At 48.5% G+C, this 57,671-nt stretch carries 44 protein-coding genes (2 of these 44 running past the window's edge); 33 read left to right on the plus strand and 11 right to left on the minus strand.

What is annotated here, in order from left to right:
* Positions 1 to 1,445, plus strand: the 3' portion of a protein-coding gene (gene pnp / locus DS731_RS10215; RefSeq protein WP_119501226.1) for a polyribonucleotide nucleotidyltransferase. 676 nt of this gene lie to the left of the window's left edge; 1,445 of the gene's 2,121 nt are visible here — the last part of the coding sequence; its start codon lies off the left edge, out of view; its stop codon occupies positions 1,443 to 1,445.
* 107 nt (positions 1,446 to 1,552) lie between these two features.
* Positions 1,553 to 1,843 carry a DUF1244 domain-containing protein gene (locus DS731_RS10220; protein WP_119501227.1) on the plus strand — a complete coding sequence of 97 codons (291 nt, stop codon included), beginning with the start codon at positions 1,553 to 1,555 and terminating at the stop codon, positions 1,841 to 1,843.
* Positions 1,844 to 1,866: 23 nt separating this feature from the next.
* Here the strand turns inward: DS731_RS10220 and cdd are convergent, their stop codons facing one another.
* Positions 1,867 to 2,289: a cytidine deaminase gene (gene cdd / locus DS731_RS10225; RefSeq protein ID WP_119501228.1), complete on the minus strand. Its 423-nt coding sequence runs from the start codon at positions 2,287 to 2,289 to the stop codon at positions 1,867 to 1,869.
* Positions 2,290 to 2,419: 130 nt separating this feature from the next.
* Between cdd and nlpI the strand changes: the two genes are divergently transcribed.
* Positions 2,420 to 3,310 (plus strand): lipoprotein NlpI, encoded by an 891-nt coding sequence (gene nlpI / locus DS731_RS10230; protein WP_119501229.1) that lies wholly within the window; start codon positions 2,420 to 2,422, stop codon positions 3,308 to 3,310.
* A 12-nt stretch (positions 3,311 to 3,322) separates the two neighbouring features.
* Positions 3,323 to 4,807, plus strand: coding sequence for a sel1 repeat family protein (locus DS731_RS10235; protein WP_119501230.1), 1,485 nt, complete (start codon positions 3,323 to 3,325; stop codon positions 4,805 to 4,807).
* A gap of 8 nt (positions 4,808 to 4,815) precedes the next feature.
* On the opposite strand, the gene cysZ is transcribed toward DS731_RS10235, so the two are convergent.
* Entirely contained in the window at positions 4,816 to 5,559 is a 744-nt protein-coding gene (gene cysZ / locus DS731_RS10240; protein ID WP_119501231.1) for a sulfate transporter CysZ, read from the minus strand.
* Between the two features lie 260 nt (positions 5,560 to 5,819).
* Here cysZ and smc point away from each other — a divergent pair, with 260 nt between their 5' ends.
* Genes smc through ligA form a run of 3 tightly spaced genes read left to right on the plus strand, consistent with a single transcriptional unit; the run spans position 5,820 to position 12,584 of the window.
* The gene (gene smc, locus DS731_RS10245; protein ID WP_119501232.1) at positions 5,820 to 9,290 is read left to right on the plus strand and encodes a chromosome segregation protein SMC; all 3,471 of its coding nucleotides are present in this window, start codon (positions 5,820 to 5,822) and stop codon (positions 9,288 to 9,290) included.
* A 19-nt stretch (positions 9,291 to 9,309) separates the two neighbouring features.
* Complete coding sequence (gene zipA, locus DS731_RS10250) at positions 9,310 to 10,488, plus strand: cell division protein ZipA (protein ID WP_119501233.1); 1,179 nt, start codon at positions 9,310 to 9,312, stop codon at positions 10,486 to 10,488.
* Positions 10,489 to 10,538: 50 nt separating this feature from the next.
* Complete coding sequence (ligA, locus tag DS731_RS10255; protein WP_119501234.1) at positions 10,539 to 12,584, plus strand: NAD-dependent DNA ligase LigA; 2,046 nt, start codon at positions 10,539 to 10,541, stop codon at positions 12,582 to 12,584.
* 111 nt (positions 12,585 to 12,695) lie between these two features.
* Here the strand turns inward: ligA and DS731_RS10260 are convergent, their stop codons facing one another.
* A complete protein-coding gene (locus DS731_RS10260; RefSeq protein ID WP_119501235.1) occupies positions 12,696 to 13,229 on the minus strand; it encodes a DUF2062 domain-containing protein in 534 nt (177 codons plus the stop codon).
* 35 nt (positions 13,230 to 13,264) lie between these two features.
* Here DS731_RS10260 and DS731_RS10265 point away from each other — a divergent pair, with 35 nt between their 5' ends.
* The 7 genes from DS731_RS10265 to DS731_RS10295 all read left to right on the plus strand — a co-directional run bounded on the left by DS731_RS10265 (position 13,265) and on the right by DS731_RS10295 (position 21,115).
* Positions 13,265 to 15,640: a DNA internalization-related competence protein ComEC/Rec2 gene (locus DS731_RS10265; RefSeq protein WP_119501236.1), complete on the plus strand. Its 2,376-nt coding sequence runs from the start codon at positions 13,265 to 13,267 to the stop codon at positions 15,638 to 15,640.
* 110 nt (positions 15,641 to 15,750) lie between these two features.
* Positions 15,751 to 17,499 (plus strand): lipid A export permease/ATP-binding protein MsbA, encoded by a 1,749-nt coding sequence (msbA, locus tag DS731_RS10270; RefSeq protein WP_119501237.1) that lies wholly within the window; start codon positions 15,751 to 15,753, stop codon positions 17,497 to 17,499.
* A 2-nt stretch (positions 17,500 to 17,501) separates the two neighbouring features.
* The gene (gene lpxK, locus DS731_RS10275; RefSeq protein WP_119501238.1) at positions 17,502 to 18,518 is read left to right on the plus strand and encodes a tetraacyldisaccharide 4'-kinase; all 1,017 of its coding nucleotides are present in this window, start codon (positions 17,502 to 17,504) and stop codon (positions 18,516 to 18,518) included.
* Positions 18,508 to 18,702, plus strand: coding sequence for a Trm112 family protein (locus DS731_RS10280; protein WP_119501239.1), 195 nt, complete (start codon positions 18,508 to 18,510; stop codon positions 18,700 to 18,702). The genes lpxK and DS731_RS10280 overlap by 11 nt, the downstream gene beginning before the upstream one ends.
* Entirely contained in the window at positions 18,702 to 19,460 is a 759-nt protein-coding gene (kdsB, locus tag DS731_RS10285; RefSeq protein WP_119501240.1) for a 3-deoxy-manno-octulosonate cytidylyltransferase, read from the plus strand. Before DS731_RS10280 ends, kdsB begins: the two co-directional genes overlap by 1 nt.
* A 3-nt stretch (positions 19,461 to 19,463) precedes the next feature.
* Positions 19,464 to 20,123 (plus strand): SDR family oxidoreductase, encoded by a 660-nt coding sequence (locus DS731_RS10290; protein ID WP_119501241.1) that lies wholly within the window; start codon positions 19,464 to 19,466, stop codon positions 20,121 to 20,123.
* Positions 20,120 to 21,115 (plus strand): Kelch repeat-containing protein, encoded by a 996-nt coding sequence (locus DS731_RS10295; protein ID WP_232373555.1) that lies wholly within the window; start codon positions 20,120 to 20,122, stop codon positions 21,113 to 21,115. The genes DS731_RS10290 and DS731_RS10295 overlap by 4 nt, the downstream gene beginning before the upstream one ends.
* A 17-nt stretch (positions 21,116 to 21,132) precedes the next feature.
* Here the strand turns inward: DS731_RS10295 and rimO are convergent, their stop codons facing one another.
* Positions 21,133 to 22,578, minus strand: a complete 1,446-nt coding sequence (gene rimO / locus DS731_RS10300) for a 30S ribosomal protein S12 methylthiotransferase RimO (protein ID WP_119501243.1) — start codon at positions 22,576 to 22,578, stop codon at positions 21,133 to 21,135.
* Between the two features lie 174 nt (positions 22,579 to 22,752).
* On the opposite strand from rimO, the gene DS731_RS10305 reads away from it, so the two are divergent.
* Positions 22,753 to 23,298 carry a DUF2919 family protein gene (locus tag DS731_RS10305; RefSeq protein WP_119501244.1) on the plus strand — a complete coding sequence of 182 codons (546 nt, stop codon included), beginning with the start codon at positions 22,753 to 22,755 and terminating at the stop codon, positions 23,296 to 23,298.
* Here DS731_RS10305 and DS731_RS10310 read toward each other — a convergent pair.
* Positions 23,249 to 23,656, minus strand: a complete 408-nt coding sequence (locus DS731_RS10310; RefSeq protein WP_119501245.1) for a hypothetical protein — start codon at positions 23,654 to 23,656, stop codon at positions 23,249 to 23,251. The two genes, DS731_RS10305 and DS731_RS10310, sit on opposite strands and share 50 nt — an antisense overlap.
* A gap of 46 nt (positions 23,657 to 23,702) precedes the next feature.
* Positions 23,703 to 24,476: a tRNA cyclic N6-threonylcarbamoyladenosine(37) synthase TcdA gene (tcdA, locus tag DS731_RS10315; protein WP_119501246.1), complete on the minus strand. Its 774-nt coding sequence runs from the start codon at positions 24,474 to 24,476 to the stop codon at positions 23,703 to 23,705.
* 211 nt (positions 24,477 to 24,687) lie between these two features.
* Here tcdA and DS731_RS10320 point away from each other — a divergent pair, with 211 nt between their 5' ends.
* The 4 genes from DS731_RS10320 to DS731_RS10335 all read left to right on the plus strand — a co-directional run bounded on the left by DS731_RS10320 (position 24,688) and on the right by DS731_RS10335 (position 29,513).
* Positions 24,688 to 25,647 (plus strand): glutathione S-transferase family protein, encoded by a 960-nt coding sequence (locus DS731_RS10320; RefSeq protein ID WP_119501247.1) that lies wholly within the window; start codon positions 24,688 to 24,690, stop codon positions 25,645 to 25,647.
* Positions 25,647 to 26,480: a pirin family protein gene (locus DS731_RS10325; RefSeq protein ID WP_119501248.1), complete on the plus strand. Its 834-nt coding sequence runs from the start codon at positions 25,647 to 25,649 to the stop codon at positions 26,478 to 26,480. The genes DS731_RS10320 and DS731_RS10325 overlap by 1 nt, the downstream gene beginning before the upstream one ends.
* Positions 26,481 to 26,634: 154 nt before the next feature.
* Positions 26,635 to 28,056, plus strand: a complete 1,422-nt coding sequence (locus tag DS731_RS10330) for a mannose-1-phosphate guanylyltransferase/mannose-6-phosphate isomerase (protein ID WP_119501249.1) — start codon at positions 26,635 to 26,637, stop codon at positions 28,054 to 28,056.
* Positions 28,053 to 29,513, plus strand: coding sequence for a phosphomannomutase CpsG (locus tag DS731_RS10335; RefSeq protein ID WP_119501250.1), 1,461 nt, complete (start codon positions 28,053 to 28,055; stop codon positions 29,511 to 29,513). Before DS731_RS10330 ends, DS731_RS10335 begins: the two co-directional genes overlap by 4 nt.
* A gap of 63 nt (positions 29,514 to 29,576) precedes the next feature.
* On the opposite strand, the gene DS731_RS10340 is transcribed toward DS731_RS10335, so the two are convergent.
* Positions 29,577 to 29,996: a DUF3429 domain-containing protein gene (locus DS731_RS10340; protein ID WP_119501251.1), complete on the minus strand. Its 420-nt coding sequence runs from the start codon at positions 29,994 to 29,996 to the stop codon at positions 29,577 to 29,579.
* Between the two features lie 60 nt (positions 29,997 to 30,056).
* The gene (locus tag DS731_RS10345; protein WP_119501252.1) at positions 30,057 to 31,337 is read right to left on the minus strand and encodes a citrate synthase; all 1,281 of its coding nucleotides are present in this window, start codon (positions 31,335 to 31,337) and stop codon (positions 30,057 to 30,059) included.
* A 667-nt stretch (positions 31,338 to 32,004) separates the two neighbouring features.
* On the opposite strand from DS731_RS10345, the gene sdhC reads away from it, so the two are divergent.
* From sdhC to DS731_RS10415, 14 genes are all read left to right on the plus strand, one after another.
* Positions 32,005 to 32,379 (plus strand): succinate dehydrogenase, cytochrome b556 subunit, encoded by a 375-nt coding sequence (gene sdhC / locus DS731_RS10350; RefSeq protein WP_119501253.1) that lies wholly within the window; start codon positions 32,005 to 32,007, stop codon positions 32,377 to 32,379.
* A complete protein-coding gene (sdhD, locus tag DS731_RS10355) occupies positions 32,373 to 32,720 on the plus strand; it encodes a succinate dehydrogenase, hydrophobic membrane anchor protein (RefSeq protein WP_119501254.1) in 348 nt (115 codons plus the stop codon). Before sdhC ends, sdhD begins: the two co-directional genes overlap by 7 nt.
* 1 nt (position 32,721) lies before the next feature.
* Complete coding sequence (sdhA, locus tag DS731_RS10360; RefSeq protein WP_119501255.1) at positions 32,722 to 34,494, plus strand: succinate dehydrogenase flavoprotein subunit; 1,773 nt, start codon at positions 32,722 to 32,724, stop codon at positions 34,492 to 34,494.
* Between the two features lie 14 nt (positions 34,495 to 34,508).
* Positions 34,509 to 35,219: a succinate dehydrogenase iron-sulfur subunit gene (locus DS731_RS10365; RefSeq protein ID WP_119501256.1), complete on the plus strand. Its 711-nt coding sequence runs from the start codon at positions 34,509 to 34,511 to the stop codon at positions 35,217 to 35,219.
* A gap of 202 nt (positions 35,220 to 35,421) precedes the next feature.
* The gene (locus DS731_RS10370; RefSeq protein ID WP_119501257.1) at positions 35,422 to 38,244 is read left to right on the plus strand and encodes a 2-oxoglutarate dehydrogenase E1 component; all 2,823 of its coding nucleotides are present in this window, start codon (positions 35,422 to 35,424) and stop codon (positions 38,242 to 38,244) included.
* Between the two features lie 10 nt (positions 38,245 to 38,254).
* Positions 38,255 to 39,757 carry a 2-oxoglutarate dehydrogenase complex dihydrolipoyllysine-residue succinyltransferase gene (odhB, locus tag DS731_RS10375; protein ID WP_119501258.1) on the plus strand — a complete coding sequence of 501 codons (1,503 nt, stop codon included), beginning with the start codon at positions 38,255 to 38,257 and terminating at the stop codon, positions 39,755 to 39,757.
* 136 nt (positions 39,758 to 39,893) lie between these two features.
* Entirely contained in the window at positions 39,894 to 41,060 is a 1,167-nt protein-coding gene (gene sucC, locus DS731_RS10380) for an ADP-forming succinate--CoA ligase subunit beta (protein WP_119501259.1), read from the plus strand.
* Positions 41,060 to 41,932 carry a succinate--CoA ligase subunit alpha gene (gene sucD, locus DS731_RS10385; RefSeq protein ID WP_070124076.1) on the plus strand — a complete coding sequence of 291 codons (873 nt, stop codon included), beginning with the start codon at positions 41,060 to 41,062 and terminating at the stop codon, positions 41,930 to 41,932. Before sucC ends, sucD begins: the two co-directional genes overlap by 1 nt.
* Before the next feature lie 139 nt (positions 41,933 to 42,071).
* Positions 42,072 to 44,069, plus strand: a complete 1,998-nt coding sequence (locus tag DS731_RS10390; RefSeq protein ID WP_161599144.1) for a methyl-accepting chemotaxis protein — start codon at positions 42,072 to 42,074, stop codon at positions 44,067 to 44,069.
* 425 nt (positions 44,070 to 44,494) lie between these two features.
* A complete protein-coding gene (locus DS731_RS10395; RefSeq protein ID WP_119501261.1) occupies positions 44,495 to 47,299 on the plus strand; it encodes a TonB-dependent receptor in 2,805 nt (934 codons plus the stop codon).
* 303 nt (positions 47,300 to 47,602) lie between these two features.
* Positions 47,603 to 48,442, plus strand: coding sequence for a patatin-like phospholipase family protein (locus DS731_RS10400; RefSeq protein WP_119503384.1), 840 nt, complete (start codon positions 47,603 to 47,605; stop codon positions 48,440 to 48,442).
* A gap of 81 nt (positions 48,443 to 48,523) precedes the next feature.
* Complete coding sequence (locus DS731_RS10405; RefSeq protein ID WP_119501262.1) at positions 48,524 to 49,036, plus strand: RNA methyltransferase; 513 nt, start codon at positions 48,524 to 48,526, stop codon at positions 49,034 to 49,036.
* 663 nt (positions 49,037 to 49,699) lie between these two features.
* On the plus strand, positions 49,700 to 50,533 hold the full coding sequence (locus DS731_RS10410; protein WP_119501263.1) for a PEP-CTERM/exosortase system-associated acyltransferase: 834 nt from the start codon (positions 49,700 to 49,702) through the stop codon (positions 50,531 to 50,533).
* Between the two features lie 178 nt (positions 50,534 to 50,711).
* Positions 50,712 to 52,508: an alpha-amylase family protein gene (locus tag DS731_RS10415; protein WP_232373524.1), complete on the plus strand. Its 1,797-nt coding sequence runs from the start codon at positions 50,712 to 50,714 to the stop codon at positions 52,506 to 52,508.
* Positions 52,509 to 52,684: 176 nt separating this feature from the next.
* Here the strand turns inward: DS731_RS10415 and DS731_RS10420 are convergent, their stop codons facing one another.
* The 3 genes from DS731_RS10420 to DS731_RS10430 all read right to left on the minus strand — a co-directional run.
* On the minus strand, positions 52,685 to 54,214 hold the full coding sequence (locus tag DS731_RS10420; RefSeq protein WP_119501265.1) for a tryptophan halogenase family protein: 1,530 nt from the start codon (positions 54,212 to 54,214) through the stop codon (positions 52,685 to 52,687).
* Entirely contained in the window at positions 54,214 to 55,701 is a 1,488-nt protein-coding gene (locus DS731_RS10425; protein ID WP_119501266.1) for a tryptophan halogenase family protein, read from the minus strand. Before DS731_RS10425 ends, DS731_RS10420 begins: the two co-directional genes overlap by 1 nt.
* Positions 55,702 to 55,827: 126 nt before the next feature.
* A protein-coding gene (locus DS731_RS10430; protein ID WP_119501267.1) for a TonB-dependent receptor crosses the window boundary here: on the minus strand, positions 55,828 to 57,671 show its 3' portion. It continues 1,072 nt past the right edge of the window; 1,844 of the gene's 2,916 nt are visible here — the last part of the coding sequence; the start codon falls outside the window, past its right edge — the gene reads right to left on this strand; its stop codon occupies positions 55,828 to 55,830.

Raw genomic sequence — 57,671 nt, forward strand, 5'->3', positions numbered from 1 at the left:
ATACTCCGGCATGGGACTGGGCGCCTAAAGCTGAAAACACCGAACTGAAAGCGAAAGTAAAAGAACTGGCTGAAAGCGGCATGACTGCGGCTTACCAGATCTCTGACAAGCTTGAGCGTAAAGACGCAGTAACAAAAGTTACTGAAGAAGCGCTGGCAAAAATTCTGGAAGAAAATCCAGAGCAAGATGCTAAAGAAGCTTCTGATCTGCTGCACGACCTGGAAAGTGACGTAGTACGTTCACGCATCCTGGCTGGTGAGCCACGTATTGACGGTCGTGATCCTGCCATGGTTCGTGCTCTTGACGTTGCGACTGGCGTATTGCCACGTACTCACGGTTCTGCTGTTTTCACCCGTGGTGAGACTCAGGCTCTGGTTGTTGCCACTCTGGGTACAGAACGTGACGCACAGATGATTGATGAACTGCAGGGCAAGCGTGACAGCAAGTTCATGCTGCACTACAACTTCCCTCCATACTGTGTGGGTGAAACCGGTATGATCGGTTCGCCTAAGCGTCGTGAAATCGGCCACGGTCGTCTGGCGAAACGTGGTATTCAGGCGGTTATGCCTTCTGATGAAGAATTCCCGTATGTAGTGCGTGTGGTTTCTGAAATCACTGAATCTAACGGTTCATCTTCTATGGCGTCTGTATGTGGTACTTCTCTGGCGCTGATGGATGCCGGTGTACCAATTAAAGCGTCTGTTGCGGGTATTGCAATGGGACTGGTTAAGAGCGACGAAAACTTCGTGGTTCTGTCTGACATTCTGGGTGACGAAGATCATCTGGGTGACATGGACTTTAAAGTAGCCGGTACTACCGAAGGTATCACTGCACTGCAGATGGATATTAAGATCGAAGGTATCACCAAAGAAATTATGCAGATTGCACTTAAACAGGCAAAAGAAGCCCGTTTACACATTCTGAGCGTAATGGATAAGGCGATCACCGGTCACCGTGAAGAGCTGAGCGAATTTGCTCCACGCATCTACACCATGAAGATTGATCAGGACAAGATCCGTGACGTAATCGGTAAAGGTGGCGCGATGATTCGCTCTATCACTGAAGCGTCTGATACCAACATCGAAATCGAAGATGACGGTACTATCAAGATCTTCGCCACTGAGCGTGCTAAAGCAGATATCGCGATCGGCATGATTGAAGGCGTAACGGCTGAAATCGAAGTAGGCAAAACCTACAACGGTAAGATCACCCGTATCGTAGACTTCGGTGCATTCGTAGAAGTACTGCCTGGTAAGGAAGGTCTGGTTCACATTTCACAAATCGCTCACGAGCGTGTGAACAAAGTGACCGACTACCTGAAAGAAGGCGAAATGGTTGACGTGAAAGTCATGGAAATTGACCGTCAGAACCGTGTACGTCTGAGCATCAAAGAGCTGCTTGAAAAGCCGGCTCCTGCAGAAGCTAAAGAAGATAAAGGCGAATAAGCTTTTATTTTCACCTTGTTGAAAAGGGCGCTTCTGGCGCCCTTTTTGTTTTTTACCTGTCCGTTGCCGGCGCGCCGGTGCATACGGATAATGATCAGGAGTGGAATATGACCAGCGATGAACAGACCAGAATTGAAGCAGCAACCTTCCGCCGGTTACTGAAACATCTGGATGATAATAAACAGGTGCAGAATATCGACCTGATGATCCTTGCGGATTTCTGTCGTAACTGTCTGGCTAAATGGTACAGCAAGGCAGCGGCAGATGAAGGTGTTGACGTAGACTACGAAGCGGCCAGGGAAGCGGTTTACGGTATGCCTTACAGCGAGTGGAAGGAAAAACACCAGTTGCCGGCTACCGCTGAGCAACTCGCAGCCATGGAAGCGAAGAAAAAATAGAAAACGGCCGGCAGGCCGTTTTTTTATGCGTGTTCTTTATCAGCCTGTAAATTACTGAAACGAAAAGCATGGGGCAGTAAATCGCCAACAGTATAGGTTTCTGTTTTACCGTCGTCAGTCACCAGAATCACCGGTGTGTCATCACCTGCAAACTCAGCTATTTTTTGCCTGCATCCGCCGCAGGGGAAGCAGAAACTGTCATTGGGACTGGCTATTACAATGGCCTTAATTTGTCGGGCGCCTCCTGCAATCATTGCTCCGATGGCTGTGGCTTCTGCACACTGGCCAAGCGGATAAGCCGCGTTCTCAACATTGCAGCCGGCAAAGATACTGTCACCGGTGGTGAGCACGGCAGCACCCACATGAAAACCGGAGTAGGGGGCATGGGCGTGTTGCTTTGCTGCCTGGGCTGTTTCTTTCAGTTGTGTTATTCTTTTATTTTCCATTACATCTCTCTGGTGGCTCAGGCTTTACTTTTTTTACCAAATCGGCGATGGTGTCAGCCATCGGATGACTGTCAGGAAGACAGTTTGCCCGCGCCACGTCATTTTCATAGCGAGTGAATCCATTTTTAACATGCGTAAAGTCATTAGTCTCATCTTTTTTTCTTATCTGGCGGTCTCTGTGTCCGGCTGTGCCAGTTCACAACAAGCGCAACCCAAAGGAGAAATGGGGAATCTGTTACTCGCAGAACCAGCGCCGGTTAATCCACGCTCTCAAATGGCAATTGCGCGGTACAATCAGGTACTGGCGAATGCGACTATTCCCGACGGGGATCGTGCTGAGTTACTTTATCAGCGCGGTATGTTGTACGACAGTGTCGGCCTGGCAGGTCTGGCACAGTATGATTACACGCAGGCTTTGCAACTGAAGCCGGACATGGCGGAAGCGTATAATTCAATCGGTATTCATTTTGTGCAGCAGCTGGATTTTATTCAGGCATACGAAGCATTTGATTCGACCCTTGATATCGATCCGGAATATGACTTCGCATTTTTAAATCGTGGTATTGCACTGTACTACGGCGGTCGCGCTGATTTGGCCATCGACGATCTCACCACTTTTCAGACCAAAGACGAAACAGATCCTTTCAGAGTGTTGTGGACATTTTTTGCCAAACACGATATCGATCCGGTTGATGCTAAGGCCTGGCTGGTCGCCGTGCGGCCCGGGCTTAATCCCGGACACTGGGCGGTGAAACTGGTTGATTTGTTTTTAGGCACATCCAGTGAAACGGCATTACTCAATTCGCTTATCGAAGGCATTTCCAGCCAGAAAGAGCTGACAGATCGTCTTTGTGAGGCTTATTTCTATCTCGGTAAATACCATAGCGCGCTGGGAAACAAGGGGATCGCTTCAAATTATTTCAAGCTGGCTCTCAGTACCAATGTGTATGATTATGTGGAGCACCGTTATGCCAGAATTGAGCTGAACCGTTTGCGCCATCCCGCTGACGATACTGAATAACCCGAATCCTGTATGCGTGGATTTATCGTAGCACTGCTGGCTATATTGCTGGTAGGGTCTGACTCAGGTCGTGATACCCGTCAACTCCTTCACAATGCAGAGTCCGCATCGAACCCTGCTTCACTGTTATGGCTGGCAGCCTCAAACGGCAGCGGTGTAGCAGAAGACCGCCTTGTAGCCTGGGCCACTATGCAGGGGTCAGCGTTCTGGCTTAATAAGCTGGTTGCTCTGGATAACGCCGATGCGGCCTGGGCACTGTATCAACTGGTCGGCGATGATGCGAAAAGTGACCGGTTGATGAGCCTGGCAGCTATCGGCAATGTGCCCGAAGCTCAGCTGGCCTTCGCCATGACAACGGATGACCCGGTAAAACGGGAAACCTGGCTTAAACGGGCCGCCGGACAAGGTTATTTGCCGGGTCAGGCGGCACTTGCCGACTGGTACTTACTGCATGCCCAACCGGAAGAAGCCAGACCCTGGCTTCGTGTAACCGCTAATGATTATCCGCAAAGTGCTTTTCAGTATGGCAGATTGCTGTGGGCAGACGGTAAACGTAAGGCTGCCGGTAAATGGATTGCTCAGGCTGCTGACAGCGGTCATGAAATGGCGGGGAAGGTCAGACGTATTCTGTCAACCTATTCACCCTACAGCGCAGCCTCAGTGCCGGCTAAAGCCAGAACGGATGAAAGTTGCAGCCAGAAAATAGGTCTGTTTGCTACTTCGTTATCGACCATTGTAAAAGCCGATGAAATCGTAACAGAATTCCGCAAAGACAAACGCCTGCAGTCACTGGCAATTTGTCTGGATGCGCCGGTGTGGCTGACGGATGACAGTCTGAACTGTGGTGGCGACTGGAAAGGACAGGGACGCCTCGGTTGTGATGTAAGGCCCCTTGCCAACGCGGTGGAAAAGCGGGGATTAACCCATGCTGTGATTATTGCAGAGCAGGGTAAAGCCAACGTAAATAACGGTGTAATGTTTCTTGACCTGATTGACTCCTATGCGGTTTTTGTTCATGAGCTGGCGCACTTTGCCGGATTTGTTGATGAATATGCGCTGGGGAAAAATGCCGCCAAACGGTACTGCGGCAGTGAGGATGCACCAAATCTGATTTTCGACGGCAAAATTACCTATTCACCTCTCTCCACACTGGATAACTGGCAGGCATTGCAACCCGGTGTCGGGATCTGGCCGGCACAAAGTTGCGCCCGTTCCGATATCCGTGCCTATAAACCTTCCGGGCATATTACCTTTCTTGAACACCATGACAGCGGTGATATTCCACCAATCTACATGGCTTTGTGGCGTCAGCAACTTTCACGCCCTGAAGCCCAGCGTCCGGTATTCATGAATATGTTTCAGTCTTTTCAAAAGGCAGGGCAAACCCGCAAGGCCGGAAAATGGCTGGATAAATACAATGCCTTTCTGGGAGCAGGAAAGGGAGACCCGGAAGAAACGGTTCCTGAAGAAGACGATGAGGAACCGTTACCGTTTTAAAACTGTTTTCAGCGGCTTTGTAAATCGGGCTTCAGACGTTCAACCCACATGGCGGTGGCACCACAAATAGCTACCGGCATAACGATAAAGTTCACCAGCGGGATAAGGGAAAATAAGCTCACGCCCACGCCGAAAGAGAAACACAGTGTCTTATGTTTTCCCAGGTGCGCCCGCATCACCTTAAACGGTACTTTATGGTTGTCGTAGGGATAGTCACAATACTGAATGGCCATCATCCACGCATTGAACATAAACCATAACACCTGGCCGATGACAGGGATAAGCAGAAACAGGATTAAAAACACAACGGCTCTGGGGATGTACCAGATTAACTTGGCGAATTCTCTCCCCAGCATCCGTGGTACATCTTTAATTAAGTCCAGCAGACCATCATCGCCGATGGATTGACCAGTGAGGTGGCGCTCAACTTTTTCGGCCAGAATGCCGTTAAAAGGAGCCGCTATCCAGTTTGCCAGGGTACCGAAAACCAATGCAAATATCAGCAGCACTGACAGTACTGCAAGAGGCCACAGGAAAAAGCTGATCACGCCACGAAGCCAGTCCAGCCATTGCGGGATCAAACTCATCAGCCAGCTAATGCCTTCTCCTATTTCGCCGAACAGAAAGTAAAATGCCACGGAAAAAAGCAGCAAATTAACCGTCAGCGGGATGAATACAAACCGTTTCAGGCCCTTTGTTTTAATCAGTGAAAAGCCGGTCATAAAATAACTGAGTCCGCTTTTATTTTGCATTACGTCTCCTGAAGCTGCACTTGAAAATGGGTTCTGATCCGGATTCAAATTGCCGGGCCAGTATGCACATGCAGTATACCTGTATCCGCATGCGGTGAGAAAACCCAATTGTTACAGCGTGTGAGTTTTGATAGAGTCAGCGGATAACAATAATTTTCCTATGCGCTGATCACCGGTAACCCGTTATTTATGCTGCAATTTCAGGCATTCTTCAGCTTGGCTGATGGCAACTTGAATCTCCTTTTCTCTGAGAGGTTTTTGTGCGCCTGAAAAAAATTAAGCTGGCCGGGTTTAAGTCCTTTGTCGATCCTACCACCATTCCTTTTCCCGGCGATATGACAGCTATAGTCGGGCCGAACGGCTGCGGTAAATCTAATGTGATTGATGCGGTACGCTGGGTGCTGGGGGAAAGTTCAGCAAAAAATCTCCGTGGCGACGCCATGACGGATGTCATATTCAACGGCTCCTCAGCGCGAAAACCTGTCGGTCAGTGTTCAGTTGAACTGGTTTTCGATAACAGCAGCGGTCGCATTGGTGGTGAATTCGCTCAGTATAATGAACTGGCCGTGAAACGGCTGGTAACCCGCGATGCCCAGTCTCTGTATTTTCTTAACGGCACCCGTTGCCGACGCCGGGATGTGACCGATTTGTTTCTGGGAACCGGTCTCGGCCCCCGGAGTTATGCCATTATCGAACAGGGCATGATTTCCCGTTTGATTGAGTCAAAGCCGCAGGAGTTGCGGGTATTTATAGAAGAAGCTGCCGGCATATCAAAATACAAAGAGCGCCGCAGGGAGACTGAAAACCGCATCCGGCACACACAGGACAATCTTGAACGGCTGGAAGACGTGCGGGGTGAACTTGGCCGGCAACTGGAAAAGCTGCAACGTCAGGCGGCTGCCGCTCAACGCTATAAGGCCCTGAAGGCCAGTGAACGGAAACTGAAAGGTGAACTGTCTGCCATCCGCTGGCTCAAACACACGCAGCATATTGAAAAGATCGAAGGTGAACTGGCAAAAGAACAAAATGAGCTGGATGCACTGATTGCACAGCAGCGTGGTGATGAGGCCGGTATCGAGAAATACCGCACGCAGTCTGAAGACATTAAAACGGCACTGGATGACGTACAGCAGGCTGTGTTCACTATTTCCACACAAATTACCCGCATTGAACAGAACACCCTTCACAGCCAGCAGCGTGACAATCAGATTTCAGCTGAACTGGAAGAGCTTCATCAGCGCCGTGAACTGTTAGCGGCGTCGCTTCAGGAAGCTGAGCAGGCACTTGAGAAGGCAGATATGTCTCTTGAACAGTCTGAGCCTGAATTGCTGATGTTAGAAGAAACGATCATCCAGGCTGAAGAGCGGGCTGAATCTGCGGAATCTGCGTTAAGGGAATACAACCGCAAGCGTCGTGAACAGGAACAACACTATCATTCTCTTAAGCAAAAGGTGCAGGGGTTACACAGTCAGATCCAGTCGGTGACCAGTATGCAACTGCGCACAACACAGCGCATCGGTGAATTGAATGATGAGCTGACGGCACTGGATGATGACACGTTGAGTGAGCGTCTCGAAGAAGCGCAGGCTGAGCAGGAACTGGCCGCAGAAAAATCCGCTATTGCTGAAGATGAAGTGATCATCAGTAAAGATGCGCTTAATGCCGCATCAGAACAATATCAGACGGCAACCGCTGCTCAGGCAGGTTGTCAGCGGGAACTGGACCAGGCGGCTTCACGTTTTGCAGCCCTTGAAGCGTTGCAGGAACTGGCGGAAGCTGAAGCAGGCGAACTCCCTGAGGGTGTTGCGTTACTGTGGAAAAGTATCAGCGTAAAGCCGGGGTTTGAGGCGCTGATTGAAAAAGTCACTGTGTGGTTAAACAACCCGCTGGTGGCAGCAGAGTATCCACTGGAAACCCTCATAGCGTCTGCAGAACATTTTCCCCAGGGGCACAGGATTTTGCCACTTCATACAGACAGACCAGCTGAAGAAGGTACACTGGCGTCATGTTTGAATGACGGCTACATCCCGTCATTGTTTTACCGTATCCGTCTTGTCCCTGACCTGGCGGCAGCGCGCACGTTATTGCCGGCGCTGGCTGCCGGTAAATCGGTAGTCACTGAAACCGGAGAATGGTTATCTGCAGACTGGCTGTTAAGAGGAACCGTACAGGAAGACAGTGCAGGTGCACTGCAGCGTCATGGGCAAATGGCGCAATTGCAAAGCGAAATTGACAGCCTGAGTGAACAGCTTGCAGAACTTCAGTTTCAGGCAGACAGTGCCTCAGAGGAAAAAACACGGGCGGAAGAGCATCTTGAAATCACCAGGCAGGCACAGGTGCGCTCTGCTCAGCAACAACAGCAGGCAGCACATCAGGTAGCCATGCTAAAGCAGGAAGTTGCCCAGTTAGCCTTACGGCAGCAAAAAATCCGCGATGAACTTACCCGGCAACAGCAGACTCTGGCCGGGGATGATGAACAACTTGATACATTGACGGCTCAGCTTGAAGTGCTGGAAATGCAGTTGATGGATGCGGAGGAAGAGGAGCAGAATGCGTCGTCAGAGCGGGAAAGATTCGAGCACGAACAGCAGGATGCGAGGCAGTCTGCAGAGCAGCAGAAATCCCGTAAACATCAGCTTGAACTGTCTGTACAGCAGCAGCGAAATCAGCAGCAATTATACCTCGAACAGGTAACGCGTAACCAAGCGCAGCTGGCTGAATACCGTCAGCGTGAAGACGCGTTAACACAGGAAAAACAGTCCCTTAGTCAGCCTATGGCGATGCATGAAGCACAACTTGCGCAATTACTCGAAGACCGCGAAGTGCAGGAAGCGTTGCGTATAGAAAAGCAGAATGCGTTAAGCGATGTTGAAGCCCTGCTGAGGGAAGCGCAGCAGGGGCATCATGGCGTAGCTGTAAAAATTCAGCAGCGGAACACCGTTATTGACGGGTTAAAAATTGATATCGAAGGCGCCCGGGTAAGGGCCATGTCGGTACTCGAATTATTGCAGGAAACCGGTCAGTCTCTGAAAGAAATTTTACCTGACCTGGATGACACCGCGGATGAAAAGAGCTGGCAGCAGGAACTGGAAAAAACCACCGCAGCGGTTGCCCGTCTGGGGGCGGTGAATCTGGCGGCCGTGGAAGAATATGAGACGCAGGCGGAACGAAAACAGCATCTCGATACGCAATTTGATGACCTGGTATCTGCGCTGGATACGCTGCAAAGCGCTATCCGTAAAATAGACAAAGAAACCAAAACCCGTTTCTCAGCAACCTTTGGACAGGTGAATGAGGATCTGAAACAACTCTTTCCTAAGGTATTTGGCGGCGGCTCTGCCTATCTGGCACTGACAGATGATGATCTGCTTGAGACCGGTGTGACAATTATGGCCCGGCCGCCCGGTAAGAAAAATAGTACAATTCACCTTTTAAGCGGTGGAGAAAAAGCGTTAACCGCTTTATCATTGGTGTTTGCAATTTTCCGGTTGAATCCGGCGCCCTTCTGTTTACTTGACGAAGTGGATGCGCCGCTGGACGATGCCAACGTGGGGCGTTTCTGTAAACTGGTATCAGAAATGTCAAAGTCGGTGCAATTTATCTATATCACCCACAATAAGATTGCGATGGAAATGGCAACGCACCTAACAGGTGTTACTATGGCAGAGCCAGGGGTTTCCCGCATGGTTGCCGTAGATGTTGATGAAGCCATGGCCTTCGTCGAAGCATAACAAAGGGCGAACGAATTAAATGGATGAACTACGTTTATCACTCCTTATCCTGGGTACCTGTTTTATTATTGGCGTGCTCGCCCATGGTATCTGGAAGATCAGAAAAAATAACAATGCGACAAAGAAAGAACGTATTGAACCCGGCCAGTGGCAGGATGACAATTCAGAAGAACAGGACGACTGGTCTGCAGAGCAGGGCGACGATCATAAAGGTTATGATGATTTAGGTCTGGGAGCGGTAAGAGTGGTTTCTTCTGCTAAACCTGTAGCAGACACCGGTGATGATGCAGAATCTGAGCCGTCAATCTCCCGTCCCGTTAATGAAGACACGGACGAAAAGACAGTTTCGAAGCCGGAACCTCAGATGCAGGCAACCAAGCTGTATGGTTCAGTGGTGACTAACCCTAAACCTCATATGCAGGGTAGCCGGCATGTTGCGCCGGAACAGGCAGATGACGATCCCATCCCGGATCCGCCTGAGTTTCTTATCCGTAAAGAGCAAAAAGCCGTCGCAGATGAACCGCAGGCTGATGATTTTACGCTGGATGCCCAGCAAGCTGAGCCGGCAGTTAAAGACAATGCGTCTGACGAACAAAGCTCAGACCATGACATCGATACTGACAGTAAGAAAGTTGCTAAGAAACGGGGCTTGCTGCGTCGTCGTCAGGAACCGAATTTCGGTGATGACCAGATGAGAATTGATTTCGACGACAGTCAGAGCCAGCCGGCTGCAGAGTCCGGCGCTGCGCCTTCAGAGGATGTGGAGCAGGAGGTGCTCGTTGTTAACGTGCGGGCTCAGGACGACACTCCCATTTCAGGTGCCGCATTATTGCCTTTATTACTCACATTAGGGTTTAAGTTCGGTGATCAGGATATTTTCCACCGTCATGTGAATTCAAATGGTAAGGGACCCGTACTCTTCAGTCTGGCCAATATGTTCAAGCCGGGGGTATTCGATATTGATAACCTGGAGAACTTTACCACTCAGGGTGTGTCATTATTCATGATCCTGCCCATCGACGGGGTTGACGCCCATCAGGTATTCAACATGATGCATAATGCAGCCCGGAAAATTGCTGACGAATTCAATGCGCAAATTCTGGACGGTCGCCGCAGTGTACTGACCAAACAGGGATTGCAGCAATACATGGAAAAAATCCGAGAATTTGAACGCAAGCGAATGATTACCCGCCACTGATCCATCAGCGCTGTTACCCTGCTGTAGCAGCGCTTTGCAAGAGACACTTTATGTCAACAGATAAAGCCTCCGTTGCCAGTCGTATAGAGACACTGCGCGACACTATCACCCGTTATAATACCCAGTACTATGTGGAAGATGCACCTTCTGTACCAGATGCTGAATATGACCGGCTCATGCAGGAGCTTAAATCGCTGGAAGCCGCCCATCCTGATCTGCTGACAGCGGATTCGCCGTCTCAGAAAGTAGGGGGGGCGCCACTTGCCGCCTTTGAGCAGGTTACCCACGAAGTTCCTATGTTATCGCTGGACAATGCCTTTGATGAAGCTTCACTGAACGCCTTTGAAAAACGTATTGGTGACCGCCTGAAAGACCATTCAACTTTAATGTTCAGTTGTGAGCCTAAACTGGACGGCCTGGCTGTCAGTATTCTGTATGAAGATGGTGTGCTTGTGCAGGCTGCAACACGGGGTGACGGGCAGACAGGGGAAAATATTACGCAAAACGTCAAGACCATCGGTAATGTGCCCCTTCGCCTTAAAGGTAAAGATCTGCCCGCCCGTATCGAAGTGCGTGGTGAAGTTTTTATGCCAAAGGCCGGCTTTGATGCGCTTAATGAACGGCAGCGAGAAAAAGGCGATAAAGTATTTGCCAATCCCCGTAATGCCGCTGCTGGCAGTCTGAGGCAACTGGACAGCCGTATTACTGCAAAACGGCCACTGATGTTTTACGCCTACTCACTGGGTGTCGTTTCACCACAGGATTTCGGACTGGAAGATACTCACAGTGCGCGGCTTAAAACGCTGGGTAGCTGGGGCCTGCCGTTGTGCCCTGAGGTTGATGTGGCTGAAGGTGCGAAGGGTTGTCTGGCTTATTATCAGCGTATTCTTGTGCAGCGTGAGCAGTTACCTTACGACATCGATGGTGTGGTATTCAAAGTTGACCGCATAGACTTGCAGCAAACACTGGGGTTTGTCGCCCGCGCTCCCCGCTGGGCAATTGCACAGAAGTTTCCTGCACAGGAAGAAATGACACGCTTACTGGATGTGGAGTTTCAGGTTGGCCGGACCGGTGCCATTACGCCTGTGGCACGTCTGGAACCTGTGTTTGTGGGTGGTGTTACGGTATCTAACGCTACGCTTCATAATCAGGATGAGATCCAACGTCTGGGTGTCAAAGTGGGTGATGTTGTGGTTATCCGCAGAGCCGGTGATGTGATACCACAGGTTGTTTCTGTGGTTGAGGCAAAGCGGCCTGAGGATGCTACGGATATTATATTCCCTGCCAATTGCCCCGTGTGTGATTCTCATGTTGAGAAAGCTGAGGGCGAAGCTGTAGCACGATGTACCGGCGGACTGGTATGTGCTGCACAACGCAAACAGGCACTTAAACATTTTGCTTCACGCAAAGCTTTCGATATTGACGGCCTGGGCGATAAGCTGGTTGATCAACTGGTGGATGCCGGACTGGTGAAGAGTCCTGCTGAATTCTTTCATTTATCGTTAGGCGATCTGGTCAGTCTTGAACGTATGGCAGAAAAGTCAGCTTCGAATTTGCTTACTTCACTGGAAAAGGCTAAAACCACCACCTTGCCCAGATTTCTTTATGCTCTGGGGATCAGGGAAGTAGGCGAAGCGACAGCGTCGAATCTGGCCACACATTTTAAAGATCTGGATGCGTTGTTTGCCGCAGACATTGAAGCCCTGAAAGAAGTGCCGGATGTGGGTGAAGTGGTGGCGACACACATTTACCATTTTGTGCACGAAGAGCATAACCGTGCCATTATCGATGATCTCGTTGCTGCAGGTGTGAACTGGCCGGCTATTCAGGTTGCAGATGCAGGGGATTTGCCTCTGGAAGGCCAGACCTGCGTACTGACCGGTACCATGACGGCCATGGGACGCAATGAGGCAAAAGCATTGCTGCAGCAGTTGGGGGCGAAAGTTGCCGGCTCAGTGTCAGCGAAAACCCACTTCCTTGTAGCAGGAGAAAAAGCCGGCTCAAAACTGACCAAAGCGCAGGATTTAGGCGTTGATGTGTGGGATGAAGAAAAGCTGCTCAGTTTTCTTCGCGAACATAATCTTTCAGGCGAATAAATTAAAATCTGCCATCAGTTTGCCGGTGCTGTGATACCGGCAAGCTTTTTGTGCAGAAGTAATTTGCTGGGATATTTTGTCAAAAGATCAGCGAAGACCGTTAAATCCGGTTTAAACTTTTGAGGCCCGTTGTTTACGGGCTTCTTTACGTGCATTCCATGATTTTCTCACAGAGAAACGCCATATCCAGTTCAGTCCGAAATACCCCAGCAAACCAAATATGACTGAACAGATCCCGCAGCCGACGAGGAAGGCCGGGCCGATGGTGCTGATACTTTCAATTATCCATTTCCAGCTGAACTGCAATTCAAAGTGTCTGGGCTCTGTACCCAGTACCGTTGTACCTACCTTGTAAGCACCGTAAAAAATTGGCGGCATGGTAAACGGGTTCGTGATCCACACGGTTGCTACAGAGAGGGGGAGATTTGCACGGAAGGGAATAGCAGTGGCGGCAGACAACCACATTTGAAACGGAACAGGCCAGAAAGCGAAAAACAAACCAATACCAAACGCGTTAGCTGCTGAACGACGGTTCAGATGCCACAGGTTCGGCTCATGCAAAACTGTGCCGAAGATCCGTAGCGCACGATTGTGCTTTATCGTTTGATGGTCTGGTAAAAAACGTCGTATAAATTTTTTTGGCATAAACCGTATTTCATTTCATCCGAAGTAACCAATCCATGCATCAACACGCTGCGCTATGGCTGCTGGCATTCTGCCTGACTTCGCTGTCTGCGAGGTTCTGGCCGGTATTGCCGGGAAAAATCTGGATTGTACTTCTTGCCTGTATCGTCTCCATTATCCACACACACAATGTCAAAATGCACATCCGCACCGCCCTGAAAGCAGGGTGTCGTTTATGTGGTGTTACAAACTGGTACGTGCGCAGTAAAAAACAGTTTAGTGTACTGCCGTATTTACTCAGCGGGATAATGTCCGGATTGATTTGGATGGCAAGTGTAGGGCATTGCTACCTGGCTTGGCAACTCCCTGCCGGCAAAATTCAACAAGATGTCATAGTTACGGGGCAGATAACGTTTACGCAGAGAAATGACAATGGTCAGTGGTTGCATGTTGCTCTTTCGACACTGGGTGACAGGCATTATTTCTTCCGTCCGGTCATCGGTGTTCAATTGCCACAAAATATGGGTGAGCTGGCTGTTCATCAACAGGTGAAGTTAACGGTTAATCTGAAGCCGGCTTCGCCGTTAATGAACCCTGACGGCGATAGCCGGGCAAAAATGGTCAGCATGAAAATGATTGCCACGGGTTCAGTCAAAGCGTTCGGTAACGGTTCTCTTGTTTCTCCGGCTGACAGTCTGCATTACCGGGCAAGTCAGCGTTTGCAGAAAGCGGGTTACTCCCGCTGGCTGGTGGCTTTAATGACTGGCGACCGTTCTTTGTTGACAGACAATGACTGGCAGTTGCTGCAAAAAACCGGAACAGGGCACCTGTTTTCAATTTCGGGTCTGCATGCAGGTATGGTGGCTTTATGGTCTGCCTTACTGACCAGCGTTGTGTTCAGTTGTTTTGCCCGTCTAATCAGTGCCGGGCACAACGGCATGAATATACGGCTTACAGTTGCTGTGGCAACACTCCTCATGACAGCTCTCTATGCGGCGCTGGCCAACTGGCAGGTACCGGTAACCCGCGCGTGGCTGCTTATTTTATTGTTCACATTGCTGCTTACTTTTAAAGTCTGCTGGAGCTGGCGGCACCGGCTGCTTGTGATGGTGTTTCTGTGTATTCTGGTTTCTCCCTTAAGTGTATTCAGTAACAGCTTTTATCTGAGTGCCGGTGCGGTATGCGTTTTAATATTCATTGGCTGGCGGTGGAAACCTGCATCGTATTCATACTTTCACCGCATCATGTTTGTTATTCGCGCCCAGTGCCTGATTTCATTATTGTTAATGCCGTTTACGCTGATATTTTTCGGTTCAGTGTCTTTGCTGACGGCAGGCGTTAATCTCATCGCAATTCCTGTGATCACACTGCTGATGCCCGCCGGTCTGGCAGGGCTGGTACTGAACTATAACGATGGTCTCACAAACACGTTGCTGGATTTGGCTGATACCATCCTGCTATGGATGACGCAGCAACTCAGCGTGATTTCCCCGTATATGGCGGCCTTTGATAATACAGGCGTTAGCGGTCAGGCTGCATTCTGTCTGCTCCTGTCAATGCTGCTGTTGGCATTGCCGGTGTTTCGCTACCGGAAGCGCAGTGCCATGATGCTGGCGGTGCCGGCGATCAGTTTCTGGTTCCCGCTCAGTACAGATGCCTGGCAACTGCACGTATTTGATGTGGGCCAGGGCACGGCACTGGCAGTTTCCAGGGGAAACCGTGCAGTCATCATTGATACCGGTCCCTCATGGGAGACAGGCAACGCACTGACAAGTACGGTACTGCCGGCACTGAAGGCGGCCGGTATTCATCACGTTGATCAACTGATAGTTTCTCACGGCGATGATGACCATGCCGGCGGTGTTACTGCATGGTTAGATCGCAGGGCTGATCATCCGCTGGAGCTCAACCGGGGTTTGCTGTCAAATACAAATGGCTGTCAGAGCGGAAAACGATGGCGGTGGCAAGGATTACAGTTTCGTGCCATGTGGCCTGAAAAAGGCAACACGGAAGACAGCAACCGGTTATCCTGTGTTTTACTGGTATCCGGAAATGGCTATTCAGTGTTGCTCCCGGGTGATATAAACCGCAGTGCCGAATACGCACTTTTGTATAACAATGCCGCCCTTAACGCTGACATATTACTGGCCCCCCATCATGGTAGCAGCACTTCATCATCAAAGGCTTTCATAAAAGCAGTATCACCTTCGTTCACCGTATTTACGTCCGGCTTTTATCATCGCTGGAAATTACCTGAAGACATCGTTGAATCACGTTACCGGGAAGCCGGCTCCGTTATTCTGCTAACTGCCCTGAACGGCTACATACAATTCACCCTGGCTGATGAGGGGATCGGCGTGACACGCTACAACAGAGATATTAGCCGTCGCTGGTACGACTTACGGACACAGGTATCTCTGCCTCAGCATTGAAAATACAGGCGTCAATGACCATAACAAAGGCCGGCATTAACACCGCGCATTGGGAATTTAGCCGATTCCAGTTACAATGGGCCGGTTATTCGAATAAGTGATGAAAATAAATGCAAAATTCCGACCCGGCGGCCAGTAACCAACGCCGCTTTTTTACGTATCTGCGAAACTATAAACTCGCTTTTTTCGTGGCCGTAATCGGTATGATTGGGTATTCCGCGCTGGATACCTACGTAATATCCAATCTTAAACCTCTGATAGATGACTCCCTTGGTAACGGTGACAGCGACTTTCTGCGTATAGCGGCTATTGCCATCGTACCACTGTTTATCCTTCGCGGTATTTTCAATTTTATGGGCACCTACACCCTCAGCTGGATTGGCTCACAGGTTGTAATGACCATGCGCCAGCAGTTGTTCGAAAAGTACATGCATTTACCGGTGTCATTCCATGATCAGCAGGCCGTCGGGGCACTCATCAGTAAAGTCACCTACGACACTGAACAGGTTGCTAATGCGGCCAGCAAGGCGCTGCTGACCATCGTTCGTGAGGGGGCGCTGGTTATTGGTCTGTTAGTCGTCATGCTGTATCAGTCCTGGCAGTTGTCTCTTATTTTTCTCATTATCGGCCCGCTGGTGGCAATCATCGTCGCAGTGGTCAGCAAACGGTTCAGGAAGGTCAGCCGCAATATACAACAGTCAATGGGAAGTGTGACGGCGTCGGTTGAGCAGGCAGTAAAAGGCCATAAAGTTATCCTTATGTTCGGGGGCCAGGACTTCGAACGTAACCGATTTGCACAGAAAAATAACCACAACCGTCAGCAAACGATGAAGCTGGCAGTGACGCAAATTTTAAGTGTGTCGTCTATCCAGGTCATTGCCTCTGTCGCACTGGCTGTGGTGTTGTTCATGGCAAGTCTGCCGGGCATTATGGCAAATCTGACCGCTGGCACGTTTATCAGCGTTGTGTTCTACATGGTGATGTTGCTTAAGCCACTTAAGCAACTGACCACTGTGAATAATGAATACCAGCGCGGCATGGCAGCCTGTAACAGTATTTTTGAAATACTGGATGAAGAGATTGAAGTGAATACCGGCACTAAAAAGGTGGAACGTGCGCAAGGTAACATCGCGTTTAATCATGTGACTTTCACTTATCCCGGTAAAGAACGTCCGGCCCTGACTGACATCAGTTTTTCAGCCAGACCGGGGGAAACCATTGCGCTGGTCGGTAAGTCCGGCAGCGGTAAATCTACCATTTCTTCTCTTCTCACCCGTTTTTACCTGCCTCAGCAGGGGGAAGTGCAGTTGGACGGTATGAATATTAATGACATTGAGCTGCGTTCGCTGCGCAAACAGTTTGCCACTGTTTCCCAGCATGTCACCTTGTTCAATGATTCCATCGCCAACAACATTGCATACGGCGTAACGGATAAAGTATCGCGGGAAGATATCGAAAAAGCGGCAAAGATGGCCCATGTTACCGAGTTTGTGGATCAGCTTGACGAAGGCCTGGATACTGTCATCGGTGAAAATGGTCTGATGCTCTCGGGTGGTCAGCGTCAGCGTATTGCCATAGCCCGTGCAATTCTCGCCAGAGCGCCGGTACTGATTTTAGATGAAGCAACATCAGCGCTGGATACGGAATCCGAAAAACTGATTCAGGATGCACTGGAACAGCTGCAAAAGTCCTGTACATCCCTGGTGGTGGCCCACCGCCTGTCAACAATTGAAAAGGCAGACCAGATCATCGTCATCGATCAGGGGCGTATTCTTGAGCAGGGACGTCACAGCGAATTGCTGGCGAAAAAAGGCCATTATGCTCAGTTGCATGCATTACAGTTTGGTGAAACTCACTGAGCATGGATATCAACAAGCTGTGGTACCAGAAATCAAAGCGGGTATGGCTGTTGTGGCCACTGGCTTTGTTATTTGCCTTTGTCAGTGCCTGCCGGCGATGGTTGTTTAAAGCCGGTTTAAAAAAGCGTTCTCATCCCGGAGCGTTTGTTATTGTTGTGGGCAACATTTCGGTTGGCGGCAATGGCAAAACGCCGGTGGTGCTGGCCATCACAGAACATATTAAAAGAAAAGGATTGAAACCCGGTGTACTCAGCCGTGGTTATGGCGGCACGATGCAGCATCATCCGTATCGTGTTATGCCCGGTGACGATGCTGCTGTTTGCGGTGATGAGCCTGCGTTAATTGCAGGACGTACCGGCGTGCCGGTTGTTATAGACCCGGTGCGTGCTCGCGGGGCTAAAATGCTGGCGGAAGAATTACACTGTGATGTCATTATCTGCGATGACGGGCTGCAACATTATGCGTTGGAACGGGATCTTGAGCTGGTAGTCATGGACAGCCGGGGCACCGGAAATGGTCATTTGCTGCCCATGGGCCCGCTACGGGAGAAGCCCTGGCGACTGGCGTCTGTTGACGGAATAATCTTGAATGGCAACGCTGATTTAACGGCTTTGCCACAACAAATCACTTTGCCGCCTGCATTTAATCTGACTCTTGAGGGGCGTTACTTTTGTAATGTCCGGGAGCCCGGACGCAAGACGGGGATTCAGGATTTTTGCGCAAAATCCGGTATTCATGCCCTGGCGGGGATTGGTCATCCCGATCGTTTCTTCCGCCAGCTAGAGAAGTACGGAATGACGTTATCATCAACACAACCGCTTCCCGATCATCATCATTTCTCCGCCGCAGATATTCCCCCAGGCACCGTGGTCATGACAGAGAAAGATGCTGTGAAGGCAAGGGCATTTGCCCATGAAGATTGTTGGTATTTGCCGGTGGATGCTGTATTACCTGAAGAATTTTATGACTTACTGGATACCCGGTTTGAAGCCGGAAGAAGGATAAACAATGAGCTTTGACATTAAATTATTGGATGTACTTGCATGCCCTGTATGCAAAGGTAAATTGATCCTGTCACAGGATAAGCAGGCCTTGTTGTGTCGTTTTGACCGCCTCAGTTATCCGGTGAAAGACGGTATTCCCGTATTAATGGAAGTGAACGCCACAAAGTTATCAGTAGACGACATGGATGCGGCCCGCTGATGGACTTTACCGTTATCATTCCTGCCAGATACGGCTCTTCCCGGTTTCCGGGTAAACCTCTTGCTGATATCAATGGAAAGCCAATGATTCAGCATGTGACCGAGAGAGCGGCAGAAGCGGGCGCATCGGCTGTGATTGTCGCTACCGACGATAACCGTATAGCGGCTGTAGCGGAGGGCTTCTCACGGGTGGTGATGACGTCGGACAAACATGAATCCGGCACTGAGCGTCTTGCGGAAGTCATTCAGAAAGAGAACCTTGCGGATGATACCCTTATCGTAAACGTGCAGGGCGATGAGCCTTTCGTACCTGCTGCCAACATCCGTCAGGTTGTGGAAAACCTGTCACAGCGCTCTGATGTGGCCATGACCACACTGGGCACTGAAATGCACAGCGCAGATGATGTGCTTAACCCGAATATGGTGAAAGTGGTACGAAACGTCAAAGGTGAAGCGCTCTATTTTTCCCGTTCGGCAATCCCCTTTGAGCGTAGCAGCATGATGACCGATCCGGGCAGAACTGATCCCTCCCTTTATCTTCGCCATATTGGTTTATATGCTTACCGTGCAGGTTATGTGAATCAGTATGTCAGTTACACGCCCAGTGCGCTGGAACATACAGAGTCACTGGAGCAGTTAAGGGCTTTATGGTACGGCGACAAAATTCATGTTGATGTGGCATCCGAACCACCGCCTGTGGGCATTGATACGCCGCATGATCTGACACGACTTCTGGCACTGCTGAATGACGGAGAATGATTTATGAATGTGGTAATTACCGGTGGTAACCGCGGGATCGGGCTGGCGCTGACCAAAGCGTGTCTTGCCAGAGGCGATAACGTTTACGTTGCCTGCCGTAACAGTTCTGACGCGCTGAATGCTTCCGGAGCAACGGTGTTGACCGGCGTGGATGTCTCTAACCCGGATGCGTTACCGGCGGCACTTGCACCTCTGCTCGATATTCACATTGACCTTCTCATCAATAATGCCGGCGTACTGGCCAGGGAAACGCTGGATGAACAGGAACCGCATACTATTGATTATCAGTTCAGAGTTAATGCTCTGGGGCCTTTGCTGGTATCGCAAATCCTGCTCCCGGCCATGGGTGAAGGCAGCAAAATCGGCCTTGTGACCAGCCGGATGGGCTCTATGGCGGATAACACATCAGGTGGATATTACGGTTACCGGATGTCAAAAGCAGCATTGAACGCTGCCGGTGTCTCTATGGCCAACGATTTGCGTACCAGAGGCATTGCAGTGGCATTACTACACCCGGGCTTTGTGCAGACGGAAATGGTGAATAATGCCGGTGATGTTGATGCAGATACAGCCGCTGCCGGTCTGTTGAAGCAACTTGATAGTCTTTCAATGGAGAACACCGGTAGCTTTGTTCATGCAAACGGGGAGTCACTGCCTTGGTGATTTGCCGTTCTGCAGTACTTGCACTCCTTTTTTGCGCAGGTAATGCCGTCGCAGAAAGTAATTATCACTGGCAACACGGCCCGTCATTACCAGCACCGGTGCAGGAAATTTACCCGGCAGTTCACAAAGACAGTATTTATGTGGCTGGTGGCCTGACATCCGGAACCCCGAATTTCACGGTATCAGACCAGGTTTTTCGTTTTCAGCAGGGCAGCCAAAACTGGCAAACATTGCCGCCTTTTCCTGTTCCTGTGCATCACGCTATGCTTGTGTCTGCGGGGGATAAATTATGGTCCTTCGGTGGTTTCACAGAAAACGAAAACGGGCAGTGGATCAATTCCTCTGCGGTTTGGGAATTTAATGAAAGTGACGGCAGCTGGATAAAGCGTAATCCCATGCCGGTTAAATTGTCTGAAAGCATTTCTGCCGTTATAAACGGTAAAGTGCACCTCGCCGGCGGACGGACTACGACGAAAGATAACTATCACTGGCAGCATCATATGGATTCAGACTGGCACGGCGTGTTTGATCCGGAAACGTCGGTGTGGCAGTCAGCAACGCCAATTCCAACCCCGCGCAACAGTGCATGCAGTGTGGTCTATGACGATAAGTGGCATGTGATTGGTGGCCGCACAGTGGACAACGGTAACACTGCTATGCATGAAGTATTTGATGCAGCAAAAGATATCTGGATAACCGGAAAACCTATGCCGGAAGCAGAAGCCGGGATTGGTTGCGCGGTGCTTCACGGCAGTATTTATGTTTTTGGCGGCGAATATTTTGACGATGCCGGAGGTGGCGTATTTCACAAGGTCTGGCGATACGAAATTAATCGTAAGCGCTGGTCTGAAGCCACTGTCATGCCAGTGCCGCGACACGGGTTGGGCGTGGTGACCTTTGAGGATGCAATCTGGTTAATTGGCGGGGCAGGTGAGGCAGGTGCGAAAGACACCCGCCATATCGTCAGTCAGTTTACGGTTGCCACTGACTGATTATGACGGCCTGTGGATCAGGCCGTTTCCATCTCTTCGTCATCGTCAGGACTCAAAACGCCCCAGACATCGTGCTCATCAGCATGAATGATTTCTGCCCACACACGTTCACCCGGTTTCACATCGTGCACACCATTGAGGTGTACGACGCCGTCGACTTCCGGGGCGTCCGCATAAGTACGGCCAACGGCACCTTCGGCGTCGACACTGTCAATGACCACCAGATATTCTTTACCGATACGTGACTTCAGGCGTTGTGCACTGATTTCGCTTTGAACTGCCATAAAGCGTGCAAGCCGGTCCTGCTTAACGTCTTCCGGCACCGGGTCAGGCAAATCATTGGCCTTTGCGCCTTCAACCGGACTGTAAGCAAAGCAGCCAACGCGGTCCAGCTGTGCTTCGCGAAGGAAAGTCAGCAATTCTTCAAATTCTTCTTCCGTTTCTCCCGGGAAACCAACAATAAAGGTTGAGCGGATAATGAGCTCAGGGCAAGCTTCACGCCAGGCTTTGACCCGCTCGATGGTGCGTTCTGCACTGCCCGGACGCTTCATCAGACGCAGGATACGTTTGCTGGCATGCTGAAAAGGGATATCAAGATACGGCAGAATACGACCTTCATTCATTAGCGGAATAAGATCATCCACATGAGGGTAGGGATAAACGTAGTGCAGACGCACCCACATATCCAGTTCACCGAGTTTTTCACACAACTGCTGCATATGTGCCTTAACCGGCATTCCATTCCAGAAACCGGTGCGGTGTTTTACATCTACACCGTATGCACTGGTGTCCTGGGAAATGACCAGTAATTCGCTGACACCTGCAGATTTCAGGCGCTTTGCTTCATCAAGTATTTCACCCACCGGACGGCTGACCAGGTCTCCCCGCATAGATGGAATAATGCAGAATGTACAGCGGTGGTTACAGCCCTCGGAGATTTTGAGATAGGCGTAGTTTCTCGGAGTCAGTTTAATGCCGTGATCCGGTACAAGGTGCTCGAACGGATTGTGAACCGGCTTCGGCAGATGACTGTGAACCTGTTCCACCACGCTTTCATAAGCATGGGGGCCGGTGATCGCGAGCACATTCGGATGCACCTCGCGGATTTCATCTTCTTTGATCCCGAGACAACCGGTCACAATCACCTTCCCGTTTTCTGTCAGTGCTTCACCAATCGTATCTAAAGATTCCTGCACAGCAGAATCGATAAAACCGCAGGTATTGACGATGACGAGATCGGCATCGTTGTAAGTAGGGACAACATCGTACCCTTCGGTGCGAAGCTGGGTGAGGATCCTCTCGGAATCCACGAGGTTTTTCGGGCAGCCTAAACTGACAAAGCCTATTTTCGCAATGGGATTTTCCACGGTGGATGCCGGGCTGTCGCTACGCTGTGACTCAAGTACTTTGACCGGAGTACTGAGTGTGGTGGTCGCGTTCGGGGTGTATTTCTCTACGGACATGAACTTCTACTGTTAACACATTATCGGCACATTATATCAGGCTTATTGCAGAGTAATAAGATTAGCCTTCGTTCCGGCAGCGATTTCCTCTTTTTTCATTCACCTGTTAGACTGCCGCACCTGAATAATCCTGTGTGTCCGGGCGTTACCCGGAGGAAAAAGCGTTCACTCCTCATGTTATTGCCGTTACATTGCTATGATGAAGCTGGTCGCATCAAACCGCCACTCTGGCTTTACTGGATGCTGTTAATACTTTGCAGTGACTGGATTGCATTAGTCTTTTCACTGGTCACGTTTGGTCAGACATCAGAACTACTTTCCGTACTTTATCCTGATAAAACAGTACTCGGCTGGCGCTTGCTTGCCACCTGGCCTTTTTTAACAGTCATTTTGCTGATGGGTAACCGGGAACGGTTGTGGAAGAAGGAATTGACCGGCTGGCGACTGGGGATCATGCCGCTTATCTGGACGGGAAATATCGTCAGTATCGCAGCACAAATGCAGACCGTGCTGCACGACCAGTGGGATTTCCACTGGACGCCGGCTTGTTTTATTCTGGTCAATGTTCTGGTGTTCGTCACTGTCATGCGCAGCCGGCACATCCGGTTGATGGTCAGTGACTGGCGTGATCCGGCCACCGGAGACAGTGGCGGAACAGAAGGTAAAACAATTACTGACGCTGGCGGGACAAAGCCTGGTCAAAATACATCGCCACACTGACATTGCTGTCGTTTACCAGGCGCTCATAACAAATACCGGCAAACGCGTAGGAATACTCTCCGGCGTCAAGTACAACAAAGGGCGCTTCGGGATTTGAATCGTCATATCGCCAGTCGCCGCCGGCAATCTTTCTGTAGGTCTCACCCAGATACGCACCGTAGACGTTACAAATGGTAAAGACGGCGGAGTCTTCCAGCGCTTTGTCGTGGTACTTGTCCAGAAAAGAAAGCAGTATGTCGTCAACGCTCTTTGTGCTTTCAGGGCTGTAATCCAGTTCAATAGCGAATTCATCCCGGGCCGCCCGGACAGCGTCGGCAGAGCATTCTTCCATTAATTTTTCGAGTTCAGCTTGTTGCATCGTGTTCTCCTTTTTCTTTTATTGTGCGCGTTGTAGCACGATGTGTCTATTTCGCCGTGATTTTATTAATCACACTGGCCGCTGCAAACATGCCAAATGTTGCGGTTACCGTAACCACTGCACCAAAACCGCCGGCGCAATCGAGTCGCGTACCGCCTTCAAGTGCAGATTTACTGTGACACACTGAACCGTCCGGTTGGGGGTAGCGTAACTGTTCCGTAGAATAGATGCACTCCACACCAAACCGGCGTTTCGGATTTTTCGTGAAGTTATAAAAGCGTCTTAATTCACTGCGAACCTTTGCCGCCAGCGGATCCTGAATAGTTCTGGCGAGATCGCCCCGTGTTATCTGCGTGGGATCAATTTGTCCGCCGGCACCACCAACGGTCACAACATGGCACTTGTTACGCTTGCACCAGGCAATGATAGCCGCTTTGGCCTTCACACTGTCGGTGGCTTCAATCACACTGTCCATATCAGTATGCAACACTTCACGGACATTCTCAGGTGTCACAAAGTCTTCTACCGTAATCACCCTGCAGGCCGGATTAATTAACTTAATGCGTTCAGCAAGCACGTCGACTTTTGCCTGACCTACCGTGTTGTCCAGAGCATGGATCTGACGGTTGATGTTGGTCGTACAGACATCATCAAGGTCAATCAGGGTAATCGTACCCACACCGCTGCGTGCCAGTGCTTCAGCACTCCACGCGCCAACGCCCCCTACACCTGTTACACAAACGTGGGCTGCTGCCAGTTTTTCAGTGCCATCAACGCCGTACAGCCGGCTTATTCCGCCAAATCTTTGTTTTTCGCTCATAGTTCCTGCTGATTTAATGTAAAACCTGCGTCGCTGACGGTAATTCAGGCGACCGGCAGTATTTTACAGGGAATTTTTTGTTAATGCAGTGCGCAGTGCGGATTTGACGGGGATTATTCTAATTATCCGGATAATCAATCCTTGAATTGCCAAAATACGTTAAACGAAAGGTGTGGTTAAATTTCAAAATCCAATTTAACAGGAGCTTTCCATGGGACTACTGGTAGACGGTAAATGGCAGGACAAATGGTACGATACTGACGGCAACGGCGGGAAATTCAAACGGGAACAGTCTGTGTTCCGTCATCATGTTGAGAATTCAGATAACGCGAAATTCCCTCCTGAAAGCGGGCGATATCACCTTTATGTGTCGCTTGCCTGTCCGTGGGCACACAGAACCCTGATTTTCCGGAAAATTAAAGGACTGGAACCGCACATCAGTGTTTCCGTTGTATCGCCGGATATGCTGGATAACGGCTGGACCTTTGATAAATCCGCAGGCAGCAGCGGCGATGATCTTTTTGATTTTGATTTCATGCATCAGCTATACACCAAAGCTGAGCCCGGTGTAACAACGAGGGTTACGGTACCTGTGCTCTGGGATAAGAAAACCGCATCTATTGTCAGCAACGAATCGGCGGATATTATCAGAATGTTCAATACGGCATACAATGACATAACCGGTGATACGACGGACTATTATCCCCCGGCGTTACGGGAAAACATCGACAATATCAATGAACTGGTTTATCACAACATCAACAACGGTGTGTATAAATGTGGTTTTGCTACTACCCAGAGTGCTTACGAAGAGGCATTTGAAGCCCTGGTTAACGCTATGAACTCTGTTGAATCCAGATTGAGTCATCAACGATACTTGTGCGGTGACAAACTTACTGAAGCAGACTGGCGTTTGTTTACCACGCTAATCCGCTTTGATCCTGTCTATCACGGTCATTTTAAATGCAATCATAAACGGGTCACGGATTATCCCAATTTGTACGATTATATGCGGGAGCTGTATCAGTTTCCCGGTGTGGCTGACACAGTGGATTTTGCGCATATCAAACGCCATTACTACTACAGTCATACCATGATTAATCCGACACAGGTTGTGCCGGCCGGTCCGGCACAGCAACTGGATGTGCCCCATACCAGAGAGAACAAATAATGAGCACTAAAACTGTATTGTCACTTCATCAGGGAAAACCCACGCAAGATGGTGCGGGCGTGTCGCTGACCCGCATAATCGGACAGCCGTCACTTCCCCGTCTGGACCCCTTTCTGATGCTGGATTTTTTCGGTTCTGATAATCCGGGGGAATACATCGCCGGCTTTCCTGCCCATCCGCACAGGGGATTTCAAACGGTGACTTATATGCTGGCGGGTAAAATGCGCCACCGGGATTCCGTAGGCAATGAAGGTGTCATTGAGGCTGGTGGCATCCAGTGGATGAACGCGGGCAGGGGACTCATTCATGAAGAAATGCCGGAGCAGGAATCGGGGTTATTGCAAGGCTTTCAGTTGTGGGTGAATTTACCGGCAAAAGAAAAAATGTCAGCGCCGGGATATGAAGATATCCATCCTGATGCCGTGCCGGATGTTGCAATAGGGCAACAGGTCAGGGTGAAAATACTGGCTGGTGAATTTAATGGCGTCAGTGGTCCGGTTAAAAGTCATTCTGTCGATCCGCTGTTTATTGACGTACAAAGCGCTGCTGAAGAGGAAGTGACGTTGCCGCTGGCGGATGAACATAATACATTTGTTTACTGCTACGAAGGTGGCCTGCAAATTGCTGAACAACCGGTAAGTCATGGAAAGTTGGCAGTACTCAGTAAGGGGACAGCATTAACGATGACAATGCAGGCCGGCACAAAATGCATTATTGTCAGCGGTGCGCCTATTCATGAACCTGTGGTGCAGTACGGACCATTTGTGATGAACACCGAAGCTGAAATTCATCAGGCCATTAAAGACTATCAGAACGGGAGTTTTGCTGGTTAAACAGGCATTTTTAAGCTGCTTTGTGTCGAAATTGTTAAAATTGCATGGTTTTGATGACTTTCCACTGACAAACAATTGAACCAAAGCAGCCACTCGCTTAGTATTCAGTGAGGCAGGAAAAAGAATTAGCCGTACTTATAAAACAGGAAAGTCAATGAAACCAGTTATCTTAGCCGGTGGGACAGGGAGTCGATTATGGCCCAAATCCCGCGCAGCACTTCCAAAGCAATTTCTCGCGCTCACGTCAGAACAAACTATGTTGCAGGAAACGGTTACCCGTCTGAAAGGGATCGATTCCGAAAGCCCCATTTTTATTTGTAATGACGCCCATCGTTTTCTGGTTGCAGAACAGTTACGCATACAGAACATTGCCCATGACGGAATTTTGCTTGAGCCGGTAGGGCGCAACACTGCCCCGGCGATTGCGCTGGCTGCGTTGCATGCAACCAAAAATGGTGAAGATCCTATTTTACTGGTGCTGGCAGCAGACCATCTGATTAAAGATACGCCGGCTTTCCATCTCGCCATCGAAAAGGCGGAAATCCTGGCACGAACAGGTAAGCTGGTAACCTTCGGGATTGTACCGGACCAGCCGCATACCGGTTACGGTTACATCAAAGCCGGAGACGGAATTGATAACGGATTTGTGGTTGATGAATTCGTAGAAAAGCCGGATCTCGCCACTGCGGAAAGTTATGTATCTTCCGGTAAGTATTTCTGGAACAGCGGCATGTTCATGTTTAAAGCAAGCCGTTATCTGGAAGAGTTAGAAAAATTCAATCCTGACATTCTGTCAGTTTGTCGTGATGCCATTGATACAGAGTCTGCTGATCTGGACTTTATCCGTGTTGACGCAGATGTATTTGCATCCTGCCCGGACGATTCAATCGATTATGCGGTGATGGAAAAAACCGACAGTGCGGCAATGGTACCACTCGACGCTGGCTGGTCTGATGTTGGCAGCTGGTCATCCTTGTGGGAAACCGCTGAGAAAGACACCCGTGGCAATGTTATTGTCGGTGATGCCATTCTGGAAGGCGTTAACAACAGTTATATTAATGCCGAGCAGCGTTTGATTTCTGTTATCGGACTGGATGATGTTGTTGTTGTTGAAACAAAAGATGCCATCATGGTTGCGCATAAAGATAAAGTGCAAAACATCAAAAATGTGGTAAACCGTCTGAAAGCAGAAAAACGCCCTGAATTCGAATTCCACCGGGAAGTATTCAGACCCTGGGGCAGCTATGATTCCATTGATAACGGTGCACGTTTCCAGGTGAAGCGTATTACGGTTAAGCCGGGTGAAAAATTATCAGTACAAATGCACCATCACAGAGCTGAGCACTGGATTGTAGTAAGCGGCACAGCCAATGTTACCATCGGAGAAAAAACGCAGCTGGTGACAGAGAATGAGTCGACCTATATTCCAATCGGTGAAGTTCATGCGCTGGAAAACCCGGGCAAGATCCCGCTGGAGCTGATTGAAGTGCAATCCGGTGGTTATCTGGGTGAAGACGATATCATCCGTTTCTCTGACCGTTATGGCAGAACAGAAAAAAAGGATGGTAAAGCGTGAGTCAGCCAATTACCTGTTTTAAAGCCTATGACATCCGCGGAGAGCTGAACAAGCAGCTTTCCGAGGAAGTGGCTTACCGCATAGGCCGCGCTTTTGCTGAAGAACTGAACGCGAAAACTGTGGTTGTCGGTGGTGATGTGCGCCTTACTTCTACACCATTAAAACTGGCTTTGTCAGCGGGCCTGATAGATGGCGGTGCAAAAGTTTATGATTTAGGTGACACCGGCACGGAAGAGATTTATTTTGCCACTAAGCACCTGGGTGTCGATGGTGGTATTGAAGTAACTGCCAGCCATAATCCGATTAACTACAACGGTATGAAGCTGGTTAAAGCCGGCTCTGTTCCTATCAGTGGTGATACCGGCTTAAATGCGATTAAAGCACTTGCTGAGACATTCGATGACGAAGCGGTTGCAAGCCGTCTGGCATTTTATTGCAATGGTGCCAGTATTGATGCTGAAGCGTTCTTCAACGGCCACAGTCATATTGATATTGCGAAGCTTAAGGCTTCCGGTGCCTACGAAGAAAAAGACTGCCTTACAGATTATGCACGCCACGTTGTCTCATACATTGATACAGCTAACCTGACGCCTCTGAAAATTGTCGCGAATGCGGGTAATGGTGCAGCCGGTAAGGCGTTGGATGCCATTGAAGCGGTATTCGCTGAAACAGGTGTGCCAGTGGAGTTCATCAAAGTTCACCATCAGCCTGACGGTACATTCCCTAACGGGATCCCCAATCCGCTTCTGCCTGAAAACCGTGCGGATACGGCAAAAGCGGTTATTGCCCATAACGCTGATTTCGGCATCGCCTGGGACGGTGATTTTGACCGCTGTTTCCTGTTTGATGCGAAAGGGGAGTTTATTGAAGGCTATTACATTGTAGGTTTACTTGCTCAGGCGTTCATCGACAAGGAAGATAACGCCAAAATTATCTACGATCCCCGCGTGTTCTGGAACACCGAAGATATTGTGAAAACATCTGGTGGGACGCCGGTTAAATCCAAAACCGGTCATGCGTTCATCAAAGAGCGTATGCGCAAAGAAGACGCTGTGTACGGCGGTGAAATGAGTGCTCACCACTATTTTCGCGACTTTGCTTATTGCGATTCAGGTATGATCCCCTGGTTGCTGGTGGCAGAATTGCTCTGCACAAAGCAAACATCGCTGGCTGATATGGTGGCAGCACGGATTGAAGCGTTTCCGTCCTCAGGGGAAATTAACAGCGTGCTGAAAGACGCAGATGCTGCGCTGGCGCGGGTTAAAGCAAAATATGAAGCAGACGCTGAAGTTATCGACAATACTGACGGCATCGGTTATGAATTTGCTGAGTGGCGCTTTAATTTGCGTAAATCGAATACGGAGCCGGTAATACGCCTGAACGTTGAGTCCCGGGGTAACATTCCGTTGATGGAAGAAAAAACACAGGAATTAATTACGCTTATTCGATCTGAATAATAGTCATTCCTTAAATGTCTAAAGCCTCGTTCTAACGAGGCTTTTTCGTTTGTATAACCTGATTCAGAACAGGAAAATCAACCAGGCATGGGACAAAACAACCACCGTTGTTAAAGCCATCCGCAAGGTGATGTAGCTGACAATCGCTGATTTATCTAATGCGAGTACCTGCTTGTCATAAAATAATACTGCCAGATAAGCCACCGACAGCACACCCAGCGTAGACAGGTTGCCTGCAAATACAAGACATAACCAGCCAGTAATCGTGGGCAGCATGGCAATCAACAGTTGCGGACCATACGCTTTTTTATTCAGGGCATCCCACCAGTAAATACCACCAAAAAATGACAGCAGGACGGCAGAATACTGGGTGAAATAACGGGCACTTTCATGCAACGGCAGCAGGTTAAGGACTACTGCAAGAGGCAAAAATAAAAAAGGGATCAGTCCGGCAACCCCTAATAGCACAACCTGATAGGGCATGTTCACTCCTTAAAACAAAAATAGCGCCATAAGGCGCTATTTTAACTCATCGGGAAAAAATTACTTTTCCAGCGGTGAGAATTTACGTTGGTTGTGACCTGTATACATCTGACGTGGACGACCGATTTTTTGCTTCGGATCGCTCATCATTTCATGCCAGTGTGAAATCCAGCCAACTGTACGGGACAGGGCGAAGATACACGTGAACATGTTGGTAGGAATACCAATCGCTTTTAAGATAATACCTGAGTAGAAGTCAACGTTCGGGAACAGTTTCTTCTCAGCGAAGTACGGGTCGTTAAGGGCGATTTTTTCCAGTTCCATTGCTACATCAAGTAATGGATCCTGTACATTCAGCTCTTTCAGTACTTCGTGACAGCTTTCACGCATTACTGTAGCGCGCGGGTCGTGGTTTTTGTAAACACGGTGACCGAAGCCCATCAGACGGAAAGGATCGCTCTTATCTTTCGCACGTGCGATAAACTCAGGAATACGGTCCACGCTGCCGATTTCTTCCAGCATTGTCAGACATGCTTCGTTTGCACCACCGTGCGCAGGGCCCCACAGAGATGCTACACCGGCAGCGATACACGCATAAGGGTTAGCACCTGAAGAACCTGCCAGACGTACAGTAGACGTAGAAGCGTTTTGTTCGTGGTCAGCGTGAAGCGTGAAGATACGGTCCATAGCCAGTTCAACGGCAGGACTGATTTTGTATTCTTCAGCAGGTACTGAGAACATCATATTCAGGAAGTTTGCAGCGTAGCTTAAGTCGTTACGTGGATAAACAAACGGTTGACCGATGTTGTACTTGTAACACATAGCTACCAGCGTAGGCATTTTCGCGATTAAGCGGTGTGCACTGCGCATACGCTCTTCAGGGTTAGAAACGTCCAGGTCACTGTGGTAGAAAGAAGACATCGCACCTACAGTGCCGCAAAGCATGGCCATCGGGTGGGCATCATTGCGGAAACCGTGGAAGAACATGTTGATTTGTTCATGAACCATTGTGTGACGGGTAATTGTCGCACGGAAATCTTCATATTCTTCTTTAGTTGGTGCTTCGCCGTTTAACAGCATGTAGCACACTTCGAGGTAGGACGCATCACGTGCCAGCTCTTCGATAGGGTAACCACGGTGCAGTAATACACCAGCCGCGCCATCGATATACGTAATTGCAGACTCGCAAGAGCCTGTCGCCATGAAACCGGGGTCGAACGTGAAATATCCGTGTGCACCCAGTGAACGTACATCAATTACATCTTGACCCTCGGTGCCGGACAAAATCGGTAGTTCGATCTCTTTATCACCGGCTTTCAGAATGGCCTTCTGATCTGCCATAAATGCTCTCCTCAGAATGGTTCTTTGGCAACGTTCTCGCTTAAAAACTAAACGAGTTAGTTGGAAAAAGTGGCGTAGTTTTACTTTATTATGCAGCTAAAAGTCAATTTAATTGCAAAATTGTATAATAAATATTCCAAGTTATTAAAAGTTATATCGAAACTGTATTACAACTTATGTTTATTTTATTTACGCACTAAAAAATAAGTTGTAATTGAAGTGAAAAGAAATGGTTTCTTCATGACAGATTAACAATCATGTGAAATGTCCATGGATTACATCTGTTTCATCTAAATGCATAGAATTTCAGGTGTGTTATATTAATACGCGACGCCATAGGTGTTGAGTGTAGATTGCCTGCTGCACTTGCGCTTGCTTCGATAAGCAAAAGTAACGCTCTCATCATACACCCCGCCATGCAGTGTTCAGAAGTTATACGACTAAAGTCCTAATAGGGTACAAAAAATTGTAATTGTACAATGCGCTGGATATACTCAGGCGTGCTTGAAACGAGGCACTACTGCCTTGTTAATAAAGCAATAAATACTTCACAAATTGTTAACAACTCATTGGACGAGACTATTAACAGGTAAACAACCGAATTACTCTGTCAGGACATAAAAACAGCGGGTAATTCATATCCCTACGGATTAAACAGGCATAAATTGTGAAAAAGCAAAGACCAGTAAATTTAGACCTCAAGACAATTAAATTTCCTCCCTCTGCTGTTTCTTCAATTCTCCACCGCGTCACCGGCGTAGCCATGTTTTTCGCACTTTTATTTGTTATCTGGGCATGGGCAGTTTCTGTTTCATCACCAGACGGCTTTGCTAACGTGCAAACAATCATGGACGGAGTAATTGGAAAACTGATTGCTATCGGTACAGCTTCCGCACTTACGTATCACATTCTTGGCGGTATCCGTCACGTTATTATGGATATGGGTCACTGGGAAGAATTAGAGTCAGGTAATAACAGCGCCCGTGCAATCATTGCACTGTGGGTTGTTCTTACTGTCGTTTTGGGAGTCGCACTATGGTAACTAACCAGGCAAGCATTAAGCGCGACGGTGTACAAGATTACGTTACACTGCGCACAACCGCCGCAATCATCACCGCATTTTCATTTTTCATGGTGTGGTTCTTCATCACCACCGATGAACTCAGCTATGAAATCTGGCGTGGTCTGTTTACTGGCTTAGGCATGAAGGTCTTCACATTTGCAACACTGGTTGCTGTTATGTTTCACGTTCGTGTTGGTCTGTGGCAAGTTCTTACCGATTACGTTAAAGCGCCCGGCCTGCGTGCTGTTATCCAGTTCGTATTGAACCTGATCGCGTTTGTATACGTTCTTGTTGGCCTGTTTGTTTTGTGGAGTATCTGATATGAATCTACCAGTACATGAATTTGACGCCGTTGTAATCGGCGCAGGCGGTGCGGGTATGCGTGCCGCATTGCAAATTTCTCAGTCAGGTAAATCCTGCGCCTTATTATCTAAGGTTTTTCCTACACGTTCTCACACCGTATCTGCGCAGGGTGGCATCACCGTAGCGCTGGGTAACTCCCATGAAGATAACTGGGAATGGCACATGTATGACACGGTAAAAGGTTCCGATTATATCGGTGACCAGGACGCCATTGAATATATGTGTAAAACCGGTCCTGAAGCCATTATTGAAATGGAAAACATGGGTCTGCCTTTCTCACGTTTCGAGAATGGTAAAATTTATCAGCGTCCTTTCGGTGGTCAGTCGAAAAACTTCGGTGGCGAGCAGGGCGCACGTACAGCGGCTGCTGCAGACCGTACCGGTCACGCGCTGCTTCACCTTCTGTATCAACAGAACGTGAAAAACAAAACGAAAGTATTTTCTGAGTGGTACGCACTGGATCTGGTTAAGAACCAGGACGGTGATGTAGTAGGTTGTACTGCAATCGACATCGAAACCGGTGAAGTGGTTTACTTTAAGTCACGTGCTGTTGTACTGGCTACCGGTGGTGCAGGTCGTATTTACGCTTCTACGACTAATGCTCACATCAATACCGGTGACGGTGTTGGTATGGCACTGCGTGCCGGTGTTTCCGTACAGGATATGGAAATGTGGCAGTTCCACCCGACAGGTATTGCCGGTGCCGGTACGCTGGTAACCGAAGGTTGTCGTGGTGAAGGTGGTTATCTGCTGAATAAAGACGGCGAACGTTTCATGGAGCGTTATGCTCCTAACGCGAAAGACCTTGCCGGTCGTGACGTTGTTGCCCGTTCAATGATGACGGAAATCCGCGAAGGTCGTGGTTGTGAAGGCCCTTGGGGTACTCACATTAAATTGAAGCTGGACCACCTGGGTAAAGACGTACTTGAGTCACGTCTGCCTGGTATCCTTGAGCTGTCACGTACATTTGCTCACGTTGATCCGGTTAAAGAACCTATTCCGGTAATCCCGACTTGTCACTATATGATGGGTGGTATTCCAACCAACGTTCATGGCCAGTGTCTGACTGTTGATGAAAACGGTAACGACTCCGTAGTAAATGGTTTATTCGCCTGTGGTGAGATTGCTTGTGTATCTGTACACGGTGCAAACCGTCTGGGTGGTAACTCACTGCTTGACCTGGTGGTATTCGGTCGTGCGACCGGTCTGCACCTGGGTGAAAAACTGTCTGAAATCGCACCTACCCGTGACGCTTCTCAATCTGATCTTGATGCGGCTATGGCCCGCTTCAATCGATGGGAGTCTTCTGAAAAAGGTAAGGGTGAAGATCCGGTTCAAATTAAAAAGGACCTGCAGCAATGTATGCAACTTAACTTCTCGGTATTCCGTGAAGGTGATGCAATGGCTGAAGGTTTACAACAACTTAAAGAAATCAGAGAACGCCTGCAACACGCCCGTCTTGATGATAAGAGTTCTGACTTTAATACCCAGCGTATTGAGTGTCTTGAGCTTGATAACCTCATGGAGACAGCATACAGCACTGCAGTGGCTGCGAACTTCCGTACGGAAAGTCGTGGTGCACACAGCCGTTTCGACTTCCCGGACCGTGACGATGAAAACTGGTTATGCCACAGCATCTATCGCCCGCAAACCGAGTCTATGTTGAAACGTGACGTCAATATGGCGCCAAAGTTACGGGAAGCATTCCCGCCTAAAGTGCGTTCGTATTAAGAGAGGCAAGTATCATGCAATTACATTTTTCAGTTTATCGCTACAACCCTGACGTAGACGACGCACCTAAAATGCAAGACTACAAAATGGAAGTGGAAGAAGGCCAGGATATGATGGTGCTGGATGCACTGCTACTTCTTAAAGAACAGGATCCTACGCTGTCTTTCCGCCGCTCATGCCGTGAAGGTGTATGTGGTTCAGATGGTATGAACATGAATGGCAAGAATGGCCTGGCATGTATCACACCATTATCTGCACTGGGTAAGGGTAAAATTGTTATCCGTCCACTGCCTGGCTTGCCGGTAGTGCGTGACCTGGTTGTTGACATGACGCAGTTCTACAACCAGTACGAGAAAATTAAACCGTTCCTGATTAACGACAGTAAGCAGCCGCCTGCACGTGAACATCTGCAGTCGCCTGAAGACCGTGCAAAACTGGATGGCCTGTACGAGTGTATTCTATGTGCTTGTTGTTCAACGTCTTGTCCGTCGTTCTGGTGGAACCCTGACAAGTTCATCGGTCCTGCTGGTCTGCTTCATGCTTATCGTTTCTTAATCGATAGCCGTGACACCGCTACCGAAGAGCGACTCAACGACCTGGATGATGCATTCAGCGTCTTCCGCTGCCACGGTATCATGAACTGTGTCAGTGTATGTCCGAAAGGATTGAACCCGACAAAAGCTATCGGCCAGATTAAGTCGATGCTTTTACAACGGGCTGTTTAGTACAAATTTCTGTCACTTTTTTAGTTTCAGATTGCAATTAGCTAAATGGCCATCCATCGAGGATGGCTATTTTTTTATATATACGGCATAAACGGTTGGTTTTTATTCACAATATGATCATAACTATTGGTTCTTATGAAAATAACCGTCATAATATAACACCGTGTTAAAGAATATTTCCTAAACGTAGCAAGGCACAATAATGCAAGAAAGCGTGATGAAAGCGTGGTGGGATTCCTCGCATATGGCGGGCGCCAATGCTGCCTATGTGGAAGAGTTGTACGAAATGTACATCGACAATCCACAAAGCGTTTCAGATACATGGCGTCAAGTGTTCGATACCCTACCGAAAGTTGACGGCGTAGAACTGGAAAGCAACCATACGTCAATTCGTAATCAATTCAGGCAGCTCGCTGCCCTTGGACCAACAGCCAGGATGTCTTCATCTGCCAGTCAGGAAGGCTCCGCTCCTTCAGATGACCGTCAGGTTAAAGTTCTTCAGCTGATTAACGCGTATCGTTTTCGTGGTCACCAGAATGCAAATCTCGACCCGCTTGGACTTTGGAAACAAACTAAAGCCCGCGATTTGGATCTCTCTCATCACTCTCTGACAGATGCAGACCTCGACGTTAACTTTAATGTCGGTTCTTATGCTATCGGTCAGGACAGCATGTCGCTACGTGACCTGTTCAAATCTCTTAACCGCACTTACTGCGAATCTATCGGTGCAGAATACATGCACATTACCGATACTGAGCAGAAGCGCTGGTTACAACAACGCATCGAATCTGTAGAAGCCAGCCCGCAAATCTCTAAAGAAGAGAAGCTTGCTATCCTTAAAGGGCTGACAGCTGCTGATGGTATGGAAAAATACCTGGGTGCAAAATTCCCGGGTGCTAAGCGCTTCTCACTTGAAGGTGGTGATGCACTGGTTCCGATGCTTAAAGGCCTTATTACTGAAGCCGGAACCGTTGGCACTAAAGAAGTGGTAATCGGTATGGCTCACCGTGGCCGTCTGAACGTACTTATAAACGTGCTGGGTAAAAACCCGTCTGTACTGTTCGACGAGTTCTCCGGAAAACATGACAATACGTTAGGTTCCGGTGACGTTAAGTACCACGCTGGTTTCTCTTCAGATTTCGCAACGCCCGGCGGTAATGTTCACCTGGCGCTGGCGTTTAACCCGTCTCACCTTGAAATTGTTAACCCGGTAGTTATGGGCTCTGTACGTGCACGTATTGACCGCCGCAACGACGATTTCAATAAAGTGCTGCCAATTACCATTCACGGTGACTCTGCGATTGCCGGTCAGGGTGTTGTGCAGGAAACCTTTAACATGTCTCAGACACGTGGTTTCGCTGTTGGCGGTACAGTGCGTATCGTAATCAACAACCAGGTTGGTTTCACAACGTCCAAGACTGAAGATACCCGTTCGACTCAGTATTGTACTGACATTGCGAAGATGGTTCAGGCGCCTATTTTCCATGTGAATTCTGACGATCCTGAAGCGGTGATGTTTGTGACTAAACTGGCCCTTGAGTATCGTAATAAATTCAAAAAAGACGTGGTTATCGATCTGGTTTGTTACCGTCGTCATGGTCACAATGAGTCTGATGAGCCGAATGCGACTCAGCCATTGATGTATCAAAAAATTAAAAAGCATCCTGTTCCCCGTCAGATCTATGCTGACCAATTAATTGCTGAGGGTACAATTGAAAGTCGTGATGCTGAACGTTTCATTGAAGAATACCGTGCAGCATTAGATCATGGTGCTTGTGTGGTAGAAGAATGGCGTCCGATGACAGAGCATTCTGTAGACTGGACTCCTTATATCGGTCACGATTGGGATGCACCTTACGACGGCAGTTTGCCTATCGAAAAACTGAAGTCTCTTGCTGAAAGTATCAGTAGTTATCCGGAAGACTTCAAACTGCATTCACGTGTAAATAAAGTCTATCAGGACCGTAAGGCCATGGCATCCGGTGAAAAACCTCTTGATTGGGGTATGGCCGAGAACCTGGCGTATGCATCGATTGTTGACGATGGTAGTAGCATCCGTATGACCGGTCAGGACTCAGGTCGTGGTACCTTCTTCCACCGTCATGCTGTACTGCACAACCAAACTGACGCTTCTACCTATATGCCTTTACAGAATATCCGTGAAGGTCAGGGTGAAATCGAAATCTTCGATTCTGTATTATCAGAAGAAGCGGTTATGGCGTTCGAATATGGCTTTGCTACTGCGGAACCCGGTACGCTGACTATCTGGGAAGCGCAATTCGGTGACTTTGCTAACGGCGCTCAGGTTGTCTTTGACCAGTTCTTAAGCTCAGGTGAAGCGAAGTGGGGCCGTCTTTGTGGTCTGACTGTGTTACTTCCACACGGTTACGAAGGGCAGGGACCAGAACACAGTTCTGCACGTCTTGAACGTTTCCTGCAATTATGTGCTGACCACAACTGGCAGGTATGTATCCCGTCTACGCCGGCTCAGGTGTTCAATATGATTCGTCGTCAGGTTGTACGTCCAATGCGTAAGCCTCTGATTGTCATGTCACCTAAGTCATTACTGCGCCACCCGCTGGCCATTTCTTCTTTAGAGGAACTGTCTGAAGGCGTGTTTAAGAACGTTATCGGTGAGATTGATGATATCGATCCGGCTGGCGTGAAACGCGTGGTGATGTGTTCAGGTAAAGTGTACTACGATCTGCTTGACCAGCGTCGTAAGAATGAACAGACCGATGTGGCTATTATCCGTCTTGAACAGTTGTATCCGTTCCCTCAGGAAGAAGCAGCAAAAATTGTTGCCGAATACAGCCATGTTAAAGATTGGGTATGGTGTCAGGAAGAGCCTCAAAATCAGGGCGCCTGGTACAGCAGCCAGCATCACTTCTGGCAAGCCATCCCTGATGGTGCAAAATTATCATATGCGGGACGTGAAGCATCGGCTTCTCCTGCCGTAGGCTATCTATCCGTTCACAACCAGCAACAGAAAGCCCTGGTTGAAGACGCACTCACGATTAAATAAAGGAACAGTGATGACAATTGAGATAAAAGTTCCGGTTCTGCCTGAATCAGTTGCCGATGCGACCATTGCAACTTGGCATGTTAAAGCCGGTGATGCAGTTAAGCGCGATCAAAATCTGGTTGATATTGAGACCGATAAAGTGGTTCTGGAAGTAGTAGCACCTGCTGACGGTGTTATCGGTGAAATCCTGAACGAAGAAGGCGCGACTGTATTAGGTGAGCAAGTGATTGCGAAGCTGAGCGAAGGCGGTGAAGCACCGACTAAATTAGAAAGCAAATCTTCTGAAGCTAAAGCTGAATCTAAAGAAGCCGCACCAGCAGCTTCCGGCAAAACCAGCGATGTAAAAGTACCCGTACTGCCTGAGTCAGTTGCTGATGCAACTATTGCTACATGGCATGTTGCTGTGGGTGAAGCAGTAAGTCGCGACCAGAACCTTGTTGACATCGAAACCGATAAAGTGGTTCTTGAAGTTGTTGCACCTGCAGATGGTTCTCTGGCAGAAATTCTGGCAGAAGAAGGTGCTACAGTAACGGCTGAAGAAGTGATTGCTAAGTTTGTTGAAGGTGCAGCTTCCGGTAAAGCGGCTCCTGCAGCGGCTGAAGAAGCTGACGACAGCGATGATGGCGATGCGTTAAGCCCGTCTGTACGTCGTTTACTTGCTGAAAAAGGCGTTGATGCGTCTAAAGTAAAAGGTACCGGCAAAAACGGTCGTATCACCAAAGAAGACGTTGAACAGTATCTGAAAGGGGGTAGTGCAGCACCTAAAGCAGCAGCTACAGCGGCTGAACCGGCAGCTAACCTGCCTGTTGGGGACCGCAGCGAAAAACGTGTTCCTATGACACGTCTTCGTAAAACAATCGCTACCCGTCTGCTGGAAGCGAAAAACTCGACTGCGATGCTGACAACCTTCAACGAAGTGAACATGAAGCCAATCATGGATCTGCGTAAGCAGTATCAGGACAGCTTCGAGAAGCGTCACGGCATTCGTCTTGGTTTCATGTCTTTCTACGTGAAAGCAGTCACTGAAGCGTTGAAACGTTTCCCTGAAGTAAATGCATCTCTTGACGGTGATGACATTTGCTACCACAACTATTTTGATATCTCTATCGCGGTTTCTACCCCGCGTGGTCTGGTAACGCCAGTGCTGAAAGACACTGACAATCTGGGCATGGCAGGTATCGAAAAAGGCATCAAAGATCTGGCTCTGAAAGGTCGTGACGGTAAACTGTCAATGGCTGATCTGCAGGGCGGTAACTTCACCATAACTAACGGTGGTGTGTTCGGTTCTCTGTTGTCTACGCCAATCATTAACCCGCCACAAAGCGCGATTCTGGGTATGCACAAAATCCAGGAACGTCCAATGGCAGTGAATGGCAAAGTAGAAATTCTTCCTATGATGTACCTGGCCCTGTCTTATGACCACCGTATTATCGATGGTAAAGAGTCAGTTGGCTTCCTGGTTACTGTGAAGGAAATGCTTGAAGATCCAACACGTCTGTTACTGGACGTATAAGTTTTCAGGTAGTCATTGTGTGCAGGCAGCAACCCGTTGCTGTCTGTCACAGCGCTGGTTTCGAAGAATGAGGCCGGTCATACTAATCAAGTCGCATAAGCGACTTTTGTCTTACTAAAAATCGGATAGAAACACCATGAATTTGCATGAATACCAAGGTAAGCAGCTATTCAAAGAATACGGTTTACCTGTTTCTGAAGGATACGCATCAGACACACCTGAAGGTGCTGTAGAAGCGGCCGACCGCATCGGCGGTGACGAGTGGGTTGTGAAATGTCAGGTACATGCCGGTGGTCGCGGTAAAGCGGGCGGCGTTAAACTTGTAAAAGATAAAGAAGACATTCGCGCATTTGCAGAGAAGTGGCTTGGCAAGAACCTGGTAACTTTCCAAACTGATGAGAAAGGTCAGCCAGTAAGCAAAATCTTAGTTGAATCTTGCACTGATATCGCAAACGAATTGTACTTAGGCGCGGTTGTTGACCGTGGTACACGTCGCGTTGTTTTCATGGCATCTACTGAAGGCGGTGTTGAAATCGAGACCGTTGCAGAAGAAACGCCTGAAAAAATCCTGAAAGCTGAAATCGACCCAATCGTTGGTCCTCAGCCTTATCAGGCACGTGAAATGGCATTCAAACTGGGTCTGGAAGGCGTACAAGTAAAACAATTTACGCAAATCTTCCTGGGTCTGGCGAAAATGTTCGAAGACCTTGACCTGGCGCTGATCGAAATCAACCCGCTGGTAATCAAGACTGACGGTAACCTGCACTGCCTGGACGCCAAACTGGGTGTAGATGGTAACGCACTGTATCGTCAGAAAAAAGTGAAAGAAATGCACGATCCTTCACAGGAAGATGCCCGTGAAGCACATGCTGCCTCTTTCGAGCTGAACTACGTTGCACTTGACGGTAACGTTGGCTGTATGGTTAACGGTGCAGGTCTGGCCATGGGTACCATGGACATCGTAAACCTGCATGGCGGTAAGCCTGCAAACTTCCTGGATGTTGGTGGCGGCGCGACTAAAGAGCGTGTAGCTGAAGCATTCAAAATCATTCTGTCTGACAGCAATGTTAAAGCAGTACTGGTAAACATCTTCGGTGGTATCGTGCGTTGTGACATGATCGCTGAAGGTATCATCGGCGCAGTAAAAGAAGTAGGCGTTGAAGTACCGGTTGTTGTACGTCTTGAAGGTACAAATGCTGATCTTGGCCGTGAAGTTCTGGCGAACTCAGGTCTGGATATCATCGCTGCTGAATCGCTGACTGATGCAGCAGAAAAAGTTGTTGCTGCAGCGGAGGGCAAATAATGTCAGTTTTAATTAATAAAGACACCAAAGTAATCTGTCAGGGTTTCACTGGTGGTCAGGGTACTTTCCACTCTGAACAGGCTATTGCTTACGGTACGCAAATGGTTGGCGGTGTAACGCCGGGCAAAGGCGGTACTGAGCATTTAGGTCTGCCAGTATTCAATACTGTACGTGACGCGGTAGAAGCGACGGGTGCGACTGCATCTGTTATCTACGTACCGGCTCCTTTCTGTAAAGATTCAATCGTTGAAGCGGCTGATGCTGGCATCGAGCTGATTGTTTGTATCACTGAAGGTATCCCTACGCTGGACATGCTTTACGTTAAAGAATACGTAAATGCGAAAGGCGTTCGCATGATCGGTCCTAACTGTCCGGGTGTTATCACTCCGGGTGAGTGTAAGATTGGTATCATGCCTGGTCACATCCACAAGCCTGGTAAAGTAGGTATCGTTTCCCGCTCTGGTACACTGACGTACGAAGCGGTTAAACAAACTACTGACGAAGGTTTCGGCCAGTCTACCTGTGTTGGTATCGGTGGTGACCCAATCCCGGGTTCTAACTTCATCGACATTCTGAAAATGTTCCAGGACGATCCACAGACTGAAGCGATTGTTATGATCGGTGAAATCGGTGGTACTGCAGAAGAAGAAGCGGCAGCGTTTATCAAAGAAAACGTAACTAAGCCGGTTGTTTCTTACATCGCGGGTGTTACAGCTCCTCCGGGTAAGCGCATGGGCCACGCCGGTGCAATTATCGCAGGTGGTAAAGGTACTGCAGACGACAAATTCGCAGCCCTTGAAGCAGCAGGCGTTAAGACTGTTCGCTCACTGGCTGACATCGGTAAAGCACTGCGCGAGCAGACTGGCTGGTAAGCCTTGCTTTTTGATGATTATAAAGCCCGCTGATAGCGGGCTTTTTTAATATAAATCAATGGTTACTCTTTCTGATCCTGTATCGTGAACTATAGTTATTCCTATATCCAGCCTGTTCATGATGAATTGAAGGATGCCTATGTTTTTTGGAAAAAAGAAAACCACTACTACTGAGGTTACATCGTCAGTACTGACCCGTTCTAAAAGTCTGCAAAGTAATCAAATTTCTGAATCATTTCTCAGAGAGCTGGCATTCGATGAAGGCACGGCGCTGATCATTGCTTTTGTCTCTCCTCACCTTGATTTTGCATCTGTAAGCAGACAGATAACCCAAACCGCCAGCCTTTGTAAACATGTCATCACAATCATGACTTCAGGTGAGTTGGGTGGGGGGACGACTCTTTACCATCCTGCTCCTGAACGATGGGACAACATTGTTATCCATAGCTTTTCTTCTGCACTGATAAGTCAAATCAGTATTCACGGCGTGCCTTTATACAGTGATGATATTAAGAAGGGTAAACCGGTAATGCCACCTGCTGAGCGGGTCAAACGCATCGCATCAGAGTTATCCAAAGTAAATGTACCTTTTGATATAGGTAGCAGAGACACCTTTGCCTTGACCTATTTTGACGGCATAACTGCCAGTGAGGATTTTTTCACTCAGGCTTTGTACAAAGTGAAACGGTTCCCCTGTTTCTTCATAGGTGGCAGTGCAGGGGGAAAGCTGGATTTTAAACAGGCTGACATTGCCCTTAACGGAGAAATAAAATCTAATCAGGTTTTACTCGCATTCTGTAAGTTATCCCGAAACTACCGTTACGGGATCATGAAAAGCCATAACTTTGTGACCACGGGTACGGGGTTTACCGTGGCCAAATTCGACCCGCTTACCCGAACCCTGCATTCAGTACTTGATAAAGATATGTCGCTGCGCACACCAGTTGACGCATTAGCGCGGCATTTTAAATGTTCTGCCGGAGAACTGGACAGCAAACTGACCAGTCACTCATTCGGTATTGATATCGACAAGAGTATTTATATCCGCTCTGTAGCTTCAATCAATGATGATGGCAGCATCCGTTTCTTCAGCGATATGGGGTTTGGCGAATACTTACAACTGGTTAAGGCTACAGATTTTAAGCAATCTTTGCAGCGGGACTTTGATAATTTTCTGAGAGGGAAAAACGGAAAACCTGTGGCGCTGATTGCCAATGACTGTATTTTAAGGCGATTAAACAATCCGGATAATTTAAGCGGGATTGGTACATTTGATCAGGTGGTTGTGTCAGGTTTTTCCACATTTGGTGAATATCTGGGGTTACATCAGAATCAGACAGTAACGGCCATCGGTTTCTTCAAACATGATGAGCAACAGTCATATTTTGATGAATATGTTACCAATTTCCCGTTTCACCTGGCTGCATTTTCAAATTATCACATGCAGGCAAAACTTATCAGTATGAGCAATATCAATATGTTGCAGAGCAAGTTAATTGAGCAGACAGAGAAATTCCATCCCTTACTCAAAGAATCTACCGGACAGTTAAAGTTTGTTGCATCTCAGGCCAGTGATTCAGCAAACCGTCAGTTAGAGCTTGGAAAGCAATTTGATTTCTTCATGCAACAAATTGCCCGTCAGGAGCATGAACGTGCTGAATTATCTGGTGGTATGGACAGGCTCCGTGAAAGTGCAGAGAAGATTGTAAACATTATTCAGTCTATCAGCGGTATTGCCGAACAAACTAACTTACTGGCGTTAAATGCAGCGATTGAGGCTGCACGTGCAGGTGAAGCCGGGCGTGGTTTTGCTGTTGTGGCTGACGAAGTCAGAGCGCTCAGTCAGCGTACCCAGTCAAGTCTTAAAGAAACCGGCGATACGATCAATGAAGTCTCTGCGTCTATAGACGGGATATCCTCTGCTATCGACAGTATTAACGGATTGCTACAGGAAATTGAGTCCGGATCGGTAAGTTTAAGCAGCGAATTAGCGGCCTTATCGGAGTCTTCTTCCGGTGCAAGTCAACGTGCTGAAGAAGGCATTAAGCGGGCAGATGCTGCATACAGTCAGATGCAGGAAATTGAAGCCGAAACACAATTGATAGATAAACTGAATCAGCTTGCTAAATCTCAATAGAATAAATGGCCGGTAAATCGATTTTGCCGGCTGTTCCTCTTACAGGCATACCGTTTTTACATCTGTGAAAACAAGTCCTCTCAGTTATCACATTTGCGCCAATAAACTTAATCGATACAGTCCGCTATTTTAAAAGGTTTTGAGAGACAGCTGGTCATCCGGTTGCCACTCCGACAGCATTACTACAATGTTAAGTTATTGTTTTAATTGTTTTATGAATACGTATGCAGATGATTGAGCAATTTTTATCTTCCCGATAGGATGCACGCGACACAGAGAATTGTCATTTAACGGTAATAAAAATAACTAATGGCGTTCTCAGGAACTGTTTCGCGGCGGGCCCCAACCAGTGTACCGGCAGCCCATTCTGGCGGTATGTTACCGCCGCGATAACAGATTGCCCGCATAACCTTAGGGAAAGATTGATGACACAATTTAAACCAAATTTAATTCAAATGGCGATGATCGCCACCGGATTATCCCTTACCTCTGTACCCGTATTCGCACAATCTGATGACACTCAGGCGGAAGATAATGTAGAAGTTATTCAGGTTTCAGGGATCCGCGGAAGCCTTCAGCGTGCTCAGGCTATCAAGATGGACAGCACCTCTATCGTTGAAGCGTTGTCAGCAGAAGATATCGGTAAACTGCCTGACACCAGTATTGCAGAATCATTGTCCCGTTTGCCCGGTCTTGCGGGTGAACGTCGTAACGGACGTACCAGCGGTATTTCAGTCCGCGGTTTTAACGAGAACTATGTAGGTACATCTCTTAACGGTCGTGAACTGTTAGGTATGGGTGACAACCGTGGTGTTGAATTCGACCTTTATCCTACAGAAATCATTTCTAACATTCTGGTGTATAAAACACCTGAAGCCGGCATGACTACGCAAAACATTGGCGGTTCTATTGATTTGCAAACCGTTAAGCCGTTATCTGCAGAAAGTACTGTTACCCTCAACGGTACATTAGAAAAGAACAAGGAAGATGCCGCTAACCCTGACTTTGATAATCAGGGACACCGTTTGTCTTTTAACTTCGTTGATCAATTTCTTGATAATACGTTAGGTGTGGCGCTTACGGTTGCGACCATGGAATCTCCACGTCAGGAACAACAGTTCCGTGGCTGGGGTTATGCTGATGCGAATCCGGATAAAGCGGCCAGCGGTGTTGATGTGCCGGAAGGAACACTGGTTCTTGGCGGTCATGACTCCTTTGCCCGTTCTGCCATGATGAACCGTGATTCTGTCGCTGCTGTAATTCAATGGGCTCCGCAGGATCAATTAAATATTCAGTTCGACGCCCTGTATATCGACTTCCTCGAAGATGATGCCCGTCGCGGTGTTGAAGAAGGTGGCGCAGAGTGGGGAACCGGTGACTACACGATTACCGGCGTTGAAGATGGCCTGGTGTCTTCGGGCTATTACGATGGCTTCTACAGTGTGGTACGCAACGATGTACGCCGGCAGGAAGCTGAGCTGAAAACCTTTGGTTTAAATGTTGAGTACATGCTCAATAATGACTGGAGCATCACAGCAGATATTTCAACCGGCAGTGTCGATAAAACCATTACAGACGTAGAAAGTTACTCCGGTGTGGGCCGTACCGGTATTGACGGACGTCCCATGACAGCACGTTCGTGGGAAATGACATCCACCGGCGTAATGTATTCAGATCATCCTGAAATTGCGCCGGTTGATTTAACCGACGCCAGCCTGATCACACTGGCAGGACCGCAGACATGGGGTGCTCCCATTGTTGGTGGTGACGCCCAGGATGGCTTTGTTAACCAGCCTGTATTTGAAGAGAGCCTGGATTCCTTCCGTCTTTCTACTGAAGGTTTTGTGGAATGGGGAATTTTCTCCGGTCTGGAAGTCGGCATGGTGTATTCTGACCGTGAAAAATCTAAGGTAAATAACGGCGCTTATCTGACAGCTCCGTCTTATCCTGATGATGCAGCTATTCCTGAAGTACTTGGTGTTGTCTCCCTTGATTTCATAGGCATCAATGGTGTGCTGGCGTACGATTCTATTGGCTTGTATGACAGCGGATATTACATTGCCACAGACGCAAAACTGGTTGATGCCGGTCGTCTGGGTGATACATACACCGTGAATGAAAAACTCACCACATTGTACGGAAAACTGGATATTGATACCTCTGTAGACGATATCTACATCCGCGGTAATGTGGGTGTTCAGGTTGTGCGTGCCGATCAAAGTTCTCAGGGCTTCAGTACTTCCGTTAATCAGGATGGCCTGGTGGAAGCTGTGCCTGTTACGGGCGGGACCGATTACACCGATGTATTGCCGACTCTGAACCTCAGCGCAGAATTTGCCGAAGGCCAATTTCTGAGAATGGGATTAAGTAAAGTTCTGACCCGTCCGCGTATGGATGATATGCGTCCGAATACTCAGGTGACTTTCTCTTATAACAACACCAATATTCTTTCCAATAATGTTGAGAACGGTCCTTGGGGTGGCAGCTCCGGAAACCCTGAGTTGCGTCCTTACGAAGCAAATCAGTTCGACTTGTCCTACGAGAATTATTTTGCTGATACTGGTTACGTAGCCTTGTCTTATTTCTTTAAAGACATTAAGAACTGGCATCGCGAGAACGGATTATTGTCTGACTTTACTCAGGACTACATTCCGGAAATTCACCATACCCAGGATGAAGCCGCATTAGCTCCGGTGTTGTTCGAAGGCTATAAAACCAAGCCTCAGGACGGCTTTGAAGGTCTGGTCCGCGGTTATGAGATCCAGATGAGTCTGCCGGGTGATCTTATTGCTGATGCACTGTCCGGATTTGGTGTGTTTGCCAGTGCTACATTCATGGACGGTCATGCTGACGCCGCCGGTGAGGGTGGTGAAACACGGATCCCGGGATTATCCGATGAAAACTACAGCCTGACTGTTTTCTACGAAAACAGTGGTTTCGAAGTGCGGGTAGCCGGTACCAAACGTTCTGATTATCTTACAGAAGCCCGTGGTCTGAGTCTGGCACTGTCTGATACCACCAATCAGGGTGGTACCTTCATCGACGCGCAGATTGGCTATGACTTCAGTGAGTCTGGAATTGAATCGCTGGAAGGGCTGCGCGTCACATTACAGGCTCAAAACCTGACCGACGAAGACGATATTCAGACATCGGGAACTGACAGCCGTCAGGTCCTGCTGTATCAGGCTTACGGTGCTAACTATCTGTTAGGATTCAATTACACCTTCTAATCAGCTTCTTAGCCGATAACCTCTGATTAAACCGTCTGTACGTGAGTGCAGACGGTTTTTTTAATTACAGCCATCGATTTTTCCCGTCTGCAAAATTTACCCTGCCCGGATAATATTTCCCTATTAACGGGGGAGACATCACATACTGGTGCACATCCCGCTAGCGTTTTAATCTGCAGTTTTCTTATTAAGCTTCTGTTTTAGTTATTCATTTCATTAGTCATGGAACCGCTGCACGATTGGTACAATATATGCTGGTCATACCAGATAGAGAGCGAAAGACAGGAATAAAAAATGAGCGGGATTAAATCAGCACTGGTAGTTGAAGGCGGGGCAATGCGGGGGATCTTTGCCGCGGGTGTGCTCGACAAATTCATGGAAGAAAAACACTACGGATTTGATTTCGCCATCGGTGTTTCTGCAGGTGCAACAAATCTTTCTACCTATGTGTCCGGTGCACAGGGTCTGAGTAAGAAAATCATTACTGAGTTCGCAACGAAAGCCGAATTTTTCAGTCCCCTTCGTTTTATAAAGGGGGGGCACATGACAGATGTCCACTGGTTATGGCATCACGCGAAAACTGTTTTAGGTATACCTGTACCGGGTGAACAAAGTGCAATTCCTCTCTACGTAGGTGTCACAAATACACAAACCGGCAAATGTGAATATCACCTGGCCACACCGGACACCGTTGACACACTGATGGTAGCATCATGTGCCATACCTACAGCGTTCAGGGAACAACCGGTTATCGATGGCGTACCTTATGTAGACGGTGGAGTAGGGGATTCAATACCGGTTAAACATGCCTACGGGATGGGAGCCAGAGACATTACCGTGGTGCTGTCACAGCCTGCGGGATTTTCCAAGCCTGAAGTGAAAAACGCCTGGTTACTGACTAAGCTCTACGGTCATCAGCCTGCTTTGCTCGAAACCATGCTTCAGCGGCCGCGCATGTATAATGAAACGCTGGCCTTTCTGAATAATCCTCCTGACGATTGTAAAATCACCGTTATTGCACCGGATGCCGGATTTTGTGTAAAACGACTCACGATGGATAAGCGTAAGCTATTACTTGGCTATGCGCAGGGAAGAAGGATGGCCAGACGGCTGTTATCCTCCCGTAAAAAGCTTGCAGCATAACAGTAAATATTTTTTCTTTGCCTGCTGGTTAAGCGGATTGCTTTTTGCGATACTGCCGCGGTTTTTCCAGCGGGGTACTTAATGTCATCGTCAAAACTTTCATATATCGGTCTGGTTAACCCGAAAAGTCCGGTGAATGTGGCTTCAGTGCTCCGTGGCGCGGGTTGTTTTAATGCCAGCGCTGTGTATTACACCGGTGAACGGTATACGCGGGCCAGAGAGTTCTATGCGGACACCAAAGACGTACATAAACAAATACCCGTTGAGGCTGTTCCTGATTTGCAACAGGTCATCCCCGAAGGCGCAAAAGTTGTTGTAATTGAACTGGTTGAAGGAGCAATTCCGCTACCTGAATATCAGCATCCGGCTAATGCATTTTATATATTCGGGCCCGAGGACGGTTCCGTGCCTGCCAGTCTGGTTGCGCGGGCCGATGATGTTGTTTATGTGCCAACGACAGGTTGTATGAATCTGGCTGCGACAGCGAATGTCGTGCTTTACGACCGGCTTGCAAAAAGTCAGTATCAGCATGGTGACGAGCTAATAAGAGCTTCGCGGGACCGTAATAACCAGTTACGGACTGGGAAATCCTGAGGTCTTGTAAAAGGGTGTTTCCATATGGCTACACCCTGGTAACCATATCTTTGAAAGTGTCAGAGTTTTTTACGATCTTACGCTCAGATCCGGATCTTGTGACACGGGATCTAAAAATATCTCACCCTCCATTAAATTAATTTATGCTTGTGAATTTGCCTGAGCTGAACGAAATTTCGGCAGGTTTTTCATAGGTTTAGATTCGCCGGTTACAATTAATAACAAATTAAATCATACAGTTATGAAATTAGTTTTCATTTTGCGTAAAAAAACTGAAGTTTAAGTCTTACTTAAAAATATTATTAATACTCTTTGATAGTATTGCGGGTTCATAACTATTTTCGGTGATCCTGATAAAGTGGTCTGAAACTTGTTTAAGAAAGTACGCAATGGGTTTATACAAAAAATACAAAAACCTATAGAAGTTGACGCTGTAAGTATGCATTTGAGTTGTGGCATTAATAATTATAATCCGTTATTCAACTGATCTCACAGGGTGACTCTCACACCTCACGGGTGTGGTTTGTTTGGTTAGTCACGGAAGCACCAAGTAAGACTCATTAATAGAATAAAAAATCCTCTTTCGAATCGTTGGGAGTCAGAGTGAAACGTCGCTTGTTAAACGCTTTTAAAAAAGTGCATCAAGTACCTGGTGTCAAACATATGGTGAAGCCTCTTGTCAGGCGCCAGATGAACAAAGCCATAGATGCAGCCGCCAATCACTTCTTTGAGCACTTTACCCTTGTTGTGGCAAATGAAGAAAAAGATCAGAGAGCCTGTTTTCGTACACGCCATCAGGTGTACTGCGAGGAAATGGGGTTTGAGGAAGTGCGTCAAACCAAAATGGAGTTTGACGAATTCGATGAATATGCGATCAGCTGTTATATACAGCACAAGGCCACCGGAGATTGCGCTGGTACTATCCGCGTGGTTATGCCTCAGCACAGTGGACAGGTACTGCCGATAGAGCAAAATTGTGCAGATGCCATCCGGATGGATGAGAACAGTCCGTCCCGCTTGCCTCGCCACTCGGTGTGCGAAATTTCCCGCCTGGCGATTCCAAAACGCTTTCGCCGTCGCGAAACAGATACAAATCTTTCTCCGGTGACGGGTAAGTCACTCGACAAAGGTTTCAAAAGAACCAAACCCGATCGAAATTTCCCTTATCTCACACTGGCACTGTATTTCTTTGCTGCAACAATTTGTGTGCTGAGGGATGTAGAAAATGTATACGTTATGATGGAGCCGAAACTGGCCAGAAGTCTGCGTATGCTGGGCATCGAATTCAATCAGCTTGGTCAGGTTATTGAATATCATGGTAAGCGTGCAGCGTACCGCTTATCTCCGGAAGAGTTTTTCCATCAAATCTCACCGTCGCTGCATCGTTTCTACCGAAAAATTATGAAAGAGCTGGAAGATGTACCGAACTTTGGTTCAATCCACAAACCAGTACCTTCCACATTGACAGGAAAAGGGCAAAAAACACGCGCTGCTTAATTATGAATACGTATGTTTGTTGCTGAAAAAGACCGGGTCGTTATGCTCGGTTTTTTTATGCATGGAGTTTGCTGTCGTGTCAGCCACTTTACTTTCCTTCCGGCTTCCCGCCATACTGATATGTGTTATTACTTCCAGTTTATTCGTTGTTGCCTGTCACACAGAACCTGAGGCCCCGATGACAACAACCCGGTTAAAGTCCAACGATACCGCAGCAGATACCGCTGAAAAGCTGGTAATCTATCAGGTGTTCACCCGATTGTTCGGTAACACCAATACGACCAACAAGCCCTGGGGAACCATCGAAGAAAACGGGGCGGGCAAATTCAGTGATTTTTCGGAAAAGGCGCTGGATGAAATCAGCGCGTTGGGCGCAAACTGGATATGGTATACCGGTGTTCCTCATCACGCGTCTGTGACAGATTATTCTGCTTACGGCATTGCAGGGGACGATCCTGATGTGGTCAAAGGAAGAGCCGGTTCGCCTTACGCAGTGCGGGATTATTACAATGTGGACCCGGATCTTGCAAATGATCCGGCCAGCCGGCTTGAGGAGTTTGAAGCACTGATCTCCCGTACTCACGCAGCCGGCCTCAAGGTTATGATTGACATTGTGCCTAACCATGTTGCCAGACAGTACTATTCAGTAGTGAGACCACAGAGCAGCTTTGGCGCCCGTGACGACACATCGGTCACCTACAGTAAAAACAATAATTTTTACTATATCCCGGGAGAACCTTTTGAGGTCCCGGATTTCACCCCCGCAACAAAACCGTTAGGTGGTGCATCACATCCTCTGGCAGACGGTCATTTTGATGAATCACCGGCCCGATGGACAGGTAATGGTTCCCGCAATGCTAAACCTGATGTCAACGACTGGTATGAAACCGTTAAAATTAACTACGGTGTTACGCCGTCGGGTGACCATGAATTCCCTGATGTACCGGAAGAGCTGCGTTTTGCGCCGGCTCAGGCTCACTATCAGTACTGGTCTGATAAAGTTGTACCGGATTCGTGGGTAAAGTTTAAAGATATCACACAGTACTGGCTGGATAAGGGCGTAGACGGGTTTCGCTATGACATGGCTGAAATGGTGCCGGTTGCGTTCTGGTCATATTTGAACAGTCACATTAAGCACACTTCCGCGGATGCGGTATTGCTTGCTGAAGTCTATCAGCCTGCGCTTTACCGTGACTATTTGCAGTTGGGAAAAATGGACTATCTGTATGACAAGGTGGATTTTTACGACTCACTTAAAGATGTTATGCAGAATAACGGCGATGTCGCAAAACTGGCTGATATTCAGGAACAATACGGAGATATCCGTCGGCATCTTCTTCATTTTCTTGAAAACCATGATGAACAACGAATAGCCAGTCCTGAGTTTGCCGGAAATGCTGAGTCAGGCAAGCCTGCTCTGGTTGTGTCTGCGCTTATCAGTGAGTCTCCGGTTTTGATTTACTTTGGTCAGGAAAATGGCGAAGACGGTAGTGAAGTCGCGGGATTCGGCCAGCCGTCCAGGACGTCTATTTTTGATTACATCGGGGTGCCGGCTCACCAGCGTTGGATGAATAACGGTAAATTTGATGGTGGACAATCAACCGGAGCAGAGCAGGCACTGCGCGATTATTATAAAACCGTACTGAATATCGCCGCTTCAACCCCGGCAGTGATATCCGGTAACTACCAGTCTTTACATCAGTCGTTAAAGGTAAACGGCCAGCTTTCTGATGCAAAGGTATTTGCTTTCGCGCGCTGGAACAATGATGACATTTTGATAAGTGTCAGTAATTTTTACAGTGAAAAAGAGGTGCTGGCAGAACTGGATTTGTCTGAATTACCCGCAGAATTTTCTGACTTAAGGGAGTTAGAGGATAAGTTGACCGGGGCCAGAGTGAAATCTGAAGTTAAAGACGGCAAACGAAGCATATCCTTTAAATTAACGCCGAATCAATCGGTTATATTGACCATGTAAGAGTTATGCGTAACCTTTTTCTGGCCGGTACATGGCGGACTGCCTCATCAGCCGCCATGTTTTCATGCCATCTCAGCGCATGCCGGGAAGAATGGTCACAAAGGAACAAACTGGAGTGCTGCACCACCACCGGGCGCAAGGTTCAGTTGTAATGTGTCTCCGCCTTTCAACAGTCTTTAGTACAGTGAGCTTTTAACTGCCGGAAAGCTGTTTGCAACGTCTTTAAGATACGCACTGTGATCGGGGAAATTTAACAGACAGCCTTTAAAAAATGCCTCAGTGTCATTGTCCTTGTAGAGATCACCCCGTCCGGGCTGCTGTTTAGCCAGCGGAGGAAAGATGCCATATCCGGCGAGCAGGCAGTGCCATGATGTAATGCCAAAGTGAGACTGAATGTTCTGCCGTTGAATTTCTGCCGGGAAATCGCCTTTCCGGTACCAGACATCAAGCAGTTGCAACAGGGATTCAGACAAAGCCATATTATTACGGTTTTCCCGCCAGTATGCCGAGTCGTCGCGGGTATTGAGTTTGTAATGGGCGACGATGTAATCCCTTACTCCTGAAAACCTTTCAGTGACGTCTTTATTAAACTTGTCCTGTAAAGCGGGACTGAAGTTACCCTGTTCATAATCTTCTATGAAAAATTCAACGGACAGTTGCACCAGATGCAGCGCTGTGGCTTCAAGGGGTTCAATAAAACCCTGCGCCAGCCCCAGCGCCAGACAATTCTTGTGCCAGTGCTTTTCAACCTGGCCAACACGCATAGACAGGAACCGCACGTCACCTTCGTTGTCCTGCACGGAAAGATGACGGCGAAGTTCAGCCTCAGCTTTATCGTCTGATAGATGAGCTGAAGAAAAGACATAACCGTTTCCGGTACGGCTACTTAAAGGGATAGACCACGCCCAGCCGTTGCTGAGCGCTGTAGACGTTGTTTCCACCGGCAGACGCGCCTGCGCCGGTGTTGCCAGTACCGCGGCCCTGTCGTTAAACAGGTTTTCACTGAACGGATTAAAGCGGATATCCAGTGTCTGTTGTAACAACAAAGAACGGAAGCCCGTACAGTCGATGAAAAAATCACCGTCAACTATCTCGCCGGATTGCAATTTCAGCGATGTAATATGGCCTGAAAGACTGGTAATGACATCGTCAATTTTCCCTTCAATGTGATTTACACCCAGGCTGACGGCATGGCGTTTCAGATACCGGCCCAGCAAGGCGGAATCAAAATGGTAACCATATTCGATACGAAACGGGAACGAGGTTGGCGCCACCGGGGCTTTTCCTGCCCCGGCCAGCCACCCGTTCAGCAGAAATTGTTCAGGGGTAACGTTCACGTCCAGGCCCAGCCGGCGGTTGTGGCAGTTCACATGAAAGGGGCGCTCAGTGAATGCATCCGGTTGTGAGATGAACGGATGACTGTAACTGTCAGGCCCGTTTTGGGGACTCCAGCCTTTAAACCGGATATTCACCTTATACGTGGCGTTGCAGGCTGGCATCCAGTCACTTTCTGCAATGTTAAGGTCACTGAAAAAGCGTTTCAGTGTAGGGGTTGAACCTTCTCCCACGCCCACGGTGGCAATATCAGCCGATTCCACCAGCGTAATGCTCACCGGCTTATCACGCCAGTGGTGCGCCATGAGGCAGGTAGCAATCCAGCCGGCGGTGCCGCCTCCGGCGATAACAATACGATGAGGCGCTGACATTATTGAGTAAACCGTTTGAGAAATTCATCATGGGGAAGCATCTGTGTAAGAGGCTGCTGTTTTGCCTGTAATACTTTTCCCATGACATCGAGTAATTGGGGGACGGTTTGTGTATTGGCTGCCGGATGATGATCCCGTGGCATGATCCCCTGGCCTGCCATAACCTGAAGCCAGGAAGCATCACGGAAGATATCGTTCTGTTCGTTAAAGATAGTGGCGGTATCTTTAAACGCGTTGATTTTCTGCTCTAGTCTTGCCGGAATGGACATGTTTTGCATATCCCGCCAGAATTCAGAGTCATCACGTTCATTTACCACATAGTGCAAAATGATAAAGTCGCGGATGGTTTCAAATTCTTCCTTCGATTCCGCGTTATACATGGTCTCCATCGAAGGATTAATTTCCTTATGCGGAAACATCTTCAGTAACCTCACCAGACCGCTTTGGATAAGATGAATGCTGGTCGATTCCAGAGGCTCAAGGAACCCGCTGGACAAACCGATCCCGATCACATTCTTTGACCATTGCTTTACGGTCCGGCCAGTGCGGAAACTGATTTTACGCGGTTCATCCAGTGCCGGCGTATCCAGGTTTGTCATCAACAACTCCCTGGCTTTGTCATCGTCCATATATTTTGAACTGTACACCAGGCCATTACCGTTACGATGGGTGAGGGGGATTCGCCACTGCCAGCCCGTTGAACGTGCTATGCTGCGGGTGAACGGAGCGGTATGCTCATGCCTCTGTGACGGCACTGCCCACGCCCGGTCTGCACATAACCAGTGAGACCAGTCCTCGTATTCTGTACCCAGCGTCTTTTGTAAAAGCAGGCCGCGCATGCCGGTGCAATCCAGAAATAAATCGCCGGCAATCTGCTGACCACTTTTTAACTGCAGTGCTTCCACAAAGCCCGTGGTTGCATTCTGCTTCACATGTTCAATCGTGCCTTCTGTGCGTTTTACGCCGGCGTTTTCTGCCATGCGTCTTAAGAACTGACCATACAGGGTGGCATCGAAATGATAAGCATAAGGCAATTGATACACCGGATTATCAGTCTGAATTTTATTAAATTTTCCTTCCAGACAAGCCAGGTAATTCAGATCGAAGTCCCACAATGACTGTGTCAGCCCGTTTTGTGCTGCCCGTAACCAGTAATGCTGGAAGCCGACAAAGCCCAGTGTGGCGCCAGGTGCACCGAATGTGTGGTAATAGCTGCTGCCTTCCTGCTTCCAGTTTTCAAAGCGGATAGCCAGCTTTATGCTGGCGTGGGTTTCTTTAAGAAAGGCTTTTTCATCCAGACCAAGATATTGATTAAAGGTTTGAATAGGGGGAATGGTTGCTTCACCGACACCGATGATGCCAATATCTTCTGATTCAATCAGCTCTACTTTGATGTTGTCTGCGAGGACTTTCTTAAACAGAGCGGCTGCCATCCAGCCTGCGGTGCCTCCGCCGGCAATGACTAATTTGCGCACACCTGAGGTCATTCAGTAATCCGTTGATGTTATTGATATTAAATTTACTATAAACACTTTCGTAACCGTTTTTGTAGTAAAAGCTGCTACGAAAATATTTAAAAAGAAGGGCGGCAGTAAAGCTGCCGCCCGGATTGATTAATAGAAGGAGTAGTTGAAGTTCAGCATATAAGAAGGTCCGAACTCCCGTCTCAGGGTGACGAAACCATTCGAATCGCGGGTCTCTTCTTTTTCATCGGTCAGGTTCGTTCCCTGCAGAGATATACGCAATCCTTCGAGGTATTCAATACCACTGCCTTCGAAGTCATAGCTGATTTGCGCATCCACCTGGGTAACCGCATCCCGTGTCGCACCTTCAATTTTGTTTGAACCGCCGCGCTGATAGGTGAAGAATTCACCCCGGTCTGTCGCAGCAACACGTACTTCAAAGCCGTTCATTTCGTAATAGGCAGTCAAAGACGTGACTCTTTCTGACTGACCGGGCACCGGTGAGTCATCTTCCAGAGTCGCATCAATGTATGTATAAGAAGCGGCGATACCAAAACCGTCCAGTACGTCACTCACCATACGCAGGGGTATCTGAGCGGTAACCTCAGCACCTTTTACGCTGCCGGTCAGACCATCTTCGAAGAATGAAAATGTACCTGTATCCGGTGGAGTGATGTAAGTGCCGGGCGCATAGACCGTGCCGTCCGGACCTACCAGCCCGTCGGCACCTACGGTTCTGTCATGGAATCCGGGAATGAAGTAATCTGCGCCATCATTGGTGGGATCGTTGGTGAAATCTATAGTCAGGTTACCGTCACGTGTCCAGTTAACCAGGTCTTTATAGAATAACGCCACGGACACATAACCCTCATCTTCAAAGTAGTTCTCGAAAGACAGGTCATAGTTATTCGCTTCCAAAGGACGAAGACGGGGGTTACCCTGGAACTTGGACCATGGTGTACCGTACTCGTCTACTGCCGCTTGTGTATTTGGAATAGCAATCAGGTTAATGTTCTGGTCGAATTTCACAAAGCCCGATGCTTTCATTTGATCGATACGGGCACGGCTGATGGTTTTATTGGCCGCAAAGCGGACAAACTGATTATCGCCCACTTCAACAGAAACGTTCAGGCTGGGCAGGAAGTGATTGTAATCGTCAGAAATATCCTGCTCACAATCTGCGTCGATCACGCCGTTATCATCGCCGTCACACACTTTGAAGTTTGCGCCGACAACACCGATATAGCCGGTCGAGCGCTGATCGGTCTGAACATACTGCCCACCGAAATTACCGGTGACAGGGAAATCACCGATTTCTGTTTCAAAATCAAATTTGGCAAACAGTGTGGTGACTTCTTCATACACTTTGTAGGTGTCGCCTAAACGGTCCGGCTCGAGCAGACCGGCATCATTTAATTCATACTCGCCATCGTTATATGGCGCAAAACCATCGTACGCTACCACATAGCCCATACCAGCCCAGGTAAGATCTGCCAGACCGTTGTACAGGTATGAAGTCGGGATTGATTCTGAATTCGGATAGCTTGAAGCAGTAGCGAAGAAGCCTTTGTTATCCTTCGATTTGTAGCGGTCGCTGTATGCAACACCCACGTTTACCTTGTTTACAATGCCCCATTCAACAAAGCCCTCTGTTTCAAGACGAACCGTTGTCAGTTCCTCTTCAAAATCGGCATAGTTCAGGAAGCCATCCTGCGCGTTGATGAAGGTATAAGGTGTACCGTCTGCACGAAGAACGTCAGTATCGAACTGATCGGCAAGCGCCGCCATGCCGCCACCCCATTGCTGCGGACCGGTAAGTTGTAACAGGTTAGGATCGGAGAATGCATCCAGGCCGGTTGAACCGGTAAAGTAAATACCGTCAGGTCCCATCACAAAGTCACGGGTACGTTGATCGCCGGCAGCAATTTCAGCTCCGCTACGGGCAAGACCGGCATAAGATTCACCGCGCAGATCACGTTTACTGGAGCTGCTGT

Source organism: Alteromonas sp. RKMC-009, assembly GCF_003584565.2.
Classification (GTDB): domain Bacteria; phylum Pseudomonadota; class Gammaproteobacteria; order Enterobacterales; family Alteromonadaceae; genus Alteromonas.

Excerpts from the sequence above, each read along its gene's own strand:
- DS731_RS10220 (WP_119501227.1), top strand. The coding sequence starts at position 1,553 with ATGACCAGCGATGAACAGACCAGAATTGAAGCAGCAACCTTCCGCCGG.
- cdd (WP_119501228.1), bottom strand. The coding sequence starts at position 2,289 with ATGGAAAATAAAAGAATAACACAACTGAAAGAAACAGCCCAGGCAGCA.
- nlpI (WP_119501229.1), top strand. The coding sequence starts at position 2,420 with ATGCGTAAAGTCATTAGTCTCATCTTTTTTTCTTATCTGGCGGTCTCT.
- DS731_RS10235 (WP_119501230.1), top strand. The coding sequence starts at position 3,323 with ATGCGTGGATTTATCGTAGCACTGCTGGCTATATTGCTGGTAGGGTCT.
- cysZ (WP_119501231.1), bottom strand. The coding sequence starts at position 5,559 with ATGCAAAATAAAAGCGGACTCAGTTATTTTATGACCGGCTTTTCACTG.
- zipA (WP_119501233.1), top strand. The coding sequence starts at position 9,310 with ATGGATGAACTACGTTTATCACTCCTTATCCTGGGTACCTGTTTTATT.
- ligA (WP_119501234.1), top strand. The coding sequence starts at position 10,539 with ATGTCAACAGATAAAGCCTCCGTTGCCAGTCGTATAGAGACACTGCGC.
- DS731_RS10260 (WP_119501235.1), bottom strand. The coding sequence starts at position 13,229 with ATGCCAAAAAAATTTATACGACGTTTTTTACCAGACCATCAAACGATA.
- DS731_RS10265 (WP_119501236.1), top strand. The coding sequence starts at position 13,265 with ATGCATCAACACGCTGCGCTATGGCTGCTGGCATTCTGCCTGACTTCG.
- msbA (WP_119501237.1), top strand. The coding sequence starts at position 15,751 with ATGCAAAATTCCGACCCGGCGGCCAGTAACCAACGCCGCTTTTTTACG.
- lpxK (WP_119501238.1), top strand. The coding sequence starts at position 17,502 with ATGGATATCAACAAGCTGTGGTACCAGAAATCAAAGCGGGTATGGCTG.
- DS731_RS10280 (WP_119501239.1), top strand. The coding sequence starts at position 18,508 with ATGAGCTTTGACATTAAATTATTGGATGTACTTGCATGCCCTGTATGC.
- kdsB (WP_119501240.1), top strand. The coding sequence starts at position 18,702 with ATGGACTTTACCGTTATCATTCCTGCCAGATACGGCTCTTCCCGGTTT.
- DS731_RS10290 (WP_119501241.1), top strand. The coding sequence starts at position 19,464 with ATGAATGTGGTAATTACCGGTGGTAACCGCGGGATCGGGCTGGCGCTG.
- rimO (WP_119501243.1), bottom strand. The coding sequence starts at position 22,578 with ATGTCCGTAGAGAAATACACCCCGAACGCGACCACCACACTCAGTACT.
- DS731_RS10305 (WP_119501244.1), top strand. The coding sequence starts at position 22,753 with ATGTTATTGCCGTTACATTGCTATGATGAAGCTGGTCGCATCAAACCG.
- DS731_RS10310 (WP_119501245.1), bottom strand. The coding sequence starts at position 23,656 with ATGCAACAAGCTGAACTCGAAAAATTAATGGAAGAATGCTCTGCCGAC.
- tcdA (WP_119501246.1), bottom strand. The coding sequence starts at position 24,476 with ATGAGCGAAAAACAAAGATTTGGCGGAATAAGCCGGCTGTACGGCGTT.
- DS731_RS10320 (WP_119501247.1), top strand. The coding sequence starts at position 24,688 with ATGGGACTACTGGTAGACGGTAAATGGCAGGACAAATGGTACGATACT.
- DS731_RS10325 (WP_119501248.1), top strand. The coding sequence starts at position 25,647 with ATGAGCACTAAAACTGTATTGTCACTTCATCAGGGAAAACCCACGCAA.
- DS731_RS10330 (WP_119501249.1), top strand. The coding sequence starts at position 26,635 with ATGAAACCAGTTATCTTAGCCGGTGGGACAGGGAGTCGATTATGGCCC.
- DS731_RS10340 (WP_119501251.1), bottom strand. The coding sequence starts at position 29,996 with ATGCCCTATCAGGTTGTGCTATTAGGGGTTGCCGGACTGATCCCTTTT.
- DS731_RS10345 (WP_119501252.1), bottom strand. The coding sequence starts at position 31,337 with ATGGCAGATCAGAAGGCCATTCTGAAAGCCGGTGATAAAGAGATCGAA.
- sdhD (WP_119501254.1), top strand. The coding sequence starts at position 32,373 with ATGGTAACTAACCAGGCAAGCATTAAGCGCGACGGTGTACAAGATTAC.
- sdhA (WP_119501255.1), top strand. The coding sequence starts at position 32,722 with ATGAATCTACCAGTACATGAATTTGACGCCGTTGTAATCGGCGCAGGC.
- DS731_RS10365 (WP_119501256.1), top strand. The coding sequence starts at position 34,509 with ATGCAATTACATTTTTCAGTTTATCGCTACAACCCTGACGTAGACGAC.
- DS731_RS10370 (WP_119501257.1), top strand. The coding sequence starts at position 35,422 with ATGCAAGAAAGCGTGATGAAAGCGTGGTGGGATTCCTCGCATATGGCG.
- odhB (WP_119501258.1), top strand. The coding sequence starts at position 38,255 with ATGACAATTGAGATAAAAGTTCCGGTTCTGCCTGAATCAGTTGCCGAT.
- sucC (WP_119501259.1), top strand. The coding sequence starts at position 39,894 with ATGAATTTGCATGAATACCAAGGTAAGCAGCTATTCAAAGAATACGGT.
- sucD (WP_070124076.1), top strand. The coding sequence starts at position 41,060 with ATGTCAGTTTTAATTAATAAAGACACCAAAGTAATCTGTCAGGGTTTC.
- DS731_RS10390 (WP_161599144.1), top strand. The coding sequence starts at position 42,072 with ATGTTTTTTGGAAAAAAGAAAACCACTACTACTGAGGTTACATCGTCA.
- DS731_RS10395 (WP_119501261.1), top strand. The coding sequence starts at position 44,495 with ATGACACAATTTAAACCAAATTTAATTCAAATGGCGATGATCGCCACC.
- DS731_RS10405 (WP_119501262.1), top strand. The coding sequence starts at position 48,524 with ATGTCATCGTCAAAACTTTCATATATCGGTCTGGTTAACCCGAAAAGT.
- DS731_RS10410 (WP_119501263.1), top strand. The coding sequence starts at position 49,700 with ATGGTGAAGCCTCTTGTCAGGCGCCAGATGAACAAAGCCATAGATGCA.
- DS731_RS10415 (WP_232373524.1), top strand. The coding sequence starts at position 50,712 with ATGACAACAACCCGGTTAAAGTCCAACGATACCGCAGCAGATACCGCT.
- DS731_RS10420 (WP_119501265.1), bottom strand. The coding sequence starts at position 54,214 with ATGTCAGCGCCTCATCGTATTGTTATCGCCGGAGGCGGCACCGCCGGC.
- DS731_RS10425 (WP_119501266.1), bottom strand. The coding sequence starts at position 55,701 with ATGACCTCAGGTGTGCGCAAATTAGTCATTGCCGGCGGAGGCACCGCA.